Genomic DNA, 57,098 nt, shown 5'->3' with positions numbered 1-57,098 from the left:
CCTGCAGAACGACGTCACCGCCGCCGCCATCGAACTGGCGACCCGCGAAGGTTTCGAGTCGGTCGAGCACGTCAAGCGCTACACCGCACTGGGCTTCGGCACCGACCAGGGCAAGCTGGGCAACGTCAACGGCCTGGCGATTGCCGCCCGTTCGTTGAACGTGACCATCCCGCAGATGGGCACCACCATGTTCCGTCCGAACTACACGCCGGTGACGTTCGGCGCGGTGGCGGGCCGTCACTGTGGGCACATCTTCGAACCTGTGCGCTACACCGCGCTGCAAGCCTGGCACGTGAAGAACGGCGCCGAGTTTGAAGACGTCGGCCAGTGGAAACGCCCATGGTATTTCCCACGCAACGGTGAAGACCTGCACGCCGCGGTGAAACGCGAATGCCTGGCCGTGCGCGACAGCGTGGGCCTGCTGGATGCGTCCACACTCGGCAAGATCGACATTCAGGGCCCGGATGCCCGTGAGTTCCTCAACCGCATCTACACCAACGCCTGGACCAAGCTCGATGTGGGCAAGGCGCGCTACGGCCTGATGTGCAAGGAAGACGGCATGGTCTTCGACGACGGCGTAACGGCCTGCCTCGCCGACAACCACTTCCTGATGACCACCACCACCGGTGGCGCTGCTCGCGTGCTGCAGTGGCTGGAAATATACCAACAGACCGAATGGCCAGACCTCAAGGTGTACTTCACCTCGGTCACCGACCACTGGGCCACCATGACCCTGTCCGGCCCTAACAGCCGCAAGCTGCTGGCCGAAGTCACCGACATCGACCTGGACAAGGACGGCTTCCCGTTCATGACCTGGAAAGAAGGCCTGGTGGGCGGCGTACCGGCGCGGGTGTTCCGGATCTCGTTTACCGGCGAGCTGTCGTACGAAGTCAACGTGCAGGCCGACTACGCCATGGGCGTGCTCGAACAGATCGTCGCGGCGGGCAAGAAGTACAACCTGACCCCGTACGGCACCGAAACCATGCACGTGCTGCGGGCCGAGAAGGGCTTCATCATCGTCGGCCAGGATACCGACGGCTCGATGACTCCGGACGACCTGAACATGGGCTGGTGTGTCGGTCGCACCAAGCCGTTCTCGTGGATCGGCTGGCGCGGCATGAACCGTGAAGACTGCGTGCGTGAAGAGCGCAAGCAACTGGTGGGCCTCAAGCCAGTCGATCCGAAAGTGTGGCTGCCGGAAGGTGCGCAACTGGTGTTTGATCCGAAGCAGTCGATCCCGATGAAGATGGTCGGTCACGTCACTTCAAGTTATGCGCACAACTCCCTTGGTTATTCGTTTGCCATGGGCGTGGTCAAGGGCGGCTTGAAGCGCATCGGTGAACGGGTGTTCTCGCCACAGGCCGATGGCAGTGTGATCGAGGCGGAGATTGTGTCTTCGGTGTTCTTCGATCCCAAGGGCGATCGTCAAAATATCTGACGGACCGAGTAGCGGCCTTCGCGAGCAAGCCCGCTCCCACATTTGGAATGCGTAAACCCTGTGGGAGCGGGCTTGCTCGCGAAGACGCCAGTAGCCTCACAACAGAATTTGGATAGGTGCTTTATGACAGCAGCCAATGTGTACCAACAACGCCCAACCACCGGGGCCAAGGCCGAGTCGTCGCTGCACCATGCCGACCTCGCCAGCCTGGTTGGCAAGGGCCGCAAGAACGCCGGTGTGACCGTGCGTGAAAAGAAACTCCTGGGCCACCTGACCATCCGGGGCGATGGGCACGATGCAGCCTTCGCCGCCGGCGTGCACAAGGCCCTCGGCATCGAACTGCCCAGCGCCCTGACCGTGATCGTCAAAGGCGAAACCAGCCTGCAATGGCTCGGCCCGGATGAGTGGTTGCTCATCGTGCCAAGCGGTGAAGAATTCGCCGCCGAGAAAAACCTGCGCGAGGCCCTGGGTGATTTGCATATCCAGGTGGTCAACGTCAGCGGCGGCCAGCAGATCCTTGAACTGAGCGGCCCGAACGTGCGCGACGTGTTGATGAAGTCCACCAGCTACGACGTACACCCCGACAACTTCCCGGTAGGCAAGGCGGTGGGCACGGTGTTCGCCAAGTCGCAACTGGTGATCCGCCACACGGCCGAAAACACCTGGGAACTGCTGATTCGTCGCAGCTTCTCGGACTACTGGTGGTTGTGGTTGCAGGACGCCTCGGCGGAATTCGGCCTCAACGTCCAAGCCTGAGGAATCAGCCATGAGCCGCGCACCTGATACATGGATTTTGACCGCCGACTGCCCCAGCGTGCTCGGCACGGTGGACGCGGTCACCCGCTACCTGTTCGAGCAGGGCTGCTACGTGACTGAGCACCACTCGTTCGATGACCGGCTTTCGGGCCGGTTTTTCATCCGCGTGGAGTTCCGCCAGCCCGACGGTTTTGACGAGCAAGGTTTCCGCGATGGCCTGGCCATTCGCGGCGAAGCCTTTGGGATGATCTTTGAGCTGACGGCGCCAAACTACCGGCCAAAAGTGGTGATCATGGTCTCCAAGGCCGATCACTGCCTCAACGACCTGCTGTACCGCCAGCGCATCGGCCAATTGTCGATGGACGTGGTCGCGGTGGTGTCCAACCACCCCGATCTGAAGCCGTTGGCCGACTGGCACCAGATTCCCTACTACCATTTCCCCCTCGACCCCAATGACAAACCGTCCCAGGAGCGTCAGGTGTGGCAGGTGGTGGAAGACACCGGTGCCGAACTGGTGATCCTTGCGCGCTACATGCAAGTGCTGTCGCCGGAGCTGTGCCGCAAACTTGATGGAAAGGCCATCAACATTCACCACTCGTTGTTGCCGGGGTTCAAGGGCGCCAAGCCGTATCATCAGGCGTACAACAAGGGCGTGAAGTTGGTGGGCGCCACGGCGCATTACATCAACAACGATCTGGACGAAGGCCCGATCATCGCCCAGGGCGTGGAGGTGGTGGATCACAGCCACTATCCCGAGGATTTGATCGCCAAGGGGCGTGATATTGAAGGGCTGACGTTGGCCCGGGCCGTTGGGTATCACATTGAGCGGCGGGTTTTCTTGAACGCCAATAGAACGGTGGTGCTCTGACTGACGCCTTCGCGGGCAAGCCCGCTCCCACATTGGGAATGCGTACTCCTGTGGGAGCTGGCTTGCCTGCGATGAGGCCCTGACAAACAACGCAAAAACAGCATCTGTAACCCGAGCACTTAAACGCGCTGCCCAGCCAAAGGGCAACGCAGTTCCATAAAAACAACAGCGAGGTGAAAGCATGTCTGGTAATCGTGGTGTCGTGTATCTCGGCAACGGCAAGGTCGAAGTACAGAAAATCGACTATCCCAAAATGCAGGACCCCCGTGGCAGGAAGATCGAGCATGGCGTCATCCTGCGCGTGGTCTCCACCAACATCTGCGGCTCCGACCAGCACATGGTGCGCGGCCGTACCACCGCCCAGACCGGCCTGGTGCTCGGTCACGAGATCACTGGTGAAGTGATCGAGAAGGGCAGCGACGTCGAGAACCTGAAGATCGGCGACCTGGTTTCCGTCCCCTTCAACGTCGCCTGCGGCCGCTGCCGCTCGTGCAAAGAGCAACACACCGGCGTGTGCCTGACCGTCAACCCGGCGCGTGCCGGGGGGGCCTACGGCTACGTCGACATGGGCGACTGGACCGGCGGCCAGGCCGAATACGTGCTGGTGCCGTACGCCGACTTCAACCTGCTCAAGCTGCCGGACCGCGACAAGGCCATGGAAAAAATCCGCGACCTGACCTGCCTCTCCGACATCCTGCCAACCGGCTACCACGGCGCCGTCACGGCCGGCGTTGGCCCTGGCAGCACCGTGTACATCGCCGGTGCCGGCCCGGTCGGCCTGGCCGCTGCCGCGTCTGCCCGCCTGCTCGGCGCGGCGGTGGTGATCATCGGTGACGTCAACACCATCCGCCTGGCCCACGCCAAGGCCCAGGGTTTTGAAATTGTCGACCTGTCCCAGGACACGCCGCTGCATGAACAGATCGCCGCCTTGCTGGGCGAGCCTGAAGTGGATTGCGCAGTCGACTGCGTGGGCTTCGAAGCCCGTGGTCATGGGCACGACGGCGTCAAGGCGGAAGCCCCGGCCACCGTGCTCAACTCGCTGATGGGCGTGGTGCGCGTGGCGGGCAAGATCGGTATTCCGGGCCTGTACGTCACCGAAGATCCGGGTGCCGTCGACGCCGCCGCGAAAATGGGCAGCCTGAGCATCCGCTTCGGCCTGGGCTGGGCCAAATCCCACAGCTTCCACACCGGCCAGACCCCGGTGATGAAGTACAACCGCGCGCTGATGCAAGCGATCATGTGGGACCGTATCAACATCGCCGAGATCGTCGGTGTGCAGGTCATCAGCCTGGACGACGCGCCAAAAGGCTACGGCGAGTTTGACGCAGGCGTGCCGAAGAAGTTTGTGATCGATCCGCACAAGCTGTTCAGCGCGGCGTAATCGACAGATAAGGGCGACTCAGGGTCGCCCTTATCTCATGGGTCAGTTTTTTATAAACAACCAGCTGATACACATACTGATGAAAGAGATGAAGCTGATCAGGGTGGGTATGACCATCCAGTACTTGAGATGCGCAGGTATTTTTTCGACATCCTCAACACGTACCAAATGCCTCCATTGAAATAGTCTGGGAACTAGAATGATGAGCGCCATGGCGACGAGACGAGAGGGCCGCCCTTCAAAGGGAGCATTACGAAGTGCACTCTTGTGCACGATGATATAGGCGCTGCAGTCCACATAGCGCTCTGCAGCATCGAGTTTTTTGAACATGGCGTAAAAGATCAGCGGGAAGCTAAGTAGCATGATGGCCCCCGAGCAGATGCCGATGTATTCAATGAACATCTAATCCCTCACAGTCTTGAAGAGAAATCTTCCAGTACTTTCCCCCAACTCGCTCCCCACCTTGCCACCGACCAGTCCGCCTGCTGCACCACCTACAACTGCGCATGCCAAGGCGCCGGCGCCTGCCGTCGGTATGCCAAAAACAATCATGCATGCCGCAATTCCGATAGGGGCCCCGAATGTACCTCCCGCAGCAGCACCACCGATGCCAAGTACTAGCTTGCCTCCTTCAACGTACTTTGCCTGGGTGCAGTCTTGCTCACGTCCGGTAGAGCAAGCCTCCGTTATCTCCAACGCCGTTGCTCCTACATCCAGCGCGATACCGATGTAAGTCCCCTTCTTCAGCATTTGCGAGGCCTTGGCTATACGCTTGACCGACTGCTCATACCCCTGGATTTCCCCATGGTGCCAATAGCTCTTACTGGAAATCCCCAGCATCTTTTTAATCGAACCTTCGCGTTTCAACCCTGTGCCCCAGTGCGCAAATCCTGAGAGTTGAATATCAAGCTTCGCAAACAGTTCCCTGCGTTTAAACAAGAACTCATCTCTTGCCGCCAGGGTGCCCTTTCTCAAGTACTGCTTATGCAAATCATCGATGTCCTTGAGCGTTTTCTCGAGCTTTGCCAGGTGATTGCTCCAGGCACCACTGGTGCTGCCAATGCCAAGAGAGGCCAGGGACATGATTACTTGTAGTTGATCGTAGTTTTTGACCAAGAATTGATCGACGGCAGAGTGCGCCAATAACGAGTGTTTGATGTTTTCGGCTGAGCGCATCAATCGCGCTTCTTTTGACGTGCAGGACGCTGTTCGGTTATCTCCGATAATGACCAACTGCCCAGGCAACACCACGGTGTTGCGGATGTGCTGATTGAGGAAATCGAACTTTGTGTGCGTGTGCAGGTTGAGTGACAGGCTTAGTTTGAGCAGTGGATAAGGCTGAGGCCTTTCGTTGATGAATGCGTAGGGTCCTTGCATCGCGTACACCTCCAAGATTGTGGCGCACGACTATAAGAAGGCGCCACAGATGGAGTAAGACGCTAACTGGAGCATGGTTAACGTTTCAGAAGCGGACTACTCAAGTGTCCGCTCGTGCCTACAATGGCAGTGTGGGAAGGATCAGCGATTGGCCAACGCCCCTTGGTACACCGTCGGGCCTGTCGGTTGTTTGCTCACCGAGCCGCCTTTGGTTTCCGAACTCACCATCAGCGTGACCGGCTTCTTGATCGACTCTTGCTGGCGCGGGTTGAGGCCGATGATGCCTTTGCCGTCTTCCGGCAACAGGCCAAGGGACACTGGCACGCCGTCTTCGGGGATTGCCCACAGTTCCAGGCTCTGGTCTGGCGCAGGGGTGGCGGCGGCAATCGGTTGCACTTCCAGGTAGTCCTTGTGGGCCATGATCTGCGCAGCGGGCTGCTGGGTCGTGGTCACCAGGGTCGCGGCGGATTTGACCGAGTCTTGGGTGTAAAGGGCACCGCCGATACCAGCGAGCACCACAAGGCAGGCGCCCACGAACAGACGCGGGCCGTTCCAGAATGAGGGTTTGTGCTCAATCACTTGGGGGTCGATCGTAGTCATAGGTCTCTTCCTGACAAATTTTGTAGTCAACTCATGGACCTTGTGCAGGACGATGGGTTCCTGAACCCATCGCCCGTGATCTTCGCTAAAGTGATGCCAATTTGCCTTGATATAGCACTGGGCCAGTGGGCTGGCCGGTCGGTGAGCCGCCTTGTGGCTCCAGGCTCACGGCCAAGGTCAGTGGCGTGGAGAGCAGGGCTTTTTGTGCGTTGCTCAGCTGGATTTGACCTTTACCCGCTGTGGGTACCAAGCCCAGTGAAATCGGTTTGCCACCGGCGGGAATCGCCCACAGTTGCAGGGCACGCGCCGGTTCCACGGCGGCCAGGGCCAGGGGCTCGACCTGCAGTCGGTCACCCACCGCCTGCACCCGCAATGCCGGTTGCTGGCTGGCGTTGACCAGGGTGGCGTTGTACGTCACGCCTGGATCGCGGGGGTACAGCACGCCCACCAGCAGCGCCGCGCCCAGCACGCAAGCGGCCGCGAGCAAGCGCCAACTGATCCTGAACGCTTTCTTCGCCGGCATATGCAGCACCTGCGGTTCGATGCGCGCCTGGATGCCCGCCCAAACGTGATCCGGCACCGGGTGTTCCGGCAGCTCGCCGGTCAGCGTGGCGAGGGCGTCCTGCCAATGGCCGAGCTCGACCCGCAGCGCGGGATCTTCCAGCAGCAACCCATCAAAGCGCCGACGCGCGGTCGCGGGCATCAGACCGATGGCGTAGTCGGCCGCGAGGGCGCGGCGCAGGGTCGTGGTTTGGTAGTTCATGATTCAAGGCACCTGCGTAGGCGCTCCATGCCGCGACGGATCCAGGATTTGACCGAGCCCAGCGGCGCCGCCATGTGCGCGGCCAGCTCTGCGCACGACAGGCCCTTGAAGTAGGCCACGCTGATCGATTGACGCTGCATGCCGTCAAGGCTGTCGAGGCAGCGGTTCAGTGCATGGGTATCGCGTTCGCGGTCGAGTTGCTCGTGGGCGCTGGGGCCGTCATCGAGCAGGGCGTCCTGCTGGCCGTCGGCCAGGGGTTGCTCGCGGTGTTTGCGCAGTTGGTCGATGGCCAGGTTACGGGTGATGTTGACCATCCACGTCATCGGCGCCGCCAGGTGGGCCTCGTAGCGCGAGGCGTTGTACCAGATCCGCACGAAGGCTTCCTGCAGCACCTCTTCGGCCAGGTCCGGGCGCCCCATGAACCGCAAGGCAACGCCGTGCAAGCGCGGCGAAACACTGCGGTAAAGGGTTTCGAACGCCTGGCGATTGCCCTCGGCACATCGGGCCAGCAAGGCGCACAACGGATCAGCGTCGTTGATCGAAATAAGGCATCTCCAGGCTCGCGAACGAGGTCGAAGGCACTGCGCACGGTAGGCAAAGGGTAGTTCAGCTTGTGCGTTCATTCCATTTCACTCGCGGCGGCGCATGGTGGATATACGCGAGGGCAGGGGATTCGGATGCAGCCTTTTCTGAACTAACCTCCATGTGGGAACAATCCTTCGGGACAGTCAGTCAAACCCATGCTTTCAGCTCTTACATCCAGAGGTTGTTTCAATGAAGATTTCACGCGGTTTCGCCCTTTCCTGCCTGATGACCCTGGCAGCGGGCCCGGTGTTCGCCGCAGGCTTCAGCCTTGGCGATGCAGCCAATGCGATTTCCGGCATGCAAGGTGGCAACAACAAGGCTGCCGCTGCCGCACCGTCGTCCGAGACGGCCGATTTGCTGAGCACACTGACCTCGCAACTGAACATCACCCCCGAGCAAGCCATTGGCGGCACCGGCGCGATGCTCGGCCTGGCCAAGAACAAGCTGAGTGGCAATGACTACTCGCAACTGGGCAACAGCGTGCCGGGCCTGGATCAGCTGTCGGGCAACAATGCCCTGGGCAGCCTCGGCGCCTTGAGCGGGATGCTCGGCCAGGCCGGTGGCAGCAAGACCAGCGGCCTGGACGGCCTGCTGGGTAACGTGAAGAGCACCAACGACCTGAACACCGCGTTCGGCGCCCTGGGTATGGACAGCGGCATGATCGGCCAGTTTGCCCCGGTGATCCTGCAGTTCCTGGGCGGCCAGGGTGCCAACGAATCGTTGCTGGGCAAATTGGCCCAGGCGTGGGGCACCGGCAGCTAAGAACGCTCTGCGCGCAGTTGTTCGATGCGCGCATCCTTCTCGTTCCAGAGCTGGTTCACCCAGTTCTGGACGGTCTGGCGAAACGCCGGATCGTTCTCGTAATCCCCCTGCCACAACGCCGGGTCCAGTTCACGGGTACGGATGTCGATGATCACTTCTGGCACCGCGCCGCTGATCAAATCCCAGAACCCCGGAATCTTTTGCTGTGGATACACCACGGTCACATCGAGGATCGCGTCCAGCTGTTCGCCCATCGCCGCCAGCACGAAGGCCACGCCGCCCGCCTTGGGCTTGAGCAGGCGCCTGAACGGTGAGCCCTGCTGCTGGTGCTTGGCCTCGTTGAAGCGCGTCCCTTCCAGGTAATTGACCACCGTCACCGGCTGGCGCCTGAACAATTCACAGGCCTGTTTGGTGATTTGCAGATCCTGCCCGGCCAGTTCCGGATGCTTGGCCAGGAACGCCTTGCTGTAGCGCTTCATGAACGGGTAATCCAGCGCCCACCAGGCCAGGCCGAGGAACGGCACCCAGATCAGCTCTTTTTTCAGGAAGAACTTGAAGAACGGCGTGCGCCGGTTGAGGGCCTGGATCAGCGCCGGGATGTCCACCCAGGATTGGTGGTTGCTGATCACCAGGTAGGAGGTGTCGCGACGCAGGTCGTCGCCGCCGCGAATATCCCAGCGGGTGGGGATGCAGCGCGCGAAGATCAGTTTGTCGATCTCGGCCCAGGTCTCGGCGATCCACATCACCGCCCAGGACATAGAGTCGCGAGAACGGCCAGGGGCGACCAGCTTGAGCAGGGCAAACACCATCAACGGACCGATCAGGACCAGGGTGTTGAGCAATAGCAGCAGTGTGACCAGACAGCCGGTGAGCAGGCGGCGCATAAGCAACTCTTGGGATCTTGTGGGCGGGCCATGATAAGAGAGCTGAGTCTAGAGACCAAATCGCAAAGTATCGGACGAATGTTTCACAATGTGCCGGGTATGGTTCGGCAGAGCTAACTAAGTGCCGCGCGTGCGGTCTAGAATCCGCCTACTTCTTTCCGAGGACATGCCTTCGTGAAACTTCTATTTGCCTCGCTTGCCCTGGTTGCCTTGCCGGTCATGGCTGCTGAACCGACCCTTTACGGTCGCTACGAATACATCCAGTTGCCGGAGATCGGCCAAACCTTCAAGGCCAAGATGGACACTGGCGCGCTCACCGCTTCGCTGTCGGCCCGTGACATCGAAACCTTCCAGCGCGATGGCGATGACTGGGTGCGTTTCCGCCTCGGCGGCAAGGATGCGTCGGACAAAGTCTACGAGCACAAGGTCGCGCGGATCAGCAAGATCAAGAGCCGCGCCGACGAAGATGACGAGAAGGACGAACCCGCCGTGGCCAAGCGCCCGGTGATCGACCTGGAAATGTGCCTGGGCAACGTCAAGCGCACCGTCGAGGTCAACCTCACCGACCGCAGCAGCTTCAACTACCCGCTGCTGATCGGTGCCAAGGCCCTGCGTGAATTCGGCGCTGCGGTAAACCCGGCCCGTCGTTACACTGCCGACAAACCGGACTGCTGACAGAGCCCCATGCCCCACATCCTGATTGTCGAAGACGAAGCGGCGATAGCCGATACGCTGCTGTTCGCCCTGCAAGGCGAGGGTTTCACCACCACCTGGCTGAGCCTCGGCCAGGAGGCGCTGGCCTATCAGCGCCAGACCCCGGCTGACCTGATCATCCTCGACATCGGCCTGCCGGACATCACCGGCTTTGAAACCTGCAAGCAATTGCGCCGCTTCAGTGAAGTGCCGGTGATGTTCCTCAGTGCCCGTGACGGCGAGATCGATCGGGTGGTGGGTCTGGAAATCGGCGCCGATGATTATGTGGTCAAGCCGTTCAGCCCGCGGGAAGTGGCGGCGCGGGTGCGGGCGATCCTCAAGCGTGTAGGACCCGGTGTTGCGCCGGCGGTGTTTCAGGTGGACCTGGAACGCATGCAGATCAACTATCGCGGCCAGCCCCTGAGCCTGACGCGGCATGAATTCCGTTTGTTGCAAAGCCTGCTGGAACAGCCCGAGCGTGTGTTCAGCCGTGAGCAATTGTTGGACGCGGTCGGCGTGGCCGCGGATGCCGGTTACGAACGCAATATCGACAGCCATATCAAAAGCCTGCGCAGCAAGTTGCGCAGCGTCGCCGCCGAGGCCGAGCCGATCCAGACCCATCGCGGCCTCGGCTACAGCTACAGCCCGAGCCACAGCTGATGCGCCTGGGGCTGCGGATCTTCTTGGTGTACGCGCTGTTTATCGGCCTGACCGGTTATTTCGTGCTCAGCACGGTGATGAAGGAAATCCGCCCCGGCGTGCGTCAGTCCACCGAGGAAACCCTGGTGGACACCGCCAACCTGCTCGCCGAGATCCTGCGCGATGACGTGAAAAACGGCACCCTTGGTCAAAGCCACTGGCCCGAATTGCTCAAGGCCTATGGCAACCGCCAGCCAGGGGCGACCATCTGGGGGCTGCCGAAAAACCAGGTCAACCACCGCATCTACGTGACCGATGCCAAGGGCATCGTGCTGCTCGACTCCACGGGCGAAGCGGTGGGCCAGGATTACTCCAAATGGAACGACGTGTACCTGACCCTGCGCGGCGAGTACGGCGCCCGTTCCACCCGCAGCGCAGCGGATGACGCCGCGTCGTCGGTGATGCACGTCGGTGCGCCGATCCGCGACAACGGCCAGATCATCGGCGTGGTCACCGTGGCCAAGCCCAACAGTTCGTTGCAGCCCTATGTGGACCGCACCGAGCGGCGCTTGCTGTGGTACGGCGCCGGCCTGGTTGTGCTGGGCCTGTTGCTCGGGGCGTTGCTGTCGTGGTGGCTGAGCGTGGCCCTGCGTCGGCTCACGGCCTACGCAGAGGCGGTCAGCGAAGGTCGGCGGGCCGAGTTGCCGCATTACCGTGGCGGCGAGCTCAAGCAGCTGTCCACCGCCGTGGAGCACATGCGCACGCAGTTGGAGGGCAAGGCCTACGTCGAACATTACGTGCACACCCTGACCCACGAACTGAAAAGCCCGCTGGCGGCGATTCGCGGCGCGGCGGAGCTGTTGCAGGGCGACATGAGCCGCGAGCAGCAGCAGCGCTTTGTCGGCAATATCGACAGCGAAAGCGCGCGCTTGCAGCAGTTGATCGAACGCCTGCTGAACCTGGCGCAAGTCGAGCAACGCCAGGGGCTGGAAGAGCAGGCGCAGATTCCGCTGGCGACTATGGTCGAGGACGTGCTCAAGGCCCAATGTGCGCGGATCGAAGGCGCGGGCCTGCATGTCGAGCAACGGATAACGGCGGATGTGAAGGTGTATGGCGAACCCTTCCTGCTGCGCCAGGCCCTCGGCAACCTGCTGGACAACGCCTTGGACTTCACCCCGCCCGGTGGGGTGTTGCGGTTCAGCGCGCAGGTGCAGCACAACGCTGTGCACGTCAGCCTGTTCAACCAGGCCGCACCGATTCCCGACTACGCCCTGCCGCGCCTGAGCGAGCGTTTCTACTCGCTGCCACGCCCGGCCAGCGGGCGCAAAAGCACCGGCCTGGGCCTCAACTTTGTCGAAGAAGTGATGAAGCTGCACGGCGGCGCGTTGCAGATCGGCAATGTGCAAGGTGGGGTGAACGTGGTGCTGCATCTCCACACAGTCTCCACAGTGCCCACATAAATCTCCCACACAGGCTGCCCAGACTCTCCCCATCAAAACAGGGAGAGTCCCATGAACCGCAGTCTGCTTTTCAAACTTGGCGCGATTGCGCTGCTGATGCTGGTGTTGCTGATTCCACTGCTGATGATCAACGGCATCATCGGCGATCGCCAAAACACTCGCGATGCCGTGCTGGATGACATCGCCCGCAGCTCCAGTTACAGCCAGCGTCTGACTGGCCCGTTAATGGTGGTGCCGTACCGCAAGACTGTGCGCGAGTGGAAGCTCAATGAAAAGCTCAACAAACGCTACGAAGTCACCCGTGAAGAGCGCGGCCGTTTGTACTTCCTGCCAGACAGCTTCGAACTCGACGGCAAGGTGCAGACCGAACTGCGCGCCCGTGGCATCTACCAGGCGCGGCTGTTCCATGCCGACAACCGTATCAGCGGGCATTTCGAACTGCCGGCACAACTGGGCATCACCGAAGACTTTGCCGACTACCGCTTTGAACCGGCGTTCCTGGCGGTGGGTATCAGCGATATTCGTGGCATCGAGAACTCGCTGAAACTGGAACTGGGCAGCCAGCGCCTGGACTTCGAACCGGGCTCCCAAGTCGACTGGCTGGGCGAGGGCGTGCACGTGGCGCTGCCGGAGCAGGACAGTAAAAAACCTTATGTCGTGACCTTCGCTTTCGACCTGCGCCTGCAAGGCACCGAACAACTGCAAGTGGTGCCGGTGGGCAAGGTCAGCCAAGTGTCACTCGCCTCCAACTGGCCGCATCCGAGCTTTATCGGCAACTTCCTGCCGGCCCAGCGTGACGTCACCGATCAGGGCTTCAGCGCCAACTGGCAGACCTCATTCTTTTCCACCAACCTTGAGCAGGCGCTGCAAAGTTGCCTGGACGGGCAGGGCTGCAAGGACTTCAACAACCGCAGCTTCGGCGTCAACTTCATCGACCCGGTGGACCAGTACCTCAAGAGCGACCGCGCGATCAAATATGCGCTGCTGTTTATCGCCCTGACTTTTGCCGGCTTCTTTCTGTTTGAAGTGCTCAAGAGCCTGGCAGTGCACCCGGTGCAGTACGCGTTGGTGGGCTTTGCCCTGGCGTTTTTCTACCTGCTGCTGTTGTCGTTGTCCGAGCACATCGGCTTTGCCCTGGCTTACCTGATCTCGGCGAGTGCCTGCGTGTTGTTGATCGGTTTCTACGTGTGCCATGTGCTGCGCAGCGTCAGCCACGGGCTGGGGTTTTCGGCGGGGTTGGCGGCGTTGTATGCCTTGCTCTACGGGCTGTTGAGTGCCGAGGATTACGCGCTGCTGATGGGCTCGCTGTTGCTGTTTGGGTTGCTGGGCACGGTGATGGTGCTGACGCGCAAACTGGATTGGTATGGCGTGGGCAAGCGCAAGGTGGTGGAGCCGTTGCAGTTTGATCTGGGGGCGGTGCAATGATTGGGTTAAGGGAAGATCAGCAGATGAAGGCGAGGCTAGTCAACTTCCTCAACCATGCCACTGGACAATGTGGGAGCGGGCTTGCTCGCGAAAGCGGTGGGTCAGTCAATGAATCCGTTACTGATAGACCGCATTCGCGAGCAAGTCGAATCTTCGCACCGCCGCTCCCACAGGGGAATGTCGGTGGGGGTTAGGCGGGAGGTTGGGTTTCAAGCATCGACGGACGCTGGCTGACCTCGGCGTACCAGGCGGCGAGCTGCGGGTTGTCGAGGCGCCATTGCAGGTCCGGGTGGCGGAAGTCCAGATAACCCAAGGCACACGCCACGCTTATCGCGGCGATGTCGAAATGGCTGGCCAACTCGGCAATCGCTTCGGCTTCCAACTCGGCGACACTGCGGCGGATCTTGTTGCGCTGCTCATCCAGCCACTGGTCCCAGTGCTTCTGCACCGGGCGCATCGCGGTCTCGTAGCGCACCAGCACGGCGGCATCCATGATGCCGTCGGCCATCGAGGCGAGGGTCAGGCGGCGCCAGCGGGCGGAGCCGTCGCGGGGGATCAGCGGGTTGCCGACGTGCTGGTGGTCGAGGTAATCGAGGATCACCCGGCTGTCGTGCAGCATCGAACCGTCGGCCAGGCGCAGGGCCGGGATCTTGCCCACGGGGTTGCCTTGCACCACTTGCAGGTCGGGCTGGACCGGCGTCGGCAGGGTGGCTTGCAGCGCCACGCGGTCCTGTTGGCCGGTTTCGATCAGCAGCACGCGGACCTTGCGCACGAAAGGGGAAGCGGGGTTGTGGAACAGGGTCATGGTGGGCATGGGCATTCCTCAAGATGGCAGCGGCTAGCCTAGAGGCATTTGTGGTGTTTTTGAAGGCCTCTTCGCGAGCAAGCCCGCTCCCACATTTGACCCCATTTTGTCAGGCGGATCGCGGTCGAATGTGGGAGCGGGCGTGCTCGCGAAAGCGCCATCAGCTACGCCGCTTAAACAACCCCCAAGTGCCAAGCGCCGCTGGCACCCCCAACCCCACCCAACTCAACGCATCCCACCACCCATCCCCCAGCAACGCCGCAAACAACCCGGCCGCACTGAGCAAACCAATCCCCAGCGGAATCCCGAACACTTTCCAGAAACTCGACTGCCTTGGCTTCATGTCTTACGCCTGACGATCCACAGATAAACCCCACTGCCCAGCACGATGATGGTCAGCACATCCAGCACAGCCCACAAAATCTTCATCGGCATGCCGCCATAGTCGCCAAAGTGCAGCGGTTGGGACATGCCCATGGCGTCCATGTACCACGGCCGCTCGGCGATGGCAGTGACGGCCAGGGTGCTGGCGTCGATCAATACCGGCGTGAGCAGGTGCGAGGTCAGGTGAGTGCTGCCTTTCATGAACACCGCGTAGTGGTGCTCGCTGGAAAAGCGCGTGCCGGGGAAGGCGATAAAGTCTGGCTGCATGCCCGGTGCGGCCTTGGCGGCGATGGTCAGCAAGTCCGTTGCCGGGGCGCGCTGGGTCAAGGGCGGGGCGTTTTTGTAGGGTTCGATCATGGCGCCGAGGCTGTCCTGGCGCCAGGCGGCGATGATCAGGTCGGCGCAGGCGCTGATCACGCCGGTGACGCCGACCACCAGGGCCCAGGTCAGGGTCACCACGCCGAGCAGGTTATGCAGGTCGAGCCAGCGCAGGCGCGTGGATTTGTCCTGGCGCACGGTGGCGAACTTCAAGCGGCGCATGAACGGCAGGTACAACACCGTGCCCGAGATGATCGCCAGCACAAACAGAATGCCCATGAACGCCAGCAGCAACTTGCCCGGCAGCCCGGCGAACATATCCACATGCAGACGCAGCAGAAACAGGGTGAAGCCGCCATTTGCCGACGGCATCTGCACCGCATCGCCCGTACGCGCATCCAGCATGAAGGTGTGCGACGAATTGGGTTCGGTACCGGCAGTGGCGGCCATGATCGCGATCACACCGTTCGGGTCGTCCTCGTCCCAGGCCAGGTACTGCATGGCCTCGCCGGGGCGATGGGCCTGGGCCTTTGCCACCAGTTGCTCCAGGTTGAGTTGCGGCGTGTCGGCGGGCATCTGCGCCAATTGCGGCTCGCTGCCCAGCAGGTGATCGATCTCGTGATGGAACACCAGCGGCAGGCCGGTGAGGGCGAGCAGCAGCAGGAATACGGTGCAGATCAGGCTGGTCCAGGTGTGGACGAAGGACCAGCGGCGGATGGTGGTGCTTTTCATTTTCCAGCCTTCAGACATGCCGAGGCCGCCCACTGGGGGCGGCCCGGCTGTTAACTCAGCCGATCACCACTGGTAGGTGGCGCTGGCAACGACGCTGCGTTGGTCACCGAAGTAGCAATAGTTGGCGTCGCAGGTCGACAGGTAGTCCTTGTTGAACAAGTTGGTGGCGTTGAGCTTCACCGATGCGCCCTTGAGGGCGTTGTCCAGGCGGCTGAGGTCGTAATGCACCGAACCGTCGAACACGGTGTAGGCGTTGGCCTTGCCCAGCCAGGTGTTGGCCTGGTCGCCATAGGTGTTGCCGGTATAACGCGCGCCAAAGCCGACGCCGAAACCATCGAGTGGGCCGGTGTGCCACGTGTAGTCAGTCCACAGCGAGGCTTGCTGGTTGGGCATCAAGGTCAGGCGGTTGCCTTTGTAGATGCCTTTTTGCACCTCGGACTTGGCCAGGGTGTAAGCGGCGATGACCTTGAGGTTCTCGGTCACGTCAGACACGGCTTCCAGCTCCAGGCCCTTGACCTTCACTTCGCCGGTCTGGCTGTTGATCTGCTGGTTGCCAGCGCCAAGGGTGGTCACTTGCACGTTCTTCTGGGTCAGATCGTAGACCGCCGCCGTCAGCAGCGTGTTGGAACCGGGCGGCTGATACTTGACGCCCATTTCCCACTGTTTGCCTTCGGTCGGTTTGAAGGTCTTGGCCGCACTGGTATCGGCGTTGCTCGCCGGTTGGAACGATTCGGCGTAGGACAAGTACGGTACGAAGCCGGAATCGAACACATAGCTCAGCGCTGCGTTGCCGCTGAAGTGTTTGATGCGGTCGGTGTTGGTCGCATCGCTGTCGTTGAAGTAAGTGGTGGCCTGATGCACCCAGTCTTCGCGCCCGCCCAGGGTCAGGCGCCATTTGTCCAGGGCCATCTGGTCCTGTACGTAGAGGCCGGTCTGCACGGTTTTCTGGTTGTAGTCGTAGAACGGCCGGACGTCGGTCGGGCGCACCGTCGGCGTGGTATTGACCGGGTTGAAGATGTTGATACCCGAAGCGGTGCCGTAAATCGCGCGGTAGGACGTATCGGTACGCTGGTGGTCCAGGCCCAGCAGCAAGGTGTGGATCACGTCGCCAGTGGCGAAGTCGGCCTGGAAGTTGTTGTCCACCGCAAACTGGCCGATGTTCTCGTCCACATTGGTGGTCGAACGGCTGATATTGCCCGCGGCATCCGCCGGCGAATAGGCATAGGAGCCCACAGTCAATTGCTGGAACGATAATTCCGACTTGGTGTAGCGCAGGTTCTGCTTGAACTGCCACGTATCGTTGAAACGGTGTTCGAAGGCATAACCCAGCGCGTAGTAGGTACGGTCGTAGAACTCGTAGTCCGGGTCGCCCAGGTTCTTGTGATGGGACACTTCGCCCAGCGGCGATTTGATCTTGGTGCCCTGGATCGGCATGAACTGGCTGGTGGTGCCGGTATCGTCGCGGGTGAACTGCGAGAGCAAGGTCAGCTTGGTGTCGGGGTCGACGTTCCAGGTCAGGCTGGGGGCGATGTTGTAGCGCTTGTTATCGATATGATCGACCTGAGTGCCGGCATCGCGCACCACGCCGCTGAGGCCGTAGAGGAACTGGCCTTCATCGTCGATCTTGCCGGTGCTGGCGAAGTTGATCTGGCGGTAGTTGTCGCTGCCGTATTGCACTTGGACGGCATGGCTCGATTCTTCGCTGGGACGGCGGCTGACCATGTCCAGGAGGCCTCCCGGTGGCGTCTGGCCGTACACCGACGACGCGGGGCCGCGCAGCAGGGCGAGGCGGTCGAGGTTCCAGGTCTCGGCCTTCGGGTTGGCGTAGACGCCGCGCGGCAGTGGCAGGCCGTCGAGGAACTGGGTCGGTTCGAAGCCGCGTACGCGCATCCAGTCGTAGCGGGTGTCGCTGCCGTAGCTCGCGGAGACGATACCGGGCATGTATTTGACCGCGTCATCCAGGTTCTGCACGTTGCGGTCTTGCATCTGCTGGCGGGTGGCGACGGAAATCGAGCGCGGCGCCTCGACCAGAGCGGTATCGGTCTTGGTCCCGGCAGCGGTGCGCGTTGCGACATACCCGTCCACCGGGCCCCAGGCGCTTTCATAGCTGCCTTGGCCAATGATATTGGTCTGCGGCAACGCCACTACACCCTCCGGGATTGCCACCAGCGTGTACGTGCCCGCGCTGCTCTGTTCCAACTGCAAGCCCGTGCCGCGCAGGGCTTCGCGCAGTGCGCCCGGTGCATCGAACTGGCCTTTGACCGGGGCCGAGGTCTTGCCGGCGGCGAGCGCCGGGTTGAGGGTCAGGGCCAGGCCCGCTTGGCTGGCGATCTGGTTCAGGGTGGCCGCCAGGGGCGCCGCCGGCAGGTTGTAGGCACGCACGCTGGAGGCCTGTTCGGCGGCGATCAGCAAGGGGCTGGCCAGCGGGGTACCGAGGGCGATGGCCACGGCTAACAGGCTGGGGCGCAGCAGGGTGTCTAGCGTGCGGGACATGGGGCGGCTCCTGAATGGAAATATTTCTCAATTGCCTAGGTGCCGAACGAGAATCGAAAAGTGATAGGGCTGGGTGTAATTATTTTTTTGCGCTGTTCTTGGGGGCCTCTTCGCGAGCAAGCCCGCTCCCACACTTGACCGCATTCGTTCAGGTAGAACGCGGTCGAATGTGGGAGCGGGCTTGCTCGCGAAAGCAATCGGCCAGGCACTACAGAACCTAAGGCTTGGCGCTGACAGTCACCCACCACGGCGTATGCTGCTCGATCTGAACCGGCAAAGTCGGCAACAGCGCATTCAACGCCAGGGTTGTGTCATGCAGCGGGAAGCTGCCGGTGATCCGCAGGTCGGCCACATTGTTATCCACGCCCAGGTGCCCGGTGCGATAACGGCTGAGTTCCTCGATCACATCCCCCAGGCGTGCGTTGTCCACCACCAGCATGCCGCGCGTCCAGGCGTCGGTAGCCGGGGTGACGGTCAGCGTCGGGCCCAGCCCGTCGCTGCGCATCAGCACTTGCTGGCCTTCCTTGAACACCTGTTCGTGCGGCGACGTTTCGGGCTGGGCGCCGACGGCCGATTGCAGCACGCTCAAGCGCGTGGCGTGGTCTTCGCGCTTGACGATAAACCGCGTGCCCAGTGCGCGCAGGCTGCCGTCGCGGGTCTGCACATAGAACGGCCGCGCGTCGTTGTGGCCGGTTTCGACGAGGATTTCGCCGTCCTGCAACACAATCAGCCGGCGCTTTTCATCGAAGCGTACGTCGATGGCGCTGTGGGTGTTGAGGTTGATCAGCGTGCCGTCCGGCAACTTCAGCGTGCGCTGCTCGCCAGTGGCGGTGCGTTGGTCGGCCAGCCAATAGTGGATCGGTACGTAGCGCTCGCCGGCGAACAACGCCAGGCCGATGACCAGCGCGATGCTTGCCAGCCCGCTGCCGAGCTTGCGCACCCGCTGGCGAATGCCCTCGCGGGACTGCAACAACGCCACCCGCGCCGGGCCCGAGGCGGCGCTGAAACGCTGGTCGAGCATGCCCAACTGGCGCCAGGCGCGGGCGTGTTCTTCGTCGCTGGCCAGCCATTTGTCGAACTCTTCGCGCTCAACCGCGCTGCCGTCGCCGGAATCGAGGGACAGTTGCCAGGCAATCGCCGCGTCCAGCACGCGGGACGACACCGGTTTGGAGCTGATCGTGTTCACTGCGGCTCGCCATACAGCGCGATGTAGCACTGGCGAATGCCCTGGGCCAGGTATTGGCGCACGCGAGGCACCGACACGCCAAGGCGCTGGGCGATTTCGGCGTGGCCGAGGCCGTCGAGGCGGTTATACAGGAAGGCGGCGCGGGCCTTGCTCGACAGCTTGCCGAGCAGGCGGTCGATGGCCTTGAGGTCTTCGAGGATCAGTTGCTGTTCTTCCGGGGAGGGATGTTCGCTCTCCGGGATCAGCATCAGTTCGGTGAGGTAGGCCTGTTCCAGTGCGGCGCGGCGGAAGTAGTCGAACAACAGGCCCTTGGCGATGGCCACCAGGAACGCCCGTGGTTCGCGGGGTTCGCGCAACTCGTCGCGGCCGAGCAGGCGCATGAAGGTGTCCTGGCTCAGGTCTTCGGCGCGGCTCGGGCAGGCTACGTTGCGTCGCAGCCAGGCCAGCAGCCAGCCGCGATGGTCGCGATACAACGCGCCAACAAGCTCACTGCGTGGGGTCTGGATCGACGACAAGGATCACCTGGCAAACAAAACGTTTAAACTAACGAGAATTATTCGCGATTGTGTCAGAGCCGTAGGGTGGACGCAATTGGCGTCTGTCGGGTGGTGCCACTAAAACGATGGCGCTTGTTTACGCCGTTTCCATTGGCTCAAACGCTCTTGCAGGGCGTGGGGCGTGTCGATGAACTGCTGGCGCGCACGGCTGAACAAGATGAGCATCAACTCGGCTGTGGCCAGGGCGTCGGCGCTGGCGTGGTGGCGTTCGCCGACCTGCAAATTGAAGTGGCTGATCCAGTCGTCCAGCCCGGCCTCGCGGATATGCGCTTCGGGGCACAGCAGCGGGGCGATGTCGGCCACGTCGAGGAACGGGTGGGTCAGGCGGTAACCCAGGCTGTCCTTGAGCGCCCGGCACAGCATGTGTTGATCGAATGGCGCGTGGAACGCGAGCAACGGGCTGTCGCCGACAAACGCCATGAAATCCAGCAGCGCTTCGACCGGATCACTGCCAGCGGCAATTGCACTGGGGCCAAGGCCGTGGATCAACACGCTGGGGCTGAGTTTGGTCTCGGCCCGTTGCAGGGTGCGTTCAAACATCTGCGAGAAATCCACCGCACCGTCTTCGATCACCACCGCCCCGATGGATAGCACCTGATCACGGTTGAGGTTCAGGCCGCTGGTTTCCAGGTCTACGACCACCCAGCGTTGCGTGCGCAACGTGTTATTGCCCAGCGTCGCGGGCTCTGGCAGTTGCGCCAGGCGTTGTAGTTGCGCGCTGTCGAGGCCAGGCTTTTTCGCACGCAGCCAACTGAACAAACTCACAGCTGATACCGCAACGTCAGGCTGCTTTGCAGGCGTTGGGCCTGGCGCAGGGATTCGCGCAGGATGCGTCGGTCCAGGTGGTTGAGGCTGTCGGGGTCGACGCGGTTGGAATATGCCTGGTTTTCCCGCGTCTGCAACTGGTGCTGCTGCATGCGGGTCTGCTGGATGAAGTGGTATGCCTCCTCATAGGCGGCGCCGTCCAGCGGCTCGATGATTTCCTTGAGCACCAGTTGGCGCAGGCGCTCCAGGGTGTTGTTGGCGTGGATGCCATTGGCCAGGGCCAGCAGGCGCGCACCGTCGACGAAAGGCGTGAGGCCCTGCACCTTGAGATCCAGCATGGCCTTTTCGCCACCTTTGCGTGTGAGCACAAAGTCGCGGAAACGTCCTACGGGCGGACGCTGGCGCAAGGCGTTCTCGGCCAGCATGCGTTGGAACAGCCGGTTATCCCCAACCTGATCGAGAATGCCCTGGCGCAGTTGTTCACAGCCGCGTTCATCGCCCCACACCACGCGCAGGTCGAAGTAAATACTGGAACCGAGCAGATTCTCCGGGGTCGCCTCGCGGATAAACGCCGCGAAACGCCGCGCCCATTCGGCCCGCGACAGGCACAGCTCGGGGTTGCCGGCCATGATATTGCCCTTGCACAGGCTGAAGCCGCACAGCGCCAGGCTCTGGTTGATCTGCTGCGCCAACGGCAACAGTTGCGCGCGGATCTGCGCGGCTTCGGCGGCGTCCTTGGCCTCGAACAGGATGCCGTTGTCCTGGTCGGTATACAGCGTCTGTTCGCGGCGGCCTTCGCTGCCAAAACACAGCCAACTGAACGGCACGCCGGGGTCGCCTCTTTCGGCCAGGGTCAGTTCGATCACCCGGCACACGGTGTGATCGTTGAGCAGGGTAATGATGTGGGTGATCTGGGTGGACGACGCGCCATGGGCCAGCATGCGCTCGACCAACTGGCCGATCTCGCCGCGAATCGCCACCAGGTTGTCGACCCGGGGCGCGTTGCGGATGGTGCGGGCCAGGTGCACCAGGTCTACCCGTTGCAGGGAAAACAGGTCGCGCTCGGATACCACGCCACACAGGCGTTGCTCCTTGACCAGGCAGACGTGGGCGATATGTCGCTCGGTCATGGCGATGGCGGCGTCGAATGCACTGTGGTCTGGCGTCAGATAGAACGGCGCCTGGGTCATATGGCGTTCGATGGCCTGGTTGAAATCACTGGTGCCGTCGGCCACCACCTGACGCAGGTCGCGCAGGGTGAAAATCCCCAGCGGCGCCTTGTGCTCGTCGATGATCACGATGCTGCCGACCTGCTGCTCGTGCATCAGCGTCACCGCTTCGCGCAGCGGCGTGGTGGGGCTGCATGTCACCGGGTGGCGCATGGCCAACTCGCCGAGGCGGGTGTTCAGGGAGTATTGGGTGCCGAGGGTTTCCACGGCTTTTTGCTGGACTTGCTGGTTGACCTGATCCAGCAGACTGCTCACGCCGCGTAGGGCAAAGTCGCGAAACGGGCTGGAAAGGGCGAACAGTTTGATGAACGCCGGTTTGTTCAGCTGTAGGCAGAAGGTGTCTTCGGCGGCTTTATGCTCGGTGCGGGTAGCCCGTTCACCCAGCAGGGCAGCGAGGGGGAAGCATTCGCCGGTGGTGATTTCGAAGGTGGTTTCGGCTGAATCCGGGCGTTCGCCGACCACGCGGCCTTGCTTGACGATGTAAAAGTGTTCGACGGGCCCACCCGACGGCTTGAGGATGCTCTCGCCGGGGCCGAAGAAGCGCAGTTGGCATTGCTCCACCAGGAACGCCAGGTGGGCGTTTTCCATCTGGTTGAACGGCGGGAAGCGCTGCAGGAACTGCAAGGTGCCGTGGATATTCTGTAGTACGGCAGTTTTCCCCGCCTGGGCGAAGGCATCAGCTTTACTCATGACAGTGACCGCATTTTTTTGTCGTTATCGGTCTGCATGGTCGACTCCTGCGCTGCGGGTGCCCATTGGACGTAAGTCTAGGTCGATACAAACGGCATAAACCTAGGGCGAAACCTTAGATGAAGATCGTGCAAAACCCGTAGAACGCCCACTAGGCAAACTTTCCGACGAAGTGCACATTGTTCGCCCTTCCGCAGATGTCTGACGAGTGTGCTGGGAGATTGATGAGAACTGCTGAGAACCGTATGTCCGATCACGATATTTTGAGCGATGCCGAGCGCGAGGCGCTGAGCGCCGTGATGCTGGAGCCTGATTTACCGCCGCAACGGGTGTTGATCGTCGATGATGACAAGGACGCCCGTGAACTGCTGGCGGAAATCCTCGGGCTGGACGGCATTCGCTGCATGACTGCCGAGAGTGGCGAGGCGGCGTGGGCATTGTTGCAGTCCAGCGGTTCCATAGGTCTGCTCATCACCGATCTGCGCATGGCGCCTAGCAACGGTTTGGAACTGATCCGCAAGGTGCGCGAGTCCACGCGGGCGGCGTTGCCGATCATCATCATGTCGGGAGACGCGGAAGCGTTGGATGTGATCGATGCGATGCATTTGAGTGTGGTGGACTTCTTGCTCAAGCCGATTGATAGCGTGAAGTTGGCGAAACTGGTGAAGCGGGAGTTGGGGATGGTGCCCTGATTTTGTGGCAGCTTTGTGGGCCGCATCGGGGCAAGCTCCCTCCCACCTTTGACTGTGTTCACAAATCCGACGTTGACGGTACGACACAGACACGAGGTCGGTAGTAGGTCGGGTGGCGCAGCTGGCGCCGTTAGTCGGCGATTTGTAATAGCTGTCAATGTTGACAGTAGGCAGTAGAGGCGTGGCGCGTGTTAACTGGTAGTGGAAGCTTTTCCCGAAAACTTCTCCACTGGTAGACAGGAGTTCATCATGGTTACCTCCCCGCACCTTACTCAGCAAGAGTTTCAAGCTGCCTACGCGGATGTCAAAGCAGGGCTGAACCACGCAGAAATCCATTACACGTTAAATAACCAGAACCACTCTTTTACAACGGAAGGCGTCTCCGGCGGATTTAGCCAAACCTTAATATCCCAGGGAACAGGTGTAGCCATGGGGTGGAGGTACCCTGGCGGTCTGCAGGTAGGGCAAAACAGCTTTCTCTTCACGGCTCTTGGGAATGCAGTGTTTTACGCGTCAGTATTTGATACTTACCCACACGTTCGGAAAGGGACGCTAGAGGTGCTGGTCAAGATCACTGGAGAGGGCGATAAGGAAGTCGCCGAGATTACAGGGAAGATTAGGGGGGCAGTATTTAGCAACGGCACTGACGAAGTGACGGTTGATGGCGAGTTTAAGTACCTCTTTCCCTAAGCTCTCCTGAAGAAAAAGCCCCGGTCTCTCGACCAGGGCTTTTTTCATTTACAGGCCATTCTTGGCCTTGAACTCCCGACGCCGACGATGCAACACCGGCTCGGTATAGCCATTCGGCTGCTTCGTCCCTTCAATCACCAACTCCACCGCTGCCTGGAACGCGATGTTGCTGTCGAAATCCGGTGCCAGTGGGCGGTACAACTTATCCCCGGCATTCTGACGGTCGACCACCGGCGCCATGCGCTTGAGGCTTTCCAGCACCTGGGCTTCGTTGACGATGCCGTGGCGCAGCCAGTTGGCGATGTGCTGGCTGGAAATGCGCAGGGTGGCGCGGTCTTCCATCAGGCCCACATCGTTGATGTCCGGCACTTTCGAGCAACCGACGCCCTGGTCGATCCAGCGCACCACGTAACCGAGGATGCCCTGGGCGTTGTTGTCCAGCTCATTACGGATTTCTTCGTCGGACCAATCGGTATTGGTCGCCAGAGGAATGCTCAGGATGTCGTCCACCGACGCGCGTTCGCGCTTGGCCAGTTCGGTCTGGCGGGCGAATACGTCGACCTTGTGGTAGTGCAACGCGTGCAGCGCAGCCGCAGTCGGCGACGGCACCCAAGCGGTGTTGGCGCCGGCCAGTGGGTGGGCGATTTTCTGTTCGAGCATCAAAGCCATCAGGTCGGGCATCGCCCACATGCCTTTGCCGATTTGCGCACGGCCTTGCAGGCCGGTGCTCAAGCCGATGTCGACGTTCCAGTTTTCGTACGCGCCAATCCATTTTTCCGCCTTCATCGCCGCCTTGCGCACCATCGCGCCGGCTTCCATGGAGGTGTGGATTTCGTCGCCGGTACGGTCGAGGAAGCCGGTGTTGATAAACACCACGCGCTCGCTGGCCGCCTTGATGCAGGCCTTGAGGTTGACCGTGGTACGGCGCTCCTCGTCCATGATCCCGACTTTGAGGGTGTTGCGCGGCAGGTTCAGCACCTCTTCGATGCGACCGAACAGCTCGTTGGTGAACGCGGCTTCTTCCGGGCCGTGCATCTTCGGTTTGACGATGTACACGGAGCCGGTGCGGCTGTTTTTGCGAGTGCTGGTGCCGTTGAGGCTATGGATCGCGGCCAGGCTGGTGATCAGCCCGTCGAGGATGCCTTCCGGTACTTCGTTGCCGTCTTTGTCGAGGATCGCGTCGATGGTCATCAGGTGACCCACGTTGCGCACAAACAACAGCGAACGGCCGTGCAGGGTTACGTCCTGGCCATTCACGCCGGTGTAGACGCGGTCGGCATTCATGGTGCGGGTGAAGGTCTTGCCGCCCTTGGCCACTTCTTCGGCCAGGTCGCCCTTCATCAGGCCGAGCCAGTTGCGATAGATCACGACTTTGTCATCGGCATCGACGGCGGCGACGGAGTCTTCGCAGTCCATGATGGTGGTCAGCGCGGCTTCCATCAGCACGTCTTTGACACCGGCGGCATCGGTCTGGCCGACCGGGGTGCTGGCGTCGATCTGGATTTCGAAGTGCAGGCCGTTGTGTTTCAACAGTACGGCAGTCGGTTGTGCCGCGTCGCCGTGGAAACCGATCAGTTGCGCATCGTCGCGCAGGCCGCTGTTGCTGCCGCCCTTGAGACCGACGATCAGCTTGCCATCAACGATTTTGTAAGCGGTGGAGTCGACGTGGCTGCCGGCGCTGAGCGGTGCGGCTTCGTCGAGGAAGGCGCGGGCGAAGGCAATCACCTTGTCGCCGCGCACTTTGTTGTAGCCCTGGCCCTTTTCGGCGCCGTCGGCTTCGCTGATGGCGTCGGTGCCATACAGCGCGTCATACAGCGAGCCCCAACGCGCATTCGATGCGTTGAGGGCAAAACGCGCGTTCATCACCGGCACCACCAGCTGCGGGCCGGCCATGCGGGCGATCTCGTCGTCGACGTTTTGGGTCGTGGCCTGGAAATCTGCGGCTCCTGGCAGCAGGTATCCGATGTCTTGCAGGAAGGCCTTGTAGGCCACCGGGTCATGAGCCTGGCCCGCGTGGGTCTGGTGCCAGGTGTCGATCCGCGCCTGGAAATCGTCGCGTTTGGCGAGTAGGGCTTTGTTCTTCGGTGCCAGGTCATGGATGACCTTGTCGGCACCGGCCCAGAACTGCTCGGCAGTAATGCCGGTGCCGGGAATGGCTTCGTTGTTCACGAAGTCGAACAGGACTTTGGCGACCTGCAGGCCACCGACTTGAACGTGTTCAGTCATTGCTTGCCTCACTCTGCACAGCTTAAGCGCTTTTTAGATTTTCATTATGTAGTGCCAGGTTGCGCATACTACATGATGACTTGCGGTTGTGAAAATTAGACTAAATACGTCGTTTAGCGACCCACTTTGGTCGTACGGTCACAGCGGAGAACCGGATGTTCTCAAAAAACTATTGGATTGTTCCAGATAAATATAAAAATGGTACACGATTTGTTATCAAGGGCTTCCGGGTCCACCTTGTAGATTGAATTCCAGAGGGCATCGCCATGGACCATCTTGTACTCACAATCATCGCCGCCGACAAACCCGGCCTGGTGGAACGCATTGCACAGAACATCGCCGCCCACGGCGGCAACTGGCTGGAAAGCCGCATGGCGCACATGGCCGGGCAGTTTGCCGGGATCCTGCGGGTCAGCGTTCCTGCAGAAAACCGTCAGGCCCTGGTAGGCGCGCTGGAGGACTTATCCACACATGGCATCCGTGTGCTGGTGGGTGAGGGCAGCAGTGGGCAGGCGTCGGCGTCCAAATCCATCCTGATGACGCTGGTGGGCAATGACCGCTCGGGCATCGTGCGGGAGATCACGGCGTTGTTGAGCAAACAGGGGGTGAACCTGGAGAGCCTGAGCACCGATGTGCGGCCGGCTCCGATGAGCGGTGATCCGCTGTTTACCGCCGAGGCGCTGTTGCGGGTGCCGGCAGCGTTATCCCTGGACACCTTGCAGCTCTCCCTGGAAACCCTGGCCGACGACTTGATGGTGGAACTGCACCACGAGGAATAATCTGCCCACAGGGTTATGCATGGAAATCTTGCATGGGCCTGTGGATAACCTGTAGAGACCCGGCGCCAGGCCACGCCGGCCGGGCTTCTGCGCTGCTTGAGCAAAAAACGAGCAATTTCAAAAGCTTGTGCACAAATGGCGGGGATCAGGTTGTGGATAACCTTGGGGTGGATGTCTGCAAGCCACGCCCGCTGTGGCTTGCAGAGTTTTGTACGTTATTTGATCAGCGTTTGCGCACGCTCAGCCACGCATCCACGCTGTAAACCACCAGGCCAGCCCAGATAAACGCGAAGGCAATCAGCGTGCTCGGTGCCAGGTGTTCACCGAACAACAGCACCGCTTCCAGCAGCACCAGGGTCGGCGCGACGTACTGCAAAAAGCCGAGTGCTGTGTAGGGCAGGTGCCGTGCGGCGGCGTTGAAACAGACCAGCGGGATCAGCGTTACCGGGCCAGCGGCCACCAGCCACCAGGCTTCGGACGTGCTCCAGAACGCCAGCTGTGCACTGTGGGCGGTGGGGTTGAACAACAACCACGCCACGGCAATCGGCACCAGCATCCAGGTTTCCACCACCAGCCCCGGCAGTGCCTTGACCGGCGCCTGTTTGCGGATCAAACCGTAGAACCCGAAGGTCAGCGCCAACACCAGCGACACCCACGGCAAACTGCCCACCTGCCACACCTGCTGTGCCACACCCACTGCCGCCAGCCCGACCGCCGCCCACTGCAAGCGTCGCAGGCGTTCGCCGAGGATCAGCATGCCCAGCAACACATTCACCAGCGGGTTGATGTAGTAACCGAGGCTCGCTTCCAGCATGCGCCCGCTGTTCACCGACCACACATAGGTCAGCCAGTTGCCCGCAATCAACGAACCGCTGAGGGCCAGGATCGCCAGGCGCTTGGGGTTGTCACGCAGTTCACGGAACCAGCCGGGGTGCTTCCATACCATCAGCAGCAAGCCGCCGAACAGCGCCGACCACAACACGCGATGCACGATGATTTCGGCGGCCGGGACGCTGGCGATGGCTTTGAAGTAGAGCGGGAACAGACCCCAGATGACATAGGCGCTCAGGCCCAGGATGTACCCCTTGCGGGGGTTGGCGGCGTGCATTGCAGAATCCTTGCTTAGGCAGCTAACAAAGGCGCGATTGTAAGTACATTTGCCAGGCAATGGGCGGTGCTTTTCTGTGGGACCCGACAAGCCAGCTCCCACAAGGAGAGGGGTTGGGTCAGAAGAGTTTCAGGGGTTCTTCGTTCAACGCCGACAGTTGCTCGCGCAATGCCAACACCTGGTCCCCCCAATACCGCTCAGTGCCAAACCACGGGAAGCTGTGGGGAAACGCCGGGTCATCCCAGCGCCGCGCCAGCCAGGCGCTGTAATGCATCAGGCGCAAGGCGCGCAGCGGTTCGATCAGCGCCAGTTCGCGCGGGTCGAAGTCGTGGAATTCCTGGTAGCCGTCCATCAATTCCGACAACTGTCCCAGGCATTCCTGACGATCACCGGCAAGCATCATCCACAGGTCCTGCACTGCCGGGCCCATGCGGCAGTCATCCAGGTCGACGATGTGGAACATCTCGTCACGGCACATCATGTTGCCGGGGTGGCAATCGCCGTGCATACGGATGTTTTTGTGCGGCGTGGCCTTGTACACCTCTTCCACGCGCTTGAGCAGGTCGCGGGCCACGGACTCGTAGGCCGGCAGCAGGCTCTTGGGGATGAAGTTTCCCTCGAGCAAGGTGGTGAGGGAATCGTGGCCGAAATTCTTCACACCCAAGGCTTCACGGTGTTCGAACGGGCGGGTGGAACCCACCGCATGCAAACGGCCCAGCAGTTGCCCTAGACGATACAGTTGGTCGAGGTTGCCCGGCTCCGGCGCACGGCCGCCACGGCGGGGAAACAGGGTGAAGCGGAAACCTTCGTGTTCGAACAGGCTTTCGCCGTTGTGGATAAGGGGGGCAACCACTGGCACGTCACACTCGGCCAGTTCGAAGGTGAAGCGGTGTTCTTCGAGGATCGCTTCGTTGGTCCAGCGCTGCGGGCGGTAGAACTTGGCGATCAGCGGCTCGGAATCTTCGATGCCGACTTGATACACGCGGTTTTCGTAGCTGTTGAGCGCCAGTACGCGGGCATCGCTGAGGAAACCGATGCTTTCAACGGCGTCGAGGACCAGATCAGGGGTGAGTGTTTCAAACGGATGGGCCATGCGAACTCCTGCGCGCAGCAGGGCGCCGCGTCCGGCCGGGTATGGTAACAGTGATAGGTGGTGACTGTGCGGACGCCTTCGCGGGCAAGCCCGCTCCCACATTCGACCGCATTCTCATGTTGGAACTCGGTCAACTGTGGGAGCGGGCTTGCTCGCGAAGAGGGTTTATCAGGCGCCGACGATGCCACCATCATCCCGCCGAATCGCCATCACCGACGAGCGTGGTTTACCGTTCGGCAAATGCTCCGGCCAGGTCGAGCCCCCGGTTTCCCCCGGATGTTGAATCCCCACAAACAGTGTCTTCTGATCCGGCGAGAAGCTGATGCCTGTCACCTCACATGCCACCGGTCCTACCATGAAGCGGCGGATTTCCCCGGTAGTCGGGTCGGCACACAGCATCTGGTTATTGCCCATGCCGGCGAAGTCGCCTGCGTTGCTGTAGTCCCCATCCGTAAGAATCCACAAGCGTCCGGCCTTGTCGAAGCCCAGGCCATCGGGGCTGTTGAACATGTTCTGCGGGTTGATATTCGACGAGCCCCCCTTGGGCGTACCGGCATGCACGCCGGGGTTGCCGGCCACGACAAACAGGTCCCAGGTGAAGGTGTGGGCGCCGTGGTTATCGGCGTCGGCCTTCCAGCGCAGGATCTGGCCGTAGACGTTTTTCTCGCGCGGGTTGGGCCCGCCCACCGGCTGGCCGTCTTCGCCGCGCTTGGCGTTGTTGGTCAGGGTGCAATACACCTGGCCATCGGTGGGGCTGACCACGATCCATTCCGGGCGGTCCATGCGTGTGGCTTTCACCACGCTGGCGGCGAGGCGTGCGTGGATCAGCACCTCGGCCTGGCTGGTGAAACCTGTGCTGGCGTCGATGCCGTTCTTGCCGAAAGTCAGCTCGACCCATTGGCCTTTGCCCTTGGGATGGTCAGTGTTGCCGTCGCCGGCGTCGAAAATCGCCACGTATAAGGTGCCGTGGTCGAGCAGGTCTTTGTTGGCCTTGGGGTTCTTGTGGTTGATCTTGTCGCGGCTGACGAATTTGTAGATGAACTCGCCACGCTCGTCGTCGCCCATGTACACCACGGCACGGCCGTCGCGGGTTTCGGCCAGCGCGGCGTTTTCGTGCTTGAAGCGGCCCAGGGCAGTGCGCTTGACCGGGGTGGACTTGGGATCGAACGGGTCGATTTCCACTACCCAGCCGTGGCGATTGAGTTCGTTGGGGTTCTTGGCGAGGTCAAAGCGCGGGTCGTGCTGGTGCCAGTTGATGTCTTTGCTGGCGGCCACGGCGCCATAGCGCTTTTGCCCGGCATCGAAGGTTTGTTGTGGGTTGGTGCTGCCGAAGCAGTCGGTGAAGTTCTCTTCACAGGTCAGATAAGTACCCCATGGCGTTTTGCCGTTGGCGCAGTTCTGGAACGTGCCAAGGGCCTTTGTGCCGCTCTTGTCGGCGCCGGTTTTCAGCCAGGCGTGGCCGGCGGCGGGGCCGCTCAGGCGGATCGGCGAGTTGCCGTGGATGCGCCGGTTGTAGCGCGAGTCCTGCACGAACTGCCAGGTATCGCCCTGGCGCCGCACTTCGATCACCGACACGCCTTCGCTGGCCTGGGCCTTGCGCACGTCCTCGGCCGATTGCGGCGCACCGCCGTGGGCGAAGAGGTAGCGGTAGTTGGTGTATTCGTTGTTGATCGCCATGAGCGCACGGTTGTCGTCGCCGGGGAAGGCGAACAGGCTCATGCCGTCGTTGTGGTCGCCGAACTGCTGCTCCTGGGCCAGGGCCGTGCCGTTGCCGGACGGGTCGAACGCCGGTGCGCTCTTGCTCAGCGGCTGGCCCCAACTGATCAGCACCGAGGCGCTATAGCCCGGCGGCAAGGTAATGGCGTCGCTGGTGGCGGCGGCGATGCTGGTGAAACCCAGCAATGGGCTGGCGCTTGCGGCGTTGACGGCCATCGCGCTGCGGCTCAACAGGTTGCCACCGAGGAACATCGCGGCACCGCACAGGGCACCGGCGCCGATAAAGCGGCGGCGGGTGAGGCCGACCATCTGTTCGAGGTCGGTGGCTTGGTTTTCTTCTAATAGGCTCATCGTCAGGCTCCCTGCGGTTTTTGCAGACACCTTAAGGAGCGCGCGTGACGAAATTGTTGCAGTTTGAGGATGGCCGTCGCCTATACCGGTGTGCCCAGCAGCACATTGCTCGGGGCGAATTGCACACGGATCGTCTGGCCTTCGGCGGCGCCCAGGGCCATGAGCGTGCCGGGCGGCGCCAGGGCGCATAAAACCTGGCCGTTGGGCAGGGTGATACGCACTTCGCTGGGGCCGTCTTCAGCGTCGAGAATCGCCTCGATCCTGCCGCTCATGCAATTGTGTCCAGGTGTTGCAGAGGACCCGGGCCCCAGCAATTCCAGCCAGCCGGCCTTGATCAGCGCGACCACTTCCACGCCGCTCTCCAGTTCCAGCCGTTGCGTGCTGTCGTGGGTGATCTGCGCTTGCAGCGTCAGGCCGCCAGCGAGTTGCAGGCGGATCAGGTCGTTGCGGCCATGGCTCTCAATCGCCATGACCTGGCCGTGCAACTGGTTGCGCGCGCTGGTGCGCAGCATCAAGCGGCCAAGCAGGTTGAAGTCACTGGCGGCTTCATCCGAACCGAGCAGTTCGGCTTGCAGCACTTGCAGGCGCTGGTAGAGGCGCAGGACCCGCTCGCCCTCTGCCGTCAGTCTGGCCCCGCCGCCGCCCTTGCCGCCGACGCTGCGCTCCACCAGCGGTTTTTGCGCGAGGTTGTTCAGTTCGTCGATGGCGTCCCAGGCGGCTTTGTAGCTCAAACCGGCGCTTTTCGCTGCGCGGGTAATCGAACCCTGTTCGGCGATATGTCCCAGCAAGGCAATGCGCTGGGGGCGGCGGATGATGTGTTGGCTGAGGGAGGCTGGCAGAGACATGGCGATACGCTTGGATGAGATAAACAGAACGTTGCGGGCAAGGCGCGCTTGCGTCAAGTCAGGCCCCCGGTTTGGGCGTGCGGGCCAGGCAATACACATCGACTTGCCGCGCACCGGCGTTGATCAACAGGCGCGCAAGGCTGTGGGCGGTGGCGCCGGTGGTGAGTACGTCGTCGACCAGGGCGAAGTGGCGACCCGTCACCTCGGCATTGGCGGCCACGGCGAAGGCCTTGAGCAAGTTGCGTTTGCGCTGTTTGGCGTCAAGGGCTTGCTGCGCGACGGTTTCCTGGGGCCGCAGCAGCACATGTTCATCCAGTGCGATGTCGAGGTCGTGGCTCAGCCACCGCGCCAGCATCAGTGCCTGGTTAAAGCCGCGTTCACGCTGGCGTTTGCGCGCCATGGGCACCGGCAGCAGGCAGTCGGGGCGCGGGAGTTCGGCGTTGTCGAAGCGGTGTTGCAGGTGCTGGGCGAGCAAGCGCGCGAGCAGGTGGCCGAGCGGCCAGCGTGCCTGGTGCTTGAAGCGGCTGATCAGGCTGTCGACCGGAAAGCTGAAGGTCCAGGGCGCGATCACATGTTTAAACGCCGGTGGCTGTTTGAAACACTGTGCGCAAACCAGGCCGTCCATCGGCAGGGGCACGGCGCAAATCTCGCACTGCTCCAACAGCCAGGGCAGCTCGGTTTCGCAGACGTTGCACACACAATGGGCGGATTCCGTCGCTTCATCGCAGATCAAACAGGTGTGTTCGTTTTTTAACCAGATGTAAACCTGGTGTTTGTAGTCAGGTTGACAGTGCATGAATCTTCCTTAAATATGCCGAGCATCCGTGTCGTGTCTGTGGGTATTGCCCTTCCCACAGCGCTTGCCCAAGCATAATCAAGGAATCGCCCATGAGCGCCAGCACCACCGCCACCTTGCGTCACGATTGGTCCCTCGCCGAAGTCAAAGCGCTGTTCGTGCAGCCGTTCAATGACCTGTTGTTCCAGGCGCAGACCGTGCATCGCGCGCATTTCGACGCGAACCGTGTGCAGGTGTCGACCTTGCTGTCGATCAAGACCGGTGCTTGCCCGGAAGATTGCAAATATTGTCCGCAGTCGGGCCACTACAACACCGGCCTGGAAAAAGAAAAGCTGATGGAAGTGCAGAAGGTCCTCGAAGAGGCCGCCCGCGCCAAGGCCATCGGTTCGACCCGCTTCTGCATGGGCGCCGCGTGGAAGCACCCGTCGGCCAAAGACATGCCCTACGTGCTGCAGATGGTCAAAGGCGTGAAGGCCATGGGCCTGGAAACCTGCATGACCCTCGGCCGCCTCGACCAGGACCAGACCGCAGCCCTGGCCCAGGCCGGTCTCGATTACTACAACCACAACCTGGATACGTCGCCGGAGTTCTACGGTTCGATCATCACCACCCGCACCTACAGCGAGCGCCTGCAAACCCTGGCCTATGTGCGTGAGTCGGGGATGAAGATCTGCTCTGGCGGTATCCTTGGCATGGGCGAGTCGCTGGATGACCGCGCCAACCTGCTGATCCAGCTGGCCAACCTGCCGGAGCATCCGGAGTCGGTGCCGATCAACATGCTGGTGAAGGTGGCCGGTACGCCGCTGGAGAATGCCGAGGACATCGACCCATTCGACTTCATCCGCATGCTGGCCGTGGCGCGCATCCTGATGCCGCAGTCCCACGTGCGCCTGTCGGCCGGCCGCGAAGCGATGAACGAGCAGATGCAGGCCCTGGCGTTTTTTGCCGGCGCCAACTCGATCTTCTACGGCGACAAATTGCTGACCACTGCCAACCCGCAGGCGGATAAGGACATGCAACTGTTCGCGCGCCTGGGGATCTTGCCCGAAGCCCGCGAAGAGCACGCCGATGAAGTGCATCAGGCGGCGATCGAACAGGCACTGGTTGAGCAAAAAAGCAGCGAGCAGTTCTACAACGCGGTGGTTTGACGCCCATCTCTCTATTGGAATGCAATCCATTGTGGGAGCTGGCTTGCCTGCGATAGCGGCCGTTCAGACACATTGATGCTGAATGTGCCGCCGTCATCGCAGGCAAGCCAGCTCCCACATTGAGACCGTGTTCAGTCTGTTTAATCGAGGCCTGCATGTCTTTCGATCTCTCCGCGCGCCTCGCTGCCCGCCGTGCCGAGCACCTTTATCGCCAACGCCCGCTGCTGGAAAGCCCCCAAGGCCCGCAAGTGGTGGTCGACGGCCAACCGCTGCTGGCGTTCTGTAACAACGATTACCTGGGCCTGGCCAATCACCCGCAAGTGATTGAAGCCTGGCGCGCCGGTGCGTCCCGTTGGGGTGTCGGCGGTGGCGCGTCGCACCTGGTGGTCGGGCATGCCACGCCGCACCACGAGCTGGAAGAAGCCCTGGCCGACCTCACCGGGCGCCCGCGCGCATTGCTGTTTACCACCGGCTACATGGCCAACCTCGGCGCAGTCACGGCGTTGGTGGGGCAGGGCGATACGGTGCTGGAAGACCGGCTCAACCACGCCTCGCTGCTGGATGCCGGCTTGCTGTCCGGTGCGCGTTTCAATCGCTACCTGCATAACGACGCCGAAAGCCTGGCCAAGCGTCTGGAAAAGGCCACTGGCAACACGCTGGTGGTCACCGACGGCGTGTTCAGCATGGACGGCGACCTGGCCGACTTGCCCGCGCTGGCCCGTGAAGCCCGCGCAAAAGGCGCCTGGCTGATGGTGGATGATGCCCACGGTTTTGGCCCGTTGGGCGCCAATGGTGGTGGGATCGTCGAGCATTTCGGCTTGAGCCAGGAGGACGTGCCGGTACTGGTCGGCACCCTCGGTAAAGCCTTCGGTACGGCGGGCGCCTTTGTGGCGGGCAGCGAAGAGCTGATCGAAAGCCTGATCCAGTTTGCGCGCCCGTATATCTACACCACCAGCCAGCCCCCGGCGCTGGCCTGTGCGACTTTGAAAAGCCTGGAGTTGCTGCGCACCGAGCATTGGCGGCGCGAGCACCTCGACGGCCTGATCCGCCAGTTCCGCCGGGGCGCCGAGCAGCTTGGCCTGGATTTGATGGCGAGTTTTACGCCGATCCAGCCGATCCTGGTCGGTAGCAGCGCCAAGGCCGTGCGCCTGTCGCAGATGCTGCGCGAGCGTGGCCTGATGGTCACGGCGATCCGCCCGCCCACCGTACCCGCTGGCAGCGCACGTTTGCGCGTGACGTTAACGGCGGCCCACACCGAGGCGCAGGTGCAGCTATTGTTGAGCGGATTGGAAGAGTGTTTCCGCTTGTTAGGCGCCACGGAGCCCGACCATGCGTGATCGACTGATTTTGTTGCCTGGCTGGGGCCTCGGCGTATCGCCGCTGGAGCCGTTGGCCGCCGCCTTGCACGGTCTGGATGAACACCTGCGGGTGCAGATCGAACCGTTGCCGACGCTGGACGCCAGCGACCTGGACGAATGGCTCGATGAACTCGACGCGACGCTGCCGGACAACGCCTGGCTGGGCGGCTGGTCCCTCGGCGGCATGCTTGCTGCGGAACTGGCGGCACGACGTGGCGAACGCTGCTGCGGCTTGCTGACCCTGGCGAGCAACCCCTGTTTTGTCGCCCATGACGGTTGGCCGAGTGCGATGCCTGCCGAGACCTTTGACGCCTTCCTCGCCGGTTGTCATGCCGATTCCCAAGTCACCCTGAAACGCTTCGGCCTGTTGTGTGCCAAGGGCGCCGCCGACCCGCGTGGGCTGGCGCGTTTGCTGGTGGGCGGGGCGCCGAACACTCCGCCCCGGGCGTTGATGAGCGGCCTTGAATTGCTTGCCCGACTCGACACCCGCGACGCCTTGCTGGCCTATCGGGGCCCGCAGATGCACCTGTTTGCCGGGGGCGACGAACTGGTGCCCGCCGAAGCCGCGAGCGACCTGCTGAGCTTGCTGCCCGATGTTGAAATCGGCCTGATTGAACAGGCTGGTCACGCTTTTCTTCTGGAGGACCCCCACGGTGTGGCGGGGGCCATCCAGGCTTTTTTGCATGAGTGCGCTGATGACTGATTTATCCCACGCCCCGTTGCCGGGTGCCCTGCCGGACAAGCGCCAGGTGGCGGCGTCGTTTTCCCGTGCGGCGGCCAGCTATGACAGCGTTGCCGAGTTGCAGCGGGCTGTCGGCGCTGAATTGCTGGCACGTGTGCCGGCCGGTATTGCACCGCAACGCTGGTTGGATATGGGGTGCGGCACCGGGTATTTCAGCCGTGTGCTGGGCGCGCGCCTGCCCGCCAGCCAGGGCATTGCGTTGGACATCGCCGAAGGCATGCTCAACCACGCGCGGCCCCTGGGTGGCGCACAGCACTTCATCGCAGGTGATGCCGAGCGCTTGCCGCTTAAAGCTGAAAGCGTGGGGCTGCTCTTCACCTCCCTCGCGGTGCAATGGTGTGCGAATTTCGGCGCGGTGCTCAGCGAGGCTTATCGCGTGCTGCAACCCGGTGGCGTGTTGGCGTTCGCCAGCCTGTGCGTGGGCACCCTGGATGAGCTGCGCGAAAGCTGGCGGGCGGCGGACGGTATGGTTCACGTCAACCGTTTCCGCACCTTCGAGATGTATCAGCAATTGTGCGCGGCCAGCGGCCTGCGGGTGGTGAGCCTGGAGCGCCAGCCCCATGTGCTGCACTACCCGGATGTACGGAGCCTGACCCATGAATTGAAGGCGTTGGGCGCCCATAACCTCAACCCCGGCCGGCCGGGAGGGTTGACGGGGCGCGCGCGGATTGTTGCACTGGTGGACGCTTACGAGCAGTTCCGTCAGGCCCAGGGCCTGCCCGCCACGTATCAAGTGGTGTACGCCGTACTGGAGAAACCGCTATGAGCGCCTATTTTGTCACCGGTACCGATACGGATGTTGGCAAGACCACCATCGCCGCCGGCCTGTTGCACGCCGCCCGGCAAGCCGGAAAAAGTACTGCCGCCGGTAAGCCGGTGGCCTCTGGTTGCCAGGTCACGCCCAAAGGCTTGCGCAACGCCGACGCACTGGCGCTGTTGGCCGAATGCTCGCTGCCGCTGAGTTATGCCGAGGTCAACCCGCTGGCGTTCGAGCCGGCCATCGCGCCCCATCTGGCGGCGCGCGAAGCGGGGGTTGCGCTCACGGTGCAAGCGTTGCTCAAGCCGATGCAGCAGATCCTGGCGCGGGATGCGGATTTCACCCTGATCGAGGGCGCGGGCGGTTGGCGCGTGCCGCTGGCGGATCAGGCGAACCTGTCGGACCTGGCCATTGCGCTGAAGCTGCCGGTAATCCTGGTGGTGGGCGTGCGCCTGGGGTGCATCAGTCATGCCTTGCTGACTGCCGAGGCCATCGCCCGGGACGGTTTGTCGCTGGCGGGCTGGGTGGCGAATATCATCGATCCCAAGACCTCCCGTCTGGAAGAGAACCTCGCCACCCTGGCCGAGCGATTGCCTGCACCGTGCCTGGGGCGTGTGCCGAAGCTCAAGCACGCCGGGGCTGAAGCGGTGGCCGAGTACTTGCAATTGGATCTGCTTGACTGATTTTGGCTATCACTAAGGCATTGTGCCATTAGTGTTTTTGACGGGTGTTTTGCCGGTTTCTCTGCTTCAATCAGGGCTCACGATTCTATAAAGGCAGGTTTACGCCATGGACATCTCTGGAAGCAGCGCGTTTTATTCGGGACTGAGCACCATTCAGGCCGGGCAGAACCGTGTCGACCAGGCCGCCGGCAAGATTGCCAGCGCGGCGACGACCCAGCCATCGGATGCACAGCTTGATCGTCTGCGCGCCAACGACCGGGCCCAGCCGTCGAATTCGGCGAGCAATATGGTCGAGATGGCTGAAGGCAAGTTTCAGGTGGAGCTGGGCGCCAAAGTCGCCAAGGCTTCGGATGAAATGCTCGGCACCTTGATCGATACCTTCGCTTGACCCCTCTCTTCCCAGGCGTGCTGGCTCTTCTGGGGGAGCTGGCTTGCCTGCGATAGCTTCTACTTTTTCTTCCTGATGCACCGCGGCGCCTGCATCGCAGGCAAGCCAGCTCCCATATTTGTTCTGCGCCAACCCTCTGAACTTCTACACTTTCCTGTGCAGTGGCATCTCGCCACGTGCGCTGTCGTGCGCGCCATTGATTTGCCGCATGACAAACGGCGTCTTGACATCCCCAAGTCGTAAACGTATGTTTCAAACACCTGTTTGACCGCCACAACAATTCCACGCGGTTGTTCATTCCAGATACATCAGCAGAGGTTTATCGCTATGCCTGACTACAAGGCCCCCTTGCGTGATATTCGCTTCGTTCGTGACGAACTGCTTGGCTATGAAGCGCACTATCAGAGCCTGCCGGCTTGCCAGGACGCTACCCCGGACATGGTTGACGCCATCCTTGAGGAAGGCGCCAAGTTTTGTGAGCAAGTGCTGGCCCCGTTGAACCGCGTGGGTGACATCGAAGGGTGCACCTGGAGTGAGTCTGGCGTTAAAACCCCTACTGGTTTCAAAGAAGCCTATAAACAATTCGTCGAAGGCGGCTGGCCAAGCCTGGCCCACGATGTAGAGCACGGTGGCCAAGGCCTGCCGGAATCCCTGGGCCTGGCCGTGAGCGAAATGGTTGGCACCGCCAACTGGTCGTGGGGCATGTACCCAGGCCTGTCCCACGGTGCGATGAACACCATTTCCGAGCACGGCACCCCCGAGCAGCAAGAGGCTTACCTGACCAAACTGGTGTCGGGTGAATGGACCGGCACCATGTGCCTGACCGAGCCACACTGCGGTACCGACCTGGGCATGCTGCGCACCAAGGCCGAGCCTCAGGCGGACGGTTCCTACAAGGTCTCCGGCACCAAGATCTTCATCTCGGCCGGTGAACACGACATGGCCGACAACATCGTCCACATCGTACTGGCCCGCCTGCCGGACGCTCCGGCTGGCACCAAAGGCATCTCGCTGTTTATCGTGCCGAAGTTCCTGCCCAACGCCGATGGCTCGATCGGCACGCGCAACGCGGTGAGCTGTGGCTCGCTGGAACACAAGATGGGCATCCACGGCAACGCCACCTGTGTGATGAACTTCGACCAGGCCACCGGTTTCCTGATCGGCCCGGCGAACAAAGGCCTGAACTGCATGTTCACCTTTATGAACACCGCTCGCCTGGGGACCGCGCTGCAAGGCCTGTCCCACGCCGAGATCGGCTTCCAGGGCGGCCTGAAATATGCCCGTGATCGCCTGCAAATGCGCTCCCTGACCGGCCCGAAAGCGCCGGACAAAGCCGCTGACCCGATCATCGTGCACCCTGACGTGCGTCGCATGCTGCTGACCATGAAAGCCTTCGCCGAAGGCAACCGTGCGATGGTGTACTTCACCGCCAAGCAAGTGGACATCGTCAAGTACGGCACCGACGACGAAGCCAAGAAACAGGCCGACGGCCTGCTGGCCTTCATGACTCCTATCGCCAAGGCGTTCATGACCGAAGTCGGTTTCGAGTCCGCCAACCACGGCGTGCAGATCTACGGCGGCCACGGCTTCATTGCCGAGTGGGGCATGGAGCAGAACGTGCGCGACAGCCGCATTTCGATGCTGTACGAAGGCACCACGGGTATCCAGGCTCTCGACCTGCTGGGCCGTAAAGTGCTGATGACCCAAGGCGAAGCGCTCAAGGGCTTCACCAAGATCGTGCACAAGTTCTGCCAGGCTAACGAGGGCAACGAAGCGGTCAAAGAGTTCGTCGCACCGCTGGCTGCACTGAACAAAGAGTGGGGCGAGTTGACCATGAAGGTCGGCATGGCCGCGATGAAAGACCGCGAAGAAGTCGGCGCCGCCTCGGTGGACTACCTGATGTACTCCGGTTATGCGTGCCTGGCTTACTTCTGGGCCGACATGGCGCGCCTGGCGGCTGAGAAACTGGCGGCCGGCACCTCCGAAGAAGCGTTCTACACGGCCAAGCTGCAGACGGCGCGCTTCTACTTCCAGCGCATCCTGCCGCGTACCCGTACCCACGTGGCCACCATGCTGTCGGGCGCCAACAACCTGATGGACATGAAAGAAGAAGACTTCGGCCTGGCTTACTAAGCCTTACCGGGTCACTTCCTGAGCCGCCGCTTCCTACCGGAAGCGGCGGCTTTTTTTGGGCAATAAAAAACCACAGTACAGCGCTCAGGGATTGCCGTTGGCTGCCGTTAAAGTGATGGCAATGTGATACATGCGTGCCAGGTTATGCTTAACTGTTCGCGCAGAGGCACAGTGCCATCATTCTTTTGCGGGTCGGAGTTTTACCCTTGTCACGCGTGTCCGCTGTACGGTTCAGTCATTTCCTACCTTCGTTGCTGCTGTTGCTGGCCGGGCTCTCGGCTGCGTACGTCAAGGACCTCAACGTCTTCTTTACCTCGCTGTTCAACGTGCTGCCGACCCTGGTGCTGTTGCTCGGCGGTTCGTATTGCGCGGTGTATCGACGCCAGCGCGAACTGTTTCTGATGATCACGGTGTATATCGCCTACTTCCTGCTCGATACCCAGACCGACTACTACCGCGACAATGGCCGCGTGCGTGAAGACGCCGCCGTGGTGTTCCATTTGTGTTGCCTGCTCTTGCCGCTGTTGTTCAGCATTTATGCGTTATGGCAGGAAAAAACCCACCTGTTCCGCGACCTGGTCGCACGCTGTGCTGTGTTGCTTGCCGTAGGCAGTGTCGCGTTGGCGTTGGAGCAAAGTTATCCCCAGGCGCTGTTGAACTGGCTGGCAGAGATCCGCTGGCCGGCGTTGCATGGGGCCTGGATGAGCCTGATCCAGTTGTCGTACCCGATGTTCCTGATCGGCTTCCTGACCCTGGTGGCGCAATACGGGTATCAGCCACGCCCGCTGCACGCCGCGCAACTGGTGGGATTTATCGGTTTGTTCTGGATGCTGCCACAAACCTTCATCCTGCCGTTCACCCTCAACATCATGTGCAGCCAGGTGATGCTGATGATCGCTGCGGGTGTAGCCCACGAGGCCTATCAAATGGCCTTCCGCGACGAACTGACCGGCCTGCCCGGACGGCGTGCGCTGAACGAACGCATGCAGCGCCTGGGGCGCAACTACGTGCTGGCGATGACCGACGTTGATCACTTCAAGCGCTTCAACGACACCCACGGCCACGACGTGGGTGATCAGGTGCTGCGCCTGGTGGCGAGCAAGCTGGCCAAGGTCAACGGTGGCGGTCGCGCCTACCGGTATGGTGGTGAAGAGTTCGCCGTGGTGTTTGCCGGCAAGAGCCTGGATGAGTGCATGCCGCATCTGGAAGAAATCCGCGAGATCATCGCCAACTACGACATCAAACTGCGCAACCCGGATCGTCCCCAGGACGATCAGCAAGGGCGCCAACGGCGGGTGGGCAATGGCGCCAGCAGTGTGTCGGTAACCGTCAGCATCGGCGTGGCCGAGCGTCAGGCTGAGCAACGCACCAGCGAAGAAGTGCTCAAGTCTGCCGACCAGGCGCTGTACGCCGCCAAGGGCGCAGGGCGCAATTGCGTGATCGCGGCCGGGCAGACCCGGCGTGGCGCCGTGCGCACGCAAAGCGCTGCCGGTTGAGTAATGGCGCTGTATTCAGCAGCGCTACAGTGATTGTCCGAGGGCTTGGCCGGCAGTAGGTTGAAGCGATCTGCTGCCGGAGACATTGCCATGCCTGACTACAAAGCTCCCCTGCGCGACATGCGCTTTCTGATCGACAACGTGTTTGATTTCCACGGCCACTACGCCGCGTTGGGCGCGACGGATGCCAGCCCCGACATGGTCAGTGCGATCCTCGAAGAAGGCGCCAAATTCTGCGAAAACGTGCTCGCGCCGCTCAACCGCAGCGGTGATGAAGAAGGTTGCCATTTCGACAACGGCGTCGTCACCACGCCCAAGGGGTTCAAGGAAGCGTTCGCCCAGTATGTCGAAGGCGGCTGGCACGGCGTGGCGGCGGACCCGGCCTTCGGCGGCCAAGGCTTGCCGCAGTCCCTGGGCCTGGTGCTCAGTGAGATGATCGGCTCCAGCAATACCTCGTGGGGCATGTACCCGGGGCTGACGCATGGCGCGATGTCAGCGATCCACGCCCATGGCACTGCGCAACAGAAAGACACCTTCCTGACTAAGCTCACCGCCGGCGAATGGACCGGCACCATGTGCCTCACCGAAGCCCATTGCGGCACCGACCTGGGCCTGATCAAGACCCGCGCCGTGCCCCAGGCGGACGGCAGCTATGCGCTGACCGGCAGCAAGATCTTCATCTCGGCCGGCGAGCACGACATGAGCGCCAATATCATCCACTTGGTGCTGGCCAAGCTGCCGGATGCGCCGGCGGGCACCAAGGGCATCTCGTTGTTTATCGTGCCCAAGTTCCATGCCGATTCCGGCGAGCGCAACGCGGTGCATTGCGGCTCTATCGAACACAAGATGGGTATCAAGGGCTCGGCCACCTGCGTGCTGAATTTCGACGGGGCCAAGGGCTTCCTGATTGGCGAGGCGAACAAGGGCCTCAACTGCATGTTCACCATGATGAACCATGCGCGCCTGGGCACCGGCATGCAGGGGTTGTGCAACGGCGAGGCGAGTTACCAGGGCGCGATCAAATACGCCAACGATCGCCTGCAGATGCGCTCTTTGACCGGCGCCAAGGCCCCGGACAAAGCCGCCGACCCGATCATCGTGCACCCCGACGTGCGGCGCATGTTGCTGACCATGAAGGCCTTCAACGAAGGCAACCGGGCGCTGACCTACTTCACTGCGCAATTGCTCGACACCGCGCACCTGAGCAGCGACGCCGCGCAACGCCAGGAGGCCGAAGACCTGTTGGCGTTCCTCACGCCGATCTGCAAAGCCTTTATGACCGACACCGGCCTTGAAGTGACCAACCACGGCATGCAGATCTTTGGCGGCCATGGCTACATTCGCGAATGGGGCATGGAGCAACTGGCGCGGGATGCACGGATTGCGCCGATCTATGAAGGCACCAACGGCATCCAGGCCCTCGATTTGCTGGGGCGTAAAGTGCTGGGTAGCCAGGGCAAGTTGCTGCGCGGGTTTACCAGGATTGTGCATAAGTTTTGCGCGGCGAATGCCGAGCATGCCCAGCTCAAGGCCTATGTGGCGCAACTCAATCAACTCAATGGGGAATGGGGCGAGCTGACGACCAAAGTGGGCATGGCGGCCATGAAGAATCCCGACGAAGTCGGTGCGGCGGCGGTGGATTACTTGATGTACAGCGGTTACATCGTGCTCGCCTATCTGTGGCTGCGCATGGCGGTTGCCGCCCAAGCGCAGGTCGAGGATGCCGCGTTCGCCCAAGCCAAACTGGCCACCTGCGACTTCTACTTCAAGCGCCTGCTGCCCCGCACCGCCACCCACCGCGCCGCCGTGGAAGCGGGCAGCGAATGCCTGATGAGTCTGCCTGCGGAGGCATTTGCGTTGTGATGACTTAAAAATACCAGCCAGTCACAAGTGGACCCTATGTGTCTGAAAAGTTGTTCGGGTACACTCGGAGCCTGTAAAACCGACCCTTACCGAATTACCTTTCACGTTCTCACGAGGTTTGCCATGGCTGATTACAAAGCGCCGCTGCGTGATATGCGCTTCGTCCTCAACGAAGTCTTTGAGGTCGCCGACATTTGGGCTCAGTTGCCGGCATTGGCAGACACCGTTGATGCCGAAACCGTAGAGGCAATCCTCGAAGAAGCCGGCAAAGTCACTGCCAAATCCATCGCCCCGCTTAGCCGTGGTGGCGATGAGCAGGGTTGCCGTTGGCAAGACACAGCGGTGTTTACCCCGGATGGTTATCCGCAGGCTTATAAAACCTACGCTGAAGGTGGCTGGGTGGGTGTAGGCGGTGATCCGGCGTTCGGTGGCATGGGCATGCCCAAGGCGGTCTCGGCCCAGGTTGAAGAGATGATCAACTCGTCGAGCCTGGCGTTTGGCCTGTACCCGATGCTGACGTCCGGCGCCTGTGTCTCCATCAATACCCACGCCAGTGAAGAACTCAAGGCCACCTACCTGCCGAAGATGTACTCCGGTGAGTGGGCCGGTTCCATGTGCCTGACCGAAGCCCATGCCGGTACGGACCTGGGGATTATTCGCACGAAAGCCGAGCCGCAAGCGGACGGTTCCTACACGATCAGCGGCACCAAGATCTTTATCACCGGCGGCGAACACGACCTGACCGAAAACATCATCCACCTGGTGCTGGCCAAGCTGCCGGACGCGCCGGCCGGCCCCAAGGGCATCTCGTTGTTCCTGGTGCCGAAGTTCATGGTGAATGCCGATGGCAGCCTGGGTGCGCGCAACCTGGTGAGCTGTGGCTCGATCGAGCACAAGATGGGCATCCAGGCGTCCGCGACCTGCGTGATGAACTTCGACCAGGCCGTGGGTTATCTGGTGGGCGAGCCGAACCGTGGCCTGGCGGCGATGTTCACCATGATGAACTACGAGCGTCTGGGGGTGGGTATCCAGGGCCTGGCGTCCGGTGAGCGCTCGTATCAGAACGCGATTGAATATGCGCGTGACCGCCTGCAAAGCCGTGCGCCGACCGGTGCCCAGGCCAAGGACAAGGTGGCCGATCCGATCATCGTCCACCCGGACGTGCGTCGCATGCTGCTGACCATGAAGGCCGCGAACGAAGGCGGTCGCGCGTTCTCCACCTACGTGGCGACGCAGTTGGACATCGCCAAGTTCAGCGAAGACCCGGCTGCCCGCGAGCGTGCGGATAACCTGGTGGCCTTGCTGACCCCGGTGGCCAAGGCGTTCTTGAGCGACCTTGGCCTGGAAACCACCGTGCTCGGCCAGCAAGTGTTCGGCGGCCACGGCTATATCCGCGAGTGGGGCCAGGAGCAACTGGTGCGTGACGTGCGCATCACCCAGATCTACGAAGGCACCAACGGCATCCAGGCGCTGGACCTGATGGGGCGCAAAATTGTTGGCAGTGGTGGGGCGTTCTACACCTTGTTCGCTGAGGAGATCCGCGCATTTATTGCCTCGGCCGCCGGCGAGTTGGCGGAGTTCACCAAGCCGCTGAGTGTGGCGGTCGACACTCTGGACGAACTGACGGCGTGGGTGCTGGATCGCGCGAAAACCAACCCGAATGAAATCGGTGCGGCGTCGGTGGAGTATTTGCATGCATTTGGATACATGGCCTACGCCTATATGTGGGCGCGCATGGCAAAGGCGGCGTTGGGCAAAGAGGCTGAGGAGGCCTTCTACGCCAGCAAGCTGGGGACTGCGCGCTTCTACTTTGCCCGCCTGCTGCCGCGTATCCAGTCGCTGAACGCGTCGGTAAAGGCCGGTAGTGAATCGCTGTTCCTGTTGGATGAGGCGCTGTTTTAAGGGGAGAGGGCGTGTAAGTATTCTCTTACATGACGTGCTGCTATTCGTCCTCTATCGCCAAATTGGATCCACAGTTAATCTACTTCACATGGACGTCGCGCAGGAAGCGCAAAGCAACAACACGGACACGTAGGATTCTGCCAGGATGGCGGAGTGAAATGGATGTCAGGGAAACAGTCTGCAAAGCCCCGCTTCGGCGGGGTTTTCTTTTGCCCGCGAAAAAAGTCAGGCGCTTGCCTGCGGCGCATTCATCACGTCTTCCAGCAACGTGCGCAACAGCGCTACCGTCGCCTGCTGGCGTTGCGCATCACGGCACACCAAACCGACTTTCAACGGCACCCTGGGTTCGCTCAAGGGTTTCCATAGCAGTGCCTTGCTGTTGTGTTCGTCTTGGGAGCGGCCCGGCAGTACCGTCGCCAGTTTGGTGTGGGGCAGGCTGTCGAGAATCCCCACCATGGTGTTCAGCTCGGCCTGCACCTGCGGGCGCCGTCCGAGGTTAGCCAACTGGCCCTGCCAGATTTGTCTGACCTGAAACTCTTCCCCCAGCAGCAACATCGGCAACTCGGCCGCCTGTTTCAGCGAGACTTTCTTGAATTCCCGCAACGGGTGATCCTCGGGGATGACCACCTTCAACTCATCTTCGTACAACAGTGCGCCGTGCAGGCCCGGCTGGCGTGGCGGCAGGTAGCTGATGCCGATGTCTAGCGAGCCATTGAGCAGTCGCCGCTCAATCTCCAGCCCGGTCAACTCGTAAATCTGCACCACCAGGTGTGGCTGGGCCTTGCGCACCCGTTCGAGCATTTGCGGGACCAGGCTGGTGTGCACGGTTTGCAGCACACCGATGGCCAAGGTGCGCATGGCCTGGCCCTTGAAGTTGCGCAAGGCTTCGACGGCTTGCTGCATGCCATCGATCAACGGCAACGCGTGGTTGTACAGGGTGTGTGCGGCGAGGGTCGGCAGCAGGCGTTTGCTGCTGCGTTCGAACAGGCTCACGTCGAGGTTTTGTTCCAACTGGCGGATCTGCTGGGACAACGCCGGCTGGGAGATCGACAGACGCTCCGCGGCACGGCCGACGTGGCCTTCCTCATACACCGCGACGAAATAACGCAGTTGCTTGAAATCCATAAGATTTGCTTATCGAAAAAGCTGGAAAATCGAAATGGCCGTTGGCCCCCGAGGCGCCTAGTCTAGCGCCTATTCGCAGGGCTTACAGGGCCAGATCGGGCAATGAATAGCGTTTATTTAGATAGCGTTTACATAGGCAAGGCAAAAAACCTCAAGGCACTGTTGCTCGATCGCACCGACCAAGGTCCGGTTGCTATTGGGGGTGAGCTGTGAACCTGTTCAATATGCGCCGCCCGACGCCCAGCCTGGATGACCTGATTTTGGACGAGTCGCGTGATGATGCGTCGAGCGAATCCTTGATGCCCACCGTGGCGCGTCCACCGCAAGTGTTCGTACGCGGCCAGGGCTCCTGGCTGTGGGACAGCGACGAGCGTGCCTACCTGGATTTCAGCCAAGGCAATGCTGCCAACAGCCTCGGCCACAGCCCACAGGTGTTGATCAAGGCCCTGGCCGACCAGACCCAGGCGCTGATCAACCCGGGCAACGGCCTGCATAACCGTGCTCAACTCAACCTCGCCGAACGGCTCTGCCATCGTACCGGCAGCGACCAGGCCTACCTGCTCAACAGTGGCGCGGAAGCCTGTGAGGCGGCGATCAAGCTGGCGCGCAAATGGGGCCAACTGCATCGCGGTGGCGCCTACCGCATCATCAGTGCCAGCGGCGGTTGCCATGGGCGCAGCTTCGCGGCGATGTCGGCTTCGGCCGGTGGTCCGGACAATCGTTTTGAACCGCAACTGCCAGGCTTCAGCCATGTGCCTTTCAACGACCTGCCGGCCCTGCACGCCGCAGTCGATGCGCAAACCGTGGCCATCCTGCTCGAACCCATCCAGGGCGAAGCCGGCGTGATCCCGGCCACCGAGCACTACCTCAAGGGTGTCGAGCGCCTGTGTCGTGAACTGGGCATCCTGCTGATCCTGGACGAAGTACAAACCGGCCTTGGCCGTTGCGGCACCCTGCTTGCCGAACAGCAATACGGCGTACGCGCCGACATCATCACCCTGGGTAAAGGCCTGGGCGGCGGCGTGCCCCTGGCGGCGCTGTTGGCCCGGGGCAAAGCCTGTTGCTTCGAGTTGGGCGAGCTGGACGGCACCCATCATGGCAACGCGTTGATGGCCTCAGCCGGCATGGCGGTGCTTGATACGGTGCTGGAGCACGGCTTCCTTGAACATGTACGCGAAGCCGGCTTGCATCTGGGCGAAGGCCTTGCCCGCCTGGCCTACCGCTACGACCACGGCCAACTGCGCGGCCACGGCCTGATGTGGGGCCTGACCTTGTCGGATGATTCTGCAGATGCAGTGGTAAAAGCTGCGCTGCACGAAGGCCTGATCCTCAACGCCCCGCAACCCAATTGCCTGCGCTTTACCCCGGCGTTGACCGTCAGCAAAGGCAACATCGACGAAATGCTCCTGCGCCTGGCGCGCGCTTTCTCCCGCGTGCGTACTGCGCAGTTGCAATGCCGCAAGGGCATCGCCGTTTAACCCCAATTTCCTGAACCGTCTCGCGGTATACGCGGCGCCTCCAGCCTGATTCTTTTGGCTGGGGGCGTTTTTTTGTGTACGTCGGTATAGATGGCTCTAAGCCAGATCCCACTGAACCCTCACGAACCCCCAAGGTCGATTAGCTACACGGCTCACACGAGCCGATTTTCTGGAGCTGACCCATGGATTTCATTCGTATCCTCATCGCCATCCTGCTGCCGCCACTGGGCGTGTTCCTGCAAGTGGGCTTCGCCGGCGCGTTCTGGCTGAATATTCTGCTGACCCTGTGCGGCTACTTCCCCGGCATCATTCACGCGGTATACATCATCGCCAAGCGCTGAGGCCGTCAGCTTTTGGCGATGAGGCGTGAGTTGCGCTCGTTGCGAAACGCCAGCTGTTCGATGGTCTGGGTGGCGTGTTCGGCATCTTCGCGCGCTTGAAGGATGATGCCGTGCTGCTCGGATTTGCTGCACACCGGGTCGGCGTTGCTCGCGTCGCCGGTGAGCATGAATGCCTGGCAGCGGCAGCCACCGAAGTCCTTTTCTTTTTCATCGCATGAACGGCACGGCTCGGGCATCCAGTCGTAGCCGCGAAAGCGGTTGAAGCCGAACGAGTCGTACCAGATGTGTTGCATGCTGTGGTCGCGCACATTCGGAAATTGCACCGGCATCTGTCGGGCGCCGTGGCAGGGCAGGGCGGTGCCGTCTGGCGTCACTGTCAGAAAAATACTGCCCCAGCCGTTCATGCAGGCTTTCGGGCGTTCTTCGTAGTAATCCGGGGTAACGAAGATCAGCTTGCACGGGTGGCCTTCGGCTTCGAGCTTGGCGCGGTATTCATTGGTGATGCGTTCGGCGCGTACCAGTTGTTCCTTGGTCGGCAACAAACCCACTCGATTGAGCTGCGCCCAGCCGTAGAACTGGCAGGTGGCGAGCTCAACGAAGTCTGCCTCCAGCGCGATACACAGCTCAATGATGCGGTCGATCTTGTCGATATTGTGCCGGTGGGTAACGAAGTTCAGCACCATCGGGTAGCCGTGGGCTTTCACCGCCCGGGCCATCTCCAGTTTTTGCGCGAAGGCTTTTTTCGAGCCGGCCAGCAGGTTGTTCACCTGCTCGTCGCTGGCCTGGAAGCTGATCTGGATATGGTCCAGGCCAGCCTTCTTGAAGTCGCTGATCTTCTGCTCGGTCAGGCCGATGCCGGAGGTGATCAGGTTGGTGTAGAACCCCAGCTTGCGCGCTTCGGCGATCAGCTCGGCGAGGTCCTGGCGCACCAGCGGTTCACCGCCGGAAAACCCCAGCTGTGCTGCGCCCATTTCCCGCGCCTCGCGAAACACCTTGAACCACTGCTCGGTGCTCAGTTCCTTGCCCTGCTCGGCGAAATCCAACGGGTTGGAGCAATACGGGCATTGCAGCGGGCAGCGGTAGGTCAGCTCGGCGAGCAGCCACAGCGGCAGGCCGATCGGCGGTTTTTCAGGCAAGGGTGATCCAGTGTTCTGCACGGGCGACCTCCATGAATTGCTCGATGTCGTCACCCAGCTCAGGTACGCCGGGGAACTGCTTATCCAGCTCGGCGATGATCGCCGCCACGTCGCGCTCGCCGTCGATCAAGCCGCCGATCAGCGCAGCGCTGTCGTTGAGCTTGATCATGCCTTCGGGGTAGAGCAACACATGGCCCTTTTGCGCGGGCTCGTACTGGTAGCGGTAGCCCTGGCGCCAGGTCGGTTTCTTGCTGCGATCAAAGCTCATAGGGCGATCCCTTTATGCCAAACCCGCTGGTCGGTCACGCTGTGATACGGCGGGCGCTTGAGTTCGTAGGCCATGCTCATGGCGTCCAGCATGCTCCACAAAATATCCAGTTTGAACTGGAGAATTTCCAGCATGCGCTCCTGGCCTTCGCGGGTGGTGTAGTGCTGCAAGGTGATCGCCAAACCGTGTTCCACATCCCGGCGAGCCTGGCCCAGGCGGGTGCGGAAATATTCGTAGCCGGTCGGGTCGATCCACGGGTAATGCTGCGGCCAGCTGTCGAGGCGCGACTGGTGGATCTGCGGCGCGAACAGCTCGGTCAGCGAACTGCTGGCGGCTTCCTGCCAACTGGCGCGACGGGCAAAGTTGACGTAGGCGTCGACTGCAAAGCGTACGCCGGGCAGTACCAATTCCTGCGAGCGCAGTTGGTCGGGATCGAGACCGACGGCCTGCCCCAGGCGCAGCCAGGCTTCGATGCCGCCGTCTTCACCGGGGGCGCCGTCGTGGTCGAGCAGGCGCTGGATCCATTCGCGGCGGATCTCGCGGTCAGGGCAGTTGGCCAGGATCGCCGCGTCTTTGAGCGGAATATTCACTTGATAGTAGAAACGGTTGGCGACCCAGCCCTGGATCTGCTCGCGGCTTGCGCGGCCTTCGTACATCGCCACGTGGTACGGGTGATGGATATGGTAGAAGGCGCCCTTGGCACGCAGGGCGGCTTCGAATTCGGCGGTGGTCAACGGCGTATCAGTCATTTCGATCGCTCCTACAATTCAATGCTCATGCCGTCGTAAGCCACTTCGACATTGCGCCGCACCAGCTCGGCTCGCTCGGGGGAGTCTTCATCGAGGATCGGGTTGGTGTTGTTGATGTGGATAAGCACTTTGCGCTGCTCTGGCAGTTGTTCCAGCACTTGCAGCATGCCGCCGGGGCCGTTTTGCGCCAGATGACCCATTTCGCGGCCGGTGCGGGTGCCGACGCCACGGCGCTGCATTTCATCGTCGTCCCACATTGTGCCGTCCACCAGCAGGCAGTCGCTGCCGGCCATGATCTCCAGCAGTGGTGCGTCGACCTTGCCCAGGCCGGGGGCATAGAACAGCTTGCCGCCGGTGCGCAGGTCTTCGACGATCAGGCCGATATTGTCGCCCGGGTGCGGGTCGAAGCGGTGCGGTGAGTAGGGCGGTGCAGCGCTGCGCAGTGGCAGCGGGGTGAACCGCAGGTTGGGGCAGGCCGGGATGCTGAAGCTGGTGTCCAGCTCGATGCGGTTCCAGGCCAGGCCGCCGTTCCAGTGGGTAAGCATGGGGAACAGTGGGAAGCCGGTGCTGAGATCTTCGTGGACCATGTCGGTGCACCACACCTGGTGCGGGCAGCCTTCGCGCAGGCTCAGCAGGCCGGTGGTGTGGTCGATCTGGCTGTCCATCAGGATGATGGCGCTGATGCCGGTGTCGCGTAGCGCACGGCCGGGCTGCATCGGCGCAAAGCCTTGCAGTTGCGCGCGAATATCCGGCGAGGCGTTGCACAGCACCCAATTCACGCCATCGTCGGAGATGGCGATGGACGATTGGGTACGTGCCTGGGCCCGCAAGCTGCCATCACGAAAACCTGCGCAGTTGGCGCAGTTGCAGTTCCACTGTGGGAAACCACCGCCGGCGGCGGAACCTAGAATCTGGACAAACATGGTAGCTCCCAAGCAAAGCTCAAAACAAAAACGCCCCGGGCGGGCCGAGGCGTTGTAGTACCCAGCGGATTAACGGCTGGCGAAGTACATGGTGACTTCGAAACCGATACGCAGATCAGTGTAAGCAGGTTTGGACCAGGTCATATTCTTACTCCTACCAAGGGATGGGACTTTCACTACCAAGTAATACATATAGTCCATCTCCGATCGGAGATGTTCAGCAGCGTGAGTAGGAATAATACTCAGATCTGCTCAAGTTAGCGCTGTCTCGGTGGAAAAAGCCTGTTGCAAGGTTGGCAATGATCAGCCCGCCGGTATCAGCCTGTTGTGATGCGCGGGCCGTTGGCGACATAGCGCCAGCCGCCTGTGGCGTTGTTCAACTGTTCGGCGGCGTGTAGCAGATCTTCGCGGGTCAGGCGTTGGATCGACTGTTGAACGCGCTCCAGATAATCCGCCGGGTGCCCGGCCAAACGCGCATGCCAGAGCAGTTCGGCGGCTTGGGCAAGCGGTAGCGTGCTTGCCGAGAACTGTCCCGCCAGTGCCGTGTTGGCCATGTCGTCAGCGTTGTTGATCAGCGTCGGCAATTGCGTCAGGAAGATCTGTAACTGCTCAACGATCGCTTCCCGCGACACATTGGGCGATTGCACGCCAAACAGCAGGCCCGTTTGCCCGTTGATCTGTCGGACGCCGCTGAACACGGCGTAGCCGATTTGCAGCTCTACCCGCAGGCGTTGGTAAAACGGACCCTGGAGCAGATGCCCAAGCAGGCGCCACGCGGCTTCATCCTCCAGGGATTGGCTGGGGGCCGGGCAAAACAGCAGCAAGGCGGCCTCGCTGGAATCGGTCTTCACCTCGTGCCAGATGCGCTGGCCGCCGAGGGTTGGCAAGAACTGATCGGTCGGTGCGGGTTGCCCGGGCAGGTGCGCTGCGGCTGCCTTGATCGCCGCTTCGGACGCGGCCGGAAAACCCAGCCCCAGGCCCTGCCAGCGGGCGTTGACCCAGGAGGTTTCGCGGTGCTCGGGCGGGGTGGCGCAGTAAGCGGGCAGTGCCTTGAGCAATTCGCGAATGGCGATCGTCGGCGTCGGGGCACAGGGTTTCTGTTGTGCCTGGTTCAGGCTGTGCGCCAAGGCATCCAACACCGCCGGCATGGGTTCGTGCAGCCCGACCATTTTCACCAGCCAGTCGTTGCCGATGGTTTCAAACGACAATTCAACGCCCGCCTGGCGAGCATTCTCACGCAGTGGCTGCAATGCGCTTTGCAGGTCGCTGGGAGCAGAGCGCCAGTGCAGGTACAGCGCGGCTTCATCGGTGTCATTCGCCCACGCTTGGCTGAAGGACAGCGCCGACACTTCCCGGCGGCCCCGTGAACGGTCCTGGGCGAAGGTGCGCAAACCGCGGTGGGCGCTGGTCTGGCCACGAATCAGGCCAGCACGCTCTTCCTTGGCTGGCGGGCGCAGGAATGGATTGTTCGGTGGCAGTTGCCACGTGTGCTGCGCCGGTGGCAGCCGCAGGGCGACGAGCAGGGTTTTGAGGGCAGTGAGGGCCTGTTCCGACAGATCTTCGCTGTCGTGTCGAGCCAAGGCGAGGGCGCCGCCGGTTTGTTGCTGGCGAGCGGCCAGCAGGGCGAATTCTTCTTGCAGTGCCGTCCAATCGCTGTGTGCGAAAAAGCTCAGCCAGTCGTGCAGCAATGCTTCAATCGCTGTCGCCGGTTCAACTTGAGTGTCGAGGGTGAAATCGACGTCCAACAGTGCTTGCCCGGCAAAGTGATACAGCACCCTCGCTTGCAGGTCGGTGGCCAGTTGTCGTGTTTGCAGTTCGGCCAACAATCCGCCTGGAGCCGAAGCGTTGAGCCAGGTGCAGAGGAACTCCAGGGCTGCGCGCGGCGCGTTGCAAGTGATGACTTGGTGCAGGTGGTTGTCAGCTTTGTGCTGGTAGCCCTGAACGTCACCGGGCATCAACGGCGGTGGTGCGAGTTGTGGGCGTTGAGGGCTCGAATTCAACACAGCGCTGAATTGCTGCGCAAGAGTTTCCAGTGCGTCCAGCGACTGTGGGCCTGCAAGGCTTAAGGTCATTTGTCCGCTCTGGTAGAACTGCTGATGAAATTCCCGCAATGCCTGCTGAAATGCCTGACTTTCCACCGGCAAGCTGTCGCGGTTGCCCGCATGAAAACCGCGCAGTGGATGATCCGTCGCCAGCCCTGCGAACAACGCCACCTGCTGCTGGGCCTTGGCATCCTGGGACCAGGCGACAAATTCCGCGTGCAGCACTTCGCGTTCGCGCAGTTGATCTTCCAGCGCCAGGCGCGGCTGGGCCAGCATGTCGGCCAAGCGCTCCAGGCCATCGGCGAAGGTCGACACCGGCAGTTCAAAGAAGAAGTCTGTGGTGCGCTCGCGGGTGCTGGCGTTGACCTGGCCGCCGTGGCGTTGCACGTAGGCCATCAGCCCTTCGTCTGTGGGAAAACGCTCGGTTGCGAGGAACAGCAGATGCTCAAGAAAGTGCGCCAACCCCGGCCAGGCCAGGGGCACATCGTGGCTGCCGGCGGCGACCCGTAAAACCGCCGCGCTGCGCTTCAAGCGCGGCGCATGGCGCAGGGAAACCCGCAGGCCATTGGCCAGGGTCAGTTGACGGTGAAGAGGGTGGGCCGGCGCAGGCATGGGCACTTCCGAAACGTAGGAAGTGCCTATGCTAACAAACCCACAAGGTCAGGGCTTGTGCAGCGCGCTGTACAGCTGGGGACGGCGGTCGTGCAGGTAGTGGTTGGCGGCGCGGGCAGTGAGGATCGATTGATGATCCAGCGTGCCGATGATCAGCGCTTCATCCAGCCCGGCCTGGGCAATGCGCTGGCCGTCCGGCGCGGCAATACTGCTTTGCCCGCAGTAGTGGATGTCGCCTTCATGCCCGCAGTAATTGGCGTAGGCCACGTAGCATTGGTTCTCGAAGGCCCGCGCTCGCACGGTGATATCGGCGACAAAGTCGAACGGCACCATGTTCGCGGTGGGCACCAGGATCAGCTCGGCACCGGCCAGGGCCAGGCGGCGGGTGTTTTCCGGGAATTCCAGGTCGTAGCAGATCAGCATGCCCAGCTTCCAACCGTTGAGTTCCACTACCGGGAAGTCATCGCCCCCGGCACTGAACATCCCGTGATCCAGATCGCCAAACAGATGCGTCTTGCGGTAGTTGCACAGGCGCTGGCCGTGAGCGTCTATCAGTTGCACGGCGTTGTAGATCTGCCCGTCGTCGGCCCGCTCCGGGTAGCCGTAGACAATCGCCAGCCCGGCACTTTGCGCCAGTGCGGCAATCCTCTGCGCGGACGGACCATCCTGGGCCTCGGCCAACGCCCCCACCGCCTCGGCGCCGATGTTGTAGCCGCTGAGGAACATCTCCGGCAACACCAGCACATCCGCACCGGACGCTTCATGCGCCAGCTGGTGCAGGCGTGCCAGGTTGCCGGCCACATCCAGTGGCAGCGGCGGGCATTGGTACAAGGCGACACGCATGGTCAACTCCTTATTCAGGCAGGGCAATCGGGCCGATTTCATCGAACACATCGCCCGGTCCCGGGTTCTCGGGGTGAGTGCTGCCGCCGAAGTGGGTCATGATGCCCCATACAGCATTCAGCGAGGTTTGCACGGCGCCTTCTACCCATGCCGGTGTCCAGGAAACGTCGTCACCGGCGATAAAGATCCCACGCTGTTCGGCGGGCATGTCCTTCTGCATGAAGTGCGCATACATACGCTGGTTGTAGCGATAGTGACCGGGCAGCGCGCCTTTGAAGGCCCCGAGGAAATGCGGGTCGGCTTCCCAGGATACGGTGATCGGGTCGCCGATGATGCGCGCCTTGATGTCGACTTTCGGGTAGATCTTCTTCAGGGCGTCGAGGGCCAGCTTCACGCGTTTGTCGATGGGCTGCGGGAGCATTTTCAGCGCGTCGCTCATCCACGCGTAGGACAGGCAGATCACCCCCGGCTTGTCGTCACCGTTGTCGAACAGGTAGGTGCCACGGGTCAGGCGATCGGTGAGGGTCATGCTCATCAGGTCGCGACCGGTTTCCGGGTCTTTGTCTTTCCAGAACGGGCGGTCGACCATCACGAAGGTTTTCGAGGACTGCATGTAGCGTGTGCGGTCGAGGGCCATCCACATTTTTTGTGAGAACAGGCTTTCGTCACATTCGATCTGGGTGGTCAGCAGCCAGCTCTGGCAGGTGGTCAGGACGGCGGCGTATTCGCGGGTGTCGCCGTAGTTGTCGGTGACGGCGAAGCGGCCACCGTCGGCGTGGGCAATGCGCTTGACCCCGGCCCGTGGCGCGCCGCGGTGCAGTGAACTGAGGCTGGTGCCCGCCGGCCAATGGGCGCAGCGCTCCGGTACATGGCGCCAGATGCCCATGGGCACTTGGGCCACGCCACCGACCACGAGGTGCTGGTGGTCATCGCAGTTGGTCATCACCACGCGGAAGATTTCCAGCATCGAGTTGGGGAAGTCCGAGTCCCAGCCACCTGTGCCGAAACCGACCTGGCCGAAGACTTCACGGTGCAGGAACGACAACTTGGCGAACGCCTTGGAGGTGGCGACGAAGTCGTAGAACGTGCGGTCGTCCCACAACGGTACGAGCTTGTTCCACAGCGCCTTGAGGCGTGGTACGTCACGGTCGCGGATGGCTTGCTGGATGTCACCGAACTGCGAGCCGGCCTCCAGGGCATCGGCCCAGGCGTCGGCAACTTCCTGGAACAACGCCGGCAAGTCCGACAGCTTTTGTGCGTAATGGGTCTGGCCTTCGAGGTCGATCACCGTGCTGCCGGACGCTGGCGTCAACGGGTTTGGGAAGGGTTTGGTTTCCAGGCCGAGCTTGTCGACGTAGTGGTAGAACGCGGTGGACGACACCGGGAAGCGCATGCCGCCCAGCTCGGCGATGATGCCTTCGGCGCCTTCAAACGCCTGGGAGCGTAAGCGCCCGCCCATTTTCGAGGCTTCGTACACCACCGGCTTGAGGCCCAGCTTCATCAGTTCGTAAGCGGCCACCAGGCCGGCGATGCCCGCGCCGACAATCGCTACTTCGGCGCCATGGTTGGCGGCGGGAATGCTGCCCAGGCCGGCGGGGTGTTCGATCCAGTCATCGAAGGCGAACGGGAAGTCCGGGCCAAAGATGGTGATGGGTTTTTTACCGTCTGCAGGGTGGCGATTGTTTTTGTTGAATGTGTTCATGGCTGACCTGGCTGGCGACTCGGCGGGGCACGTCCCGCTGAGTATAGGAAAAGATGGCAGCCAGTTTAGGGAGCGTAGCGCTCGTTAATAAGACGCAAAGTGTCGTCGGAATGAATTGTTTTTAGTCAGAGTGACGAAGCGGGTGGTCAGACTGGCTGGCCGCGATCCAATTTGTTACTGAGGATGATCGAAGTGGTGGTCTTCTCGACGCCATCGACGCTGCCGATCTGGTCGAGCAACTGGTCGAGCTGCTCCGGCGAGTCGGTGCGCAGCCAGGCCACGTAATCGAACTCGCCGCTCACGGCGCACAACTGCTGGACCTG

The 57,098-nt window shown here is 61.7% G+C and carries 54 protein-coding genes (2 of these 54 running past the window's edge); 24 read left to right on the top strand and 30 right to left on the bottom strand.

The genetic code is table 11. From position 1 onward, the window contains the following. From OPU96_RS10275 to fdhA, 4 genes are all read left to right on the top strand, one after another. Positions 1–1,438: the 3' portion of a sarcosine oxidase subunit alpha gene (locus tag OPU96_RS10275; protein WP_192299862.1), read on the top strand. The gene continues 1,580 nt to the left of window position 1, outside the view; only the last 1,438 of its 3,018 coding nucleotides appear in the window; the start codon falls outside the window, past its left edge; it ends in the stop codon at positions 1,436–1,438. Between the two features lie 123 nt (positions 1,439–1,561). Beyond that, positions 1,562–2,194 carry a sarcosine oxidase subunit gamma gene (locus OPU96_RS10270; protein ID WP_192299861.1) on the top strand — a complete coding sequence of 211 codons (633 nt, stop codon included), beginning with the start codon at positions 1,562–1,564 and terminating at the stop codon, positions 2,192–2,194. Between the two features lie 10 nt (positions 2,195–2,204). Then, positions 2,205–3,062, top strand: coding sequence for a formyltetrahydrofolate deformylase (purU, locus tag OPU96_RS10265; protein WP_226454496.1), 858 nt, complete (start codon positions 2,205–2,207; stop codon positions 3,060–3,062). Between the two features lie 181 nt (positions 3,063–3,243). Next, the gene (fdhA, locus tag OPU96_RS10260; RefSeq protein ID WP_192299859.1) at positions 3,244–4,443 is read left to right on the top strand and encodes a formaldehyde dehydrogenase, glutathione-independent; all 1,200 of its coding nucleotides are present in this window, start codon (positions 3,244–3,246) and stop codon (positions 4,441–4,443) included. A gap of 42 nt (positions 4,444–4,485) precedes the next feature. Here the strand turns inward: fdhA and OPU96_RS10255 are convergent, their stop codons facing one another. The 5 genes from OPU96_RS10255 to OPU96_RS10235 all read right to left on the bottom strand — a co-directional run bounded on the left by OPU96_RS10255 (position 4,486) and on the right by OPU96_RS10235 (position 7,806). After that, positions 4,486–4,845, bottom strand: a complete 360-nt coding sequence (locus OPU96_RS10255) for a hypothetical protein (RefSeq protein WP_498559043.1) — start codon at positions 4,843–4,845, stop codon at positions 4,486–4,488. Next, the gene (locus OPU96_RS10250; RefSeq protein ID WP_498559042.1) at positions 4,846–5,820 is read right to left on the bottom strand and encodes a hypothetical protein; all 975 of its coding nucleotides are present in this window, start codon (positions 5,818–5,820) and stop codon (positions 4,846–4,848) included. It lies immediately after the preceding gene. A gap of 141 nt (positions 5,821–5,961) precedes the next feature. After that, on the bottom strand, positions 5,962–6,420 hold the full coding sequence (locus OPU96_RS10245) for an anti-sigma factor (protein ID WP_226454495.1): 459 nt from the start codon (positions 6,418–6,420) through the stop codon (positions 5,962–5,964). 85 nt (positions 6,421–6,505) lie between these two features. After that, the gene (locus OPU96_RS10240; protein ID WP_498559041.1) at positions 6,506–7,183 is read right to left on the bottom strand and encodes an anti-sigma factor; all 678 of its coding nucleotides are present in this window, start codon (positions 7,181–7,183) and stop codon (positions 6,506–6,508) included. Beyond that, on the bottom strand, positions 7,180–7,806 hold the full coding sequence (locus tag OPU96_RS10235; RefSeq protein WP_498559040.1) for an RNA polymerase sigma factor: 627 nt from the start codon (positions 7,804–7,806) through the stop codon (positions 7,180–7,182). The genes OPU96_RS10240 and OPU96_RS10235 overlap by 4 nt, the downstream gene beginning before the upstream one ends. Positions 7,807–7,957: 151 nt before the next feature. Here OPU96_RS10235 and OPU96_RS10230 point away from each other — a divergent pair, with 151 nt between their 5' ends. Next, the gene (locus OPU96_RS10230; RefSeq protein ID WP_192299855.1) at positions 7,958–8,530 is read left to right on the top strand and encodes a DUF2780 domain-containing protein; all 573 of its coding nucleotides are present in this window, start codon (positions 7,958–7,960) and stop codon (positions 8,528–8,530) included. Here the strand turns inward: OPU96_RS10230 and yihG are convergent. Then, the gene (yihG, locus tag OPU96_RS10225; RefSeq protein ID WP_498559039.1) at positions 8,527–9,414 is read right to left on the bottom strand and encodes a 1-acylglycerol-3-phosphate O-acyltransferase, YihG family; all 888 of its coding nucleotides are present in this window, start codon (positions 9,412–9,414) and stop codon (positions 8,527–8,529) included. The two genes, OPU96_RS10230 and yihG, sit on opposite strands and share 4 nt — an antisense overlap. Before the next feature lie 174 nt (positions 9,415–9,588). Here yihG and rloA2 point away from each other — a divergent pair, with 174 nt between their 5' ends. Genes rloA2 through creD form a run of 4 tightly spaced genes read left to right on the top strand, consistent with a single transcriptional unit; the run spans position 9,589 to position 13,631 of the window. Continuing rightward, on the top strand, positions 9,589–10,089 hold the full coding sequence (gene rloA2, locus OPU96_RS10220) for a retropepsin-like aspartic peptidase RloA2 (RefSeq protein WP_192299853.1): 501 nt from the start codon (positions 9,589–9,591) through the stop codon (positions 10,087–10,089). Between the two features lie 9 nt (positions 10,090–10,098). Beyond that, complete coding sequence (creB, locus tag OPU96_RS10215) at positions 10,099–10,767, top strand: two-component system response regulator CreB (RefSeq protein ID WP_226454490.1); 669 nt, start codon at positions 10,099–10,101, stop codon at positions 10,765–10,767. Then, a complete protein-coding gene (gene creC, locus OPU96_RS10210) occupies positions 10,767–12,206 on the top strand; it encodes a two-component system sensor histidine kinase CreC (RefSeq protein WP_305391652.1) in 1,440 nt (479 codons plus the stop codon). Before creB ends, creC begins: the two co-directional genes overlap by 1 nt. A 51-nt stretch (positions 12,207–12,257) precedes the next feature. After that, a complete protein-coding gene (creD, locus tag OPU96_RS10205) occupies positions 12,258–13,631 on the top strand; it encodes a cell envelope integrity protein CreD (RefSeq protein WP_305391651.1) in 1,374 nt (457 codons plus the stop codon). Positions 13,632–13,821: 190 nt separating this feature from the next. Here the strand turns inward: creD and OPU96_RS10200 are convergent, their stop codons facing one another. From OPU96_RS10200 to OPU96_RS10165, 8 genes are all read right to left on the bottom strand, one after another. Next, positions 13,822–14,451 (bottom strand): glutathione S-transferase N-terminal domain-containing protein, encoded by a 630-nt coding sequence (locus tag OPU96_RS10200; RefSeq protein ID WP_226454488.1) that lies wholly within the window; start codon positions 14,449–14,451, stop codon positions 13,822–13,824. Between the two features lie 145 nt (positions 14,452–14,596). Further along, positions 14,597–14,779 carry a hypothetical protein gene (locus OPU96_RS10195; RefSeq protein WP_305391649.1) on the bottom strand — a complete coding sequence of 61 codons (183 nt, stop codon included), beginning with the start codon at positions 14,777–14,779 and terminating at the stop codon, positions 14,597–14,599. Then, positions 14,776–15,870, bottom strand: coding sequence for a PepSY-associated TM helix domain-containing protein (locus OPU96_RS10190; RefSeq protein WP_498559038.1), 1,095 nt, complete (start codon positions 15,868–15,870; stop codon positions 14,776–14,778). The genes OPU96_RS10195 and OPU96_RS10190 overlap by 4 nt, the downstream gene beginning before the upstream one ends. A gap of 63 nt (positions 15,871–15,933) precedes the next feature. Continuing rightward, entirely contained in the window at positions 15,934–18,363 is a 2,430-nt protein-coding gene (locus tag OPU96_RS10185; protein WP_498559037.1) for a TonB-dependent siderophore receptor, read from the bottom strand. 217 nt (positions 18,364–18,580) lie between these two features. Next, positions 18,581–19,549 (bottom strand): FecR domain-containing protein, encoded by a 969-nt coding sequence (locus OPU96_RS10180; protein WP_498559036.1) that lies wholly within the window; start codon positions 19,547–19,549, stop codon positions 18,581–18,583. After that, positions 19,546–20,064 carry an RNA polymerase sigma factor gene (locus OPU96_RS10175; RefSeq protein ID WP_226454483.1) on the bottom strand — a complete coding sequence of 173 codons (519 nt, stop codon included), beginning with the start codon at positions 20,062–20,064 and terminating at the stop codon, positions 19,546–19,548. The genes OPU96_RS10180 and OPU96_RS10175 overlap by 4 nt, the downstream gene beginning before the upstream one ends. 99 nt (positions 20,065–20,163) lie before the next feature. Further along, complete coding sequence (locus tag OPU96_RS10170) at positions 20,164–20,871, bottom strand: 3'-5' exonuclease (RefSeq protein ID WP_305391646.1); 708 nt, start codon at positions 20,869–20,871, stop codon at positions 20,164–20,166. Continuing rightward, complete coding sequence (locus tag OPU96_RS10165; protein ID WP_305391645.1) at positions 20,868–22,790, bottom strand: putative nucleotidyltransferase substrate binding domain-containing protein; 1,923 nt, start codon at positions 22,788–22,790, stop codon at positions 20,868–20,870. The genes OPU96_RS10170 and OPU96_RS10165 overlap by 4 nt, the downstream gene beginning before the upstream one ends. Positions 22,791–23,035: 245 nt before the next feature. On the opposite strand from OPU96_RS10165, the gene OPU96_RS10160 reads away from it, so the two are divergent. Together OPU96_RS10160 and OPU96_RS10155 are read left to right on the top strand one after the other, a co-directional pair. Beyond that, positions 23,036–23,482, top strand: a complete 447-nt coding sequence (locus OPU96_RS10160) for a response regulator (RefSeq protein ID WP_305391644.1) — start codon at positions 23,036–23,038, stop codon at positions 23,480–23,482. Positions 23,483–23,731: 249 nt separating this feature from the next. Further along, positions 23,732–24,172 (top strand): hypothetical protein, encoded by a 441-nt coding sequence (locus OPU96_RS10155; RefSeq protein WP_498559035.1) that lies wholly within the window; start codon positions 23,732–23,734, stop codon positions 24,170–24,172. A gap of 48 nt (positions 24,173–24,220) precedes the next feature. On the opposite strand, the gene OPU96_RS10150 is transcribed toward OPU96_RS10155, so the two are convergent. Next, positions 24,221–26,398: a malate synthase G gene (locus tag OPU96_RS10150; protein ID WP_498559034.1), complete on the bottom strand. Its 2,178-nt coding sequence runs from the start codon at positions 26,396–26,398 to the stop codon at positions 24,221–24,223. A gap of 266 nt (positions 26,399–26,664) precedes the next feature. Here OPU96_RS10150 and OPU96_RS10145 point away from each other — a divergent pair, with 266 nt between their 5' ends. After that, complete coding sequence (locus OPU96_RS10145) at positions 26,665–27,177, top strand: glycine cleavage system transcriptional repressor (protein WP_192299839.1); 513 nt, start codon at positions 26,665–26,667, stop codon at positions 27,175–27,177. A gap of 223 nt (positions 27,178–27,400) precedes the next feature. Here the strand turns inward: OPU96_RS10145 and rarD are convergent, their stop codons facing one another. The 5 genes from rarD to OPU96_RS10120 all read right to left on the bottom strand — a co-directional run bounded on the left by rarD (position 27,401) and on the right by OPU96_RS10120 (position 33,086). Next, positions 27,401–28,285, bottom strand: coding sequence for an EamA family transporter RarD (gene rarD / locus OPU96_RS10140; protein WP_226454477.1), 885 nt, complete (start codon positions 28,283–28,285; stop codon positions 27,401–27,403). A gap of 118 nt (positions 28,286–28,403) precedes the next feature. Continuing rightward, positions 28,404–29,378 carry a serine/threonine protein kinase gene (locus tag OPU96_RS10135; RefSeq protein ID WP_192299837.1) on the bottom strand — a complete coding sequence of 325 codons (975 nt, stop codon included), beginning with the start codon at positions 29,376–29,378 and terminating at the stop codon, positions 28,404–28,406. A gap of 168 nt (positions 29,379–29,546) precedes the next feature. After that, positions 29,547–31,445, bottom strand: coding sequence for a PhoX family protein (locus tag OPU96_RS10130; RefSeq protein WP_498559033.1), 1,899 nt, complete (start codon positions 31,443–31,445; stop codon positions 29,547–29,549). 80 nt (positions 31,446–31,525) lie between these two features. Then, entirely contained in the window at positions 31,526–32,290 is a 765-nt protein-coding gene (locus tag OPU96_RS10125; protein ID WP_498559032.1) for a TOBE domain-containing protein, read from the bottom strand. A gap of 58 nt (positions 32,291–32,348) precedes the next feature. Further along, on the bottom strand, positions 32,349–33,086 hold the full coding sequence (locus OPU96_RS10120) for a ComFC family protein (protein WP_305391637.1): 738 nt from the start codon (positions 33,084–33,086) through the stop codon (positions 32,349–32,351). Between the two features lie 92 nt (positions 33,087–33,178). On the opposite strand from OPU96_RS10120, the gene bioB reads away from it, so the two are divergent. From bioB to OPU96_RS10070, 10 genes are all read left to right on the top strand, one after another. Further along, entirely contained in the window at positions 33,179–34,234 is a 1,056-nt protein-coding gene (bioB, locus tag OPU96_RS10115) for a biotin synthase BioB (protein WP_192299833.1), read from the top strand. 155 nt (positions 34,235–34,389) lie between these two features. Then, on the top strand, positions 34,390–35,571 hold the full coding sequence (bioF, locus tag OPU96_RS10110) for an 8-amino-7-oxononanoate synthase (RefSeq protein ID WP_305391636.1): 1,182 nt from the start codon (positions 34,390–34,392) through the stop codon (positions 35,569–35,571). Continuing rightward, positions 35,564–36,295 carry an alpha/beta fold hydrolase gene (locus OPU96_RS10105; RefSeq protein ID WP_192299831.1) on the top strand — a complete coding sequence of 244 codons (732 nt, stop codon included), beginning with the start codon at positions 35,564–35,566 and terminating at the stop codon, positions 36,293–36,295. Before bioF ends, OPU96_RS10105 begins: the two co-directional genes overlap by 8 nt. Continuing rightward, positions 36,288–37,100: a malonyl-ACP O-methyltransferase BioC gene (bioC, locus tag OPU96_RS10100; protein WP_192299830.1), complete on the top strand. Its 813-nt coding sequence runs from the start codon at positions 36,288–36,290 to the stop codon at positions 37,098–37,100. The genes OPU96_RS10105 and bioC overlap by 8 nt, the downstream gene beginning before the upstream one ends. Beyond that, entirely contained in the window at positions 37,097–37,774 is a 678-nt protein-coding gene (gene bioD / locus OPU96_RS10095; protein ID WP_192299829.1) for a dethiobiotin synthase, read from the top strand. The genes bioC and bioD overlap by 4 nt, the downstream gene beginning before the upstream one ends. A gap of 106 nt (positions 37,775–37,880) precedes the next feature. Beyond that, complete coding sequence (locus tag OPU96_RS10090; RefSeq protein ID WP_192299828.1) at positions 37,881–38,162, top strand: pyrroloquinoline quinone biosynthesis protein PqqE; 282 nt, start codon at positions 37,881–37,883, stop codon at positions 38,160–38,162. A 327-nt stretch (positions 38,163–38,489) separates the two neighbouring features. Continuing rightward, positions 38,490–40,295: a phenylacyl-CoA dehydrogenase gene (locus OPU96_RS10085; protein ID WP_305391635.1), complete on the top strand. Its 1,806-nt coding sequence runs from the start codon at positions 38,490–38,492 to the stop codon at positions 40,293–40,295. 206 nt (positions 40,296–40,501) lie between these two features. Beyond that, entirely contained in the window at positions 40,502–41,791 is a 1,290-nt protein-coding gene (locus tag OPU96_RS10080) for a GGDEF domain-containing protein (RefSeq protein ID WP_498559031.1), read from the top strand. Between the two features lie 90 nt (positions 41,792–41,881). Next, positions 41,882–43,654 carry an acyl-CoA dehydrogenase C-terminal domain-containing protein gene (locus OPU96_RS10075; RefSeq protein WP_498559030.1) on the top strand — a complete coding sequence of 591 codons (1,773 nt, stop codon included), beginning with the start codon at positions 41,882–41,884 and terminating at the stop codon, positions 43,652–43,654. Positions 43,655–43,777: 123 nt separating this feature from the next. Then, positions 43,778–45,556, top strand: coding sequence for an acyl-CoA dehydrogenase C-terminal domain-containing protein (locus tag OPU96_RS10070; protein ID WP_498559029.1), 1,779 nt, complete (start codon positions 43,778–43,780; stop codon positions 45,554–45,556). 225 nt (positions 45,557–45,781) lie between these two features. On the opposite strand, the gene OPU96_RS10065 is transcribed toward OPU96_RS10070, so the two are convergent. Continuing rightward, on the bottom strand, positions 45,782–46,681 hold the full coding sequence (locus OPU96_RS10065) for a LysR family transcriptional regulator (RefSeq protein WP_226454469.1): 900 nt from the start codon (positions 46,679–46,681) through the stop codon (positions 45,782–45,784). A 209-nt stretch (positions 46,682–46,890) separates the two neighbouring features. Here OPU96_RS10065 and OPU96_RS10060 point away from each other — a divergent pair, with 209 nt between their 5' ends. Beyond that, positions 46,891–48,159, top strand: a complete 1,269-nt coding sequence (locus OPU96_RS10060) for an aspartate aminotransferase family protein (RefSeq protein ID WP_192299822.1) — start codon at positions 46,891–46,893, stop codon at positions 48,157–48,159. A gap of 182 nt (positions 48,160–48,341) precedes the next feature. Next, on the top strand, positions 48,342–48,500 hold the full coding sequence (locus OPU96_RS10055; RefSeq protein ID WP_192299821.1) for a YqaE/Pmp3 family membrane protein: 159 nt from the start codon (positions 48,342–48,344) through the stop codon (positions 48,498–48,500). Positions 48,501–48,505: 5 nt separating this feature from the next. On the opposite strand, the gene pqqE is transcribed toward OPU96_RS10055, so the two are convergent. From pqqE to OPU96_RS10010, 9 genes are all read right to left on the bottom strand, one after another. After that, positions 48,506–49,657, bottom strand: coding sequence for a pyrroloquinoline quinone biosynthesis protein PqqE (gene pqqE, locus OPU96_RS10050; RefSeq protein WP_192299820.1), 1,152 nt, complete (start codon positions 49,655–49,657; stop codon positions 48,506–48,508). Further along, positions 49,629–49,904: a pyrroloquinoline quinone biosynthesis peptide chaperone PqqD gene (gene pqqD / locus OPU96_RS10045; RefSeq protein ID WP_003194772.1), complete on the bottom strand. Its 276-nt coding sequence runs from the start codon at positions 49,902–49,904 to the stop codon at positions 49,629–49,631. Before pqqD ends, pqqE begins: the two co-directional genes overlap by 29 nt. Beyond that, positions 49,901–50,653 (bottom strand): pyrroloquinoline-quinone synthase PqqC, encoded by a 753-nt coding sequence (pqqC, locus tag OPU96_RS10040; protein ID WP_017739525.1) that lies wholly within the window; start codon positions 50,651–50,653, stop codon positions 49,901–49,903. The genes pqqD and pqqC overlap by 4 nt, the downstream gene beginning before the upstream one ends. Before the next feature lie 11 nt (positions 50,654–50,664). Next, positions 50,665–51,576, bottom strand: coding sequence for a pyrroloquinoline quinone biosynthesis protein PqqB (gene pqqB, locus OPU96_RS10035; RefSeq protein WP_192299819.1), 912 nt, complete (start codon positions 51,574–51,576; stop codon positions 50,665–50,667). Positions 51,577–51,645: 69 nt separating this feature from the next. Beyond that, entirely contained in the window at positions 51,646–51,720 is a 75-nt protein-coding gene (pqqA, locus tag OPU96_RS10030) for a pyrroloquinoline quinone precursor peptide PqqA (protein WP_003194766.1), read from the bottom strand. Positions 51,721–51,893: 173 nt separating this feature from the next. Further along, a complete protein-coding gene (gene pqqF, locus OPU96_RS10025) occupies positions 51,894–54,230 on the bottom strand; it encodes a pyrroloquinoline quinone biosynthesis protein PqqF (protein WP_498559028.1) in 2,337 nt (778 codons plus the stop codon). A 48-nt stretch (positions 54,231–54,278) separates the two neighbouring features. Beyond that, entirely contained in the window at positions 54,279–55,073 is a 795-nt protein-coding gene (locus OPU96_RS10020; RefSeq protein WP_498559027.1) for a carbon-nitrogen hydrolase family protein, read from the bottom strand. Between the two features lie 10 nt (positions 55,074–55,083). Further along, positions 55,084–56,775 (bottom strand): flavin monoamine oxidase family protein, encoded by a 1,692-nt coding sequence (locus OPU96_RS10015; RefSeq protein ID WP_192299816.1) that lies wholly within the window; start codon positions 56,773–56,775, stop codon positions 55,084–55,086. Positions 56,776–56,921: 146 nt separating this feature from the next. After that, positions 56,922–57,098: the 3' end of an Lrp/AsnC family transcriptional regulator gene (locus tag OPU96_RS10010; protein WP_192299815.1), read on the bottom strand. 270 nt of this gene lie beyond the right edge of the window; 177 of the gene's 447 nt are visible here — the last part of the coding sequence; the start codon falls outside the window, past its right edge; it ends in the stop codon at positions 56,922–56,924.

Source organism: Pseudomonas sp. RP-B7 (genome assembly GCF_059803535.1).
Note: the sequence above shows the minus strand (reverse complement) of the source record. Positions and strands in the feature narration are given on the sequence as shown.

Bases quoted from the DNA above. Each gene is read 5' to 3' on its own strand.
- OPU96_RS10195 (WP_305391649.1), bottom strand. From the start codon at position 14,779: ATGAAGCCAAGGCAGTCGAGTTTCTGGAAAGTGTTCGGGATTCCGCTG.
- rarD (WP_226454477.1), bottom strand. From the start codon at position 28,285: ATGCACGCCGCCAACCCCCGCAAGGGGTACATCCTGGGCCTGAGCGCC.
- OPU96_RS10165 (WP_305391645.1), bottom strand. From the start codon at position 22,790: ATGAGTAAAGCTGATGCCTTCGCCCAGGCGGGGAAAACTGCCGTACTA.
- OPU96_RS10160 (WP_305391644.1), top strand. From the start codon at position 23,036: ATGTCCGATCACGATATTTTGAGCGATGCCGAGCGCGAGGCGCTGAGC.
- yihG (WP_498559039.1), bottom strand. From the start codon at position 9,414: ATGCGCCGCCTGCTCACCGGCTGTCTGGTCACACTGCTGCTATTGCTC.
- OPU96_RS10255 (WP_498559043.1), bottom strand. From the start codon at position 4,845: ATGTTCATTGAATACATCGGCATCTGCTCGGGGGCCATCATGCTACTT.
- pqqF (WP_498559028.1), bottom strand. From the start codon at position 54,230: ATGCCTGCGCCGGCCCACCCTCTTCACCGTCAACTGACCCTGGCCAAT.
- OPU96_RS10270 (WP_192299861.1), top strand. From the start codon at position 1,562: ATGACAGCAGCCAATGTGTACCAACAACGCCCAACCACCGGGGCCAAG.
- OPU96_RS10240 (WP_498559041.1), bottom strand. From the start codon at position 7,183: ATGAACTACCAAACCACGACCCTGCGCCGCGCCCTCGCGGCCGACTAC.
- OPU96_RS10245 (WP_226454495.1), bottom strand. From the start codon at position 6,420: ATGACTACGATCGACCCCCAAGTGATTGAGCACAAACCCTCATTCTGG.
- OPU96_RS10125 (WP_498559032.1), bottom strand. From the start codon at position 32,290: ATGTCTCTGCCAGCCTCCCTCAGCCAACACATCATCCGCCGCCCCCAG.
- OPU96_RS10200 (WP_226454488.1), bottom strand. From the start codon at position 14,451: ATGCCCATGCCCACCATGACCCTGTTCCACAACCCCGCTTCCCCTTTC.
- fdhA (WP_192299859.1), top strand. From the start codon at position 3,244: ATGTCTGGTAATCGTGGTGTCGTGTATCTCGGCAACGGCAAGGTCGAA.
- OPU96_RS10075 (WP_498559030.1), top strand. From the start codon at position 41,882: ATGCCTGACTACAAAGCTCCCCTGCGCGACATGCGCTTTCTGATCGAC.
- creB (WP_226454490.1), top strand. From the start codon at position 10,099: ATGCCCCACATCCTGATTGTCGAAGACGAAGCGGCGATAGCCGATACG.
- pqqB (WP_192299819.1), bottom strand. From the start codon at position 51,576: ATGTTTGTCCAGATTCTAGGTTCCGCCGCCGGCGGTGGTTTCCCACAG.
- bioB (WP_192299833.1), top strand. From the start codon at position 33,179: ATGAGCGCCAGCACCACCGCCACCTTGCGTCACGATTGGTCCCTCGCC.
- bioD (WP_192299829.1), top strand. From the start codon at position 37,097: ATGAGCGCCTATTTTGTCACCGGTACCGATACGGATGTTGGCAAGACC.
- OPU96_RS10135 (WP_192299837.1), bottom strand. From the start codon at position 29,378: ATGGCCCATCCGTTTGAAACACTCACCCCTGATCTGGTCCTCGACGCC.
- OPU96_RS10150 (WP_498559034.1), bottom strand. From the start codon at position 26,398: ATGACTGAACACGTTCAAGTCGGTGGCCTGCAGGTCGCCAAAGTCCTG.
- creC (WP_305391652.1), top strand. From the start codon at position 10,767: ATGCGCCTGGGGCTGCGGATCTTCTTGGTGTACGCGCTGTTTATCGGC.
- OPU96_RS10090 (WP_192299828.1), top strand. From the start codon at position 37,881: ATGGACATCTCTGGAAGCAGCGCGTTTTATTCGGGACTGAGCACCATT.
- creD (WP_305391651.1), top strand. From the start codon at position 12,258: ATGAACCGCAGTCTGCTTTTCAAACTTGGCGCGATTGCGCTGCTGATG.
- OPU96_RS10020 (WP_498559027.1), bottom strand. From the start codon at position 55,073: ATGCGTGTCGCCTTGTACCAATGCCCGCCGCTGCCACTGGATGTGGCC.
- OPU96_RS10190 (WP_498559038.1), bottom strand. From the start codon at position 15,870: ATGAAAAGCACCACCATCCGCCGCTGGTCCTTCGTCCACACCTGGACC.
- bioF (WP_305391636.1), top strand. From the start codon at position 34,390: ATGTCTTTCGATCTCTCCGCGCGCCTCGCTGCCCGCCGTGCCGAGCAC.
- OPU96_RS10250 (WP_498559042.1), bottom strand. From the start codon at position 5,820: ATGCAAGGACCCTACGCATTCATCAACGAAAGGCCTCAGCCTTATCCA.
- OPU96_RS10230 (WP_192299855.1), top strand. From the start codon at position 7,958: ATGAAGATTTCACGCGGTTTCGCCCTTTCCTGCCTGATGACCCTGGCA.
- OPU96_RS10070 (WP_498559029.1), top strand. From the start codon at position 43,778: ATGGCTGATTACAAAGCGCCGCTGCGTGATATGCGCTTCGTCCTCAAC.
- pqqD (WP_003194772.1), bottom strand. From the start codon at position 49,904: ATGAGCTTTGATCGCAGCAAGAAACCGACCTGGCGCCAGGGCTACCGC.
- OPU96_RS10145 (WP_192299839.1), top strand. From the start codon at position 26,665: ATGGACCATCTTGTACTCACAATCATCGCCGCCGACAAACCCGGCCTG.
- OPU96_RS10065 (WP_226454469.1), bottom strand. From the start codon at position 46,681: ATGGATTTCAAGCAACTGCGTTATTTCGTCGCGGTGTATGAGGAAGGC.
- purU (WP_226454496.1), top strand. From the start codon at position 2,205: ATGAGCCGCGCACCTGATACATGGATTTTGACCGCCGACTGCCCCAGC.
- OPU96_RS10105 (WP_192299831.1), top strand. From the start codon at position 35,564: ATGCGTGATCGACTGATTTTGTTGCCTGGCTGGGGCCTCGGCGTATCG.
- OPU96_RS10120 (WP_305391637.1), bottom strand. From the start codon at position 33,086: ATGCACTGTCAACCTGACTACAAACACCAGGTTTACATCTGGTTAAAA.
- OPU96_RS10085 (WP_305391635.1), top strand. From the start codon at position 38,490: ATGCCTGACTACAAGGCCCCCTTGCGTGATATTCGCTTCGTTCGTGAC.
- pqqC (WP_017739525.1), bottom strand. From the start codon at position 50,653: ATGACTGATACGCCGTTGACCACCGCCGAATTCGAAGCCGCCCTGCGT.
- OPU96_RS10235 (WP_498559040.1), bottom strand. From the start codon at position 7,806: ATGAACGCACAAGCTGAACTACCCTTTGCCTACCGTGCGCAGTGCCTT.
- OPU96_RS10015 (WP_192299816.1), bottom strand. From the start codon at position 56,775: ATGAACACATTCAACAAAAACAATCGCCACCCTGCAGACGGTAAAAAA.
- OPU96_RS10130 (WP_498559033.1), bottom strand. From the start codon at position 31,445: ATGAGCCTATTAGAAGAAAACCAAGCCACCGACCTCGAACAGATGGTC.
- OPU96_RS10185 (WP_498559037.1), bottom strand. From the start codon at position 18,363: ATGTCCCGCACGCTAGACACCCTGCTGCGCCCCAGCCTGTTAGCCGTG.
- OPU96_RS10055 (WP_192299821.1), top strand. From the start codon at position 48,342: ATGGATTTCATTCGTATCCTCATCGCCATCCTGCTGCCGCCACTGGGC.
- bioC (WP_192299830.1), top strand. From the start codon at position 36,288: ATGACTGATTTATCCCACGCCCCGTTGCCGGGTGCCCTGCCGGACAAG.
- OPU96_RS10155 (WP_498559035.1), top strand. From the start codon at position 23,732: ATGGTTACCTCCCCGCACCTTACTCAGCAAGAGTTTCAAGCTGCCTAC.